Annotated in this window: 55 protein-coding genes and 2 pseudogenes (2 of these 57 running past the window's edge); 18 read left to right on the top strand and 39 right to left on the bottom strand. The window is 41.2% G+C overall.

Annotated features, from left to right (window positions below; all coding sequences use genetic code 11):
• The 14 genes from mtaB to EEL30_13665 form a co-directional block, all read right to left on the bottom strand.
• Positions 1-1,213 carry the 5' portion of a tRNA (N(6)-L-threonylcarbamoyladenosine(37)-C(2))-methylthiotransferase MtaB gene (gene mtaB, locus EEL30_13730; GenBank protein ID QDX93270.1) on the bottom strand. Its footprint begins 149 nt before the window's first position, so only the first 1,213 of its 1,362 coding nucleotides appear in the window; it begins with the start codon at positions 1,211-1,213; the stop codon falls past the left edge of the window.
• Positions 1,214-1,244: 31 nt separating this feature from the next.
• On the bottom strand, positions 1,245-1,976 hold the full coding sequence (locus EEL30_13725) for a 16S rRNA (uracil(1498)-N(3))-methyltransferase (protein ID QDX93269.1): 732 nt from the start codon (positions 1,974-1,976) through the stop codon (positions 1,245-1,247).
• Between the two features lie 21 nt (positions 1,977-1,997).
• Positions 1,998-2,936 (bottom strand): 50S ribosomal protein L11 methyltransferase, encoded by a 939-nt coding sequence (locus EEL30_13720; protein ID QDX93268.1) that lies wholly within the window; start codon positions 2,934-2,936, stop codon positions 1,998-2,000.
• 35 nt (positions 2,937-2,971) lie between these two features.
• A complete protein-coding gene (dnaJ, locus tag EEL30_13715; protein ID QDX93267.1) occupies positions 2,972-4,093 on the bottom strand; it encodes a molecular chaperone DnaJ in 1,122 nt (373 codons plus the stop codon).
• A gap of 149 nt (positions 4,094-4,242) precedes the next feature.
• Positions 4,243-6,084 carry a molecular chaperone DnaK gene (gene dnaK / locus EEL30_13710; GenBank protein ID QDX93266.1) on the bottom strand — a complete coding sequence of 614 codons (1,842 nt, stop codon included), beginning with the start codon at positions 6,082-6,084 and terminating at the stop codon, positions 4,243-4,245.
• 66 nt (positions 6,085-6,150) lie between these two features.
• Positions 6,151-6,726, bottom strand: a complete 576-nt coding sequence (grpE, locus tag EEL30_13705) for a nucleotide exchange factor GrpE (protein ID QDX93265.1) — start codon at positions 6,724-6,726, stop codon at positions 6,151-6,153.
• A 69-nt stretch (positions 6,727-6,795) separates the two neighbouring features.
• Complete coding sequence (hrcA, locus tag EEL30_13700) at positions 6,796-7,851, bottom strand: heat-inducible transcriptional repressor HrcA (GenBank protein ID QDX93264.1); 1,056 nt, start codon at positions 7,849-7,851, stop codon at positions 6,796-6,798.
• Positions 7,852-8,123: 272 nt separating this feature from the next.
• A complete protein-coding gene (locus tag EEL30_13695; GenBank protein QDX93263.1) occupies positions 8,124-9,269 on the bottom strand; it encodes an oxygen-independent coproporphyrinogen III oxidase in 1,146 nt (381 codons plus the stop codon).
• Positions 9,270-9,951: 682 nt separating this feature from the next.
• Positions 9,952-10,896, bottom strand: coding sequence for an NAD-dependent epimerase/dehydratase family protein (locus EEL30_13690; protein QDX93262.1), 945 nt, complete (start codon positions 10,894-10,896; stop codon positions 9,952-9,954).
• A gap of 26 nt (positions 10,897-10,922) precedes the next feature.
• The gene (locus EEL30_13685) at positions 10,923-12,065 is read right to left on the bottom strand and encodes a glycosyltransferase family 1 protein (GenBank protein QDX93261.1); all 1,143 of its coding nucleotides are present in this window, start codon (positions 12,063-12,065) and stop codon (positions 10,923-10,925) included.
• Positions 12,062-13,171, bottom strand: coding sequence for a CotS family spore coat protein (locus EEL30_13680; GenBank protein ID QDX93260.1), 1,110 nt, complete (start codon positions 13,169-13,171; stop codon positions 12,062-12,064). Before EEL30_13680 ends, EEL30_13685 begins: the two co-directional genes overlap by 4 nt.
• 252 nt (positions 13,172-13,423) lie before the next feature.
• A complete protein-coding gene (locus EEL30_13675; protein ID QDX93259.1) occupies positions 13,424-13,945 on the bottom strand; it encodes a hypothetical protein in 522 nt (173 codons plus the stop codon).
• Positions 13,946-14,707: 762 nt separating this feature from the next.
• Positions 14,708-14,881 carry a hypothetical protein gene (locus EEL30_13670; GenBank protein QDX93258.1) on the bottom strand — a complete coding sequence of 58 codons (174 nt, stop codon included), beginning with the start codon at positions 14,879-14,881 and terminating at the stop codon, positions 14,708-14,710.
• 11 nt (positions 14,882-14,892) lie between these two features.
• Positions 14,893-15,477 (bottom strand): IS3 family transposase, encoded by a 585-nt coding sequence (locus EEL30_13665; protein QDX93257.1) that lies wholly within the window; start codon positions 15,475-15,477, stop codon positions 14,893-14,895.
• Positions 15,478-15,716: 239 nt separating this feature from the next.
• Between EEL30_13665 and EEL30_13660 the strand changes: the two are divergent.
• Positions 15,717-16,729 (top strand): annotated as a pseudogene (locus EEL30_13660) (XRE family transcriptional regulator).
• 660 nt (positions 16,730-17,389) lie between these two features.
• Here the strand turns inward: EEL30_13660 and EEL30_13655 are convergent.
• From EEL30_13655 to EEL30_13615, 9 genes and pseudogenes are all read right to left on the bottom strand, one after another.
• Positions 17,390-17,599, bottom strand: a complete 210-nt coding sequence (locus EEL30_13655) for an XRE family transcriptional regulator (GenBank protein ID QDX93256.1) — start codon at positions 17,597-17,599, stop codon at positions 17,390-17,392.
• Positions 17,600-17,997: 398 nt separating this feature from the next.
• A complete protein-coding gene (locus tag EEL30_13650) occupies positions 17,998-19,230 on the bottom strand; it encodes a glycosyl transferase (GenBank protein ID QDX93255.1) in 1,233 nt (410 codons plus the stop codon).
• Positions 19,185-19,481: an XRE family transcriptional regulator gene (locus EEL30_13645; protein ID QDX93254.1), complete on the bottom strand. Its 297-nt coding sequence runs from the start codon at positions 19,479-19,481 to the stop codon at positions 19,185-19,187. Before EEL30_13645 ends, EEL30_13650 begins: the two co-directional genes overlap by 46 nt.
• A 135-nt stretch (positions 19,482-19,616) precedes the next feature.
• A complete protein-coding gene (locus tag EEL30_13640) occupies positions 19,617-20,306 on the bottom strand; it encodes an IS3 family transposase (GenBank protein ID QDX93253.1) in 690 nt (229 codons plus the stop codon).
• Positions 20,307-20,478: 172 nt separating this feature from the next.
• Positions 20,479-20,776 (bottom strand): annotated as a pseudogene (locus tag EEL30_13635) (transposase).
• A 219-nt stretch (positions 20,777-20,995) separates the two neighbouring features.
• The gene (locus tag EEL30_13630; protein ID QDX93252.1) at positions 20,996-21,949 is read right to left on the bottom strand and encodes a toxin ETX; all 954 of its coding nucleotides are present in this window, start codon (positions 21,947-21,949) and stop codon (positions 20,996-20,998) included.
• A gap of 84 nt (positions 21,950-22,033) precedes the next feature.
• Entirely contained in the window at positions 22,034-22,306 is a 273-nt protein-coding gene (locus EEL30_13625; protein ID QDX93251.1) for an IS4/IS5 family transposase, read from the bottom strand.
• Between the two features lie 465 nt (positions 22,307-22,771).
• Entirely contained in the window at positions 22,772-23,089 is a 318-nt protein-coding gene (locus EEL30_13620) for a YxeA family protein (protein ID QDX93250.1), read from the bottom strand.
• Between the two features lie 325 nt (positions 23,090-23,414).
• The gene (locus tag EEL30_13615; protein QDX93249.1) at positions 23,415-23,669 is read right to left on the bottom strand and encodes a hypothetical protein; all 255 of its coding nucleotides are present in this window, start codon (positions 23,667-23,669) and stop codon (positions 23,415-23,417) included.
• 177 nt (positions 23,670-23,846) lie between these two features.
• Between EEL30_13615 and EEL30_13610 the strand changes: the two genes are divergently transcribed.
• Genes EEL30_13610 through EEL30_13600 form a run of 3 tightly spaced genes read left to right on the top strand, consistent with a single transcriptional unit; the run spans position 23,847 to position 24,738 of the window.
• A complete protein-coding gene (locus tag EEL30_13610; protein ID QDX93248.1) occupies positions 23,847-24,059 on the top strand; it encodes an XRE family transcriptional regulator in 213 nt (70 codons plus the stop codon).
• 59 nt (positions 24,060-24,118) lie between these two features.
• Positions 24,119-24,568 (top strand): hypothetical protein, encoded by a 450-nt coding sequence (locus tag EEL30_13605; GenBank protein ID QDX93247.1) that lies wholly within the window; start codon positions 24,119-24,121, stop codon positions 24,566-24,568.
• A complete protein-coding gene (locus tag EEL30_13600; GenBank protein ID QDX93246.1) occupies positions 24,538-24,738 on the top strand; it encodes a hypothetical protein in 201 nt (66 codons plus the stop codon). Before EEL30_13605 ends, EEL30_13600 begins: the two co-directional genes overlap by 31 nt.
• Before the next feature lie 106 nt (positions 24,739-24,844).
• On the opposite strand, the gene EEL30_13595 is transcribed toward EEL30_13600, so the two are convergent.
• Positions 24,845-26,659 (bottom strand): elongation factor 4, encoded by a 1,815-nt coding sequence (locus tag EEL30_13595; protein QDX93245.1) that lies wholly within the window; start codon positions 26,657-26,659, stop codon positions 24,845-24,847.
• A 244-nt stretch (positions 26,660-26,903) separates the two neighbouring features.
• Here EEL30_13595 and EEL30_13590 point away from each other — a divergent pair, with 244 nt between their 5' ends.
• From EEL30_13590 to EEL30_13565, 6 genes are all read left to right on the top strand, one after another.
• Complete coding sequence (locus EEL30_13590) at positions 26,904-27,572, top strand: hypothetical protein (GenBank protein ID QDX93244.1); 669 nt, start codon at positions 26,904-26,906, stop codon at positions 27,570-27,572.
• A gap of 378 nt (positions 27,573-27,950) precedes the next feature.
• Entirely contained in the window at positions 27,951-28,913 is a 963-nt protein-coding gene (locus EEL30_13585; protein ID QDX93243.1) for a manganese transporter, read from the top strand.
• 17 nt (positions 28,914-28,930) lie between these two features.
• A complete protein-coding gene (locus tag EEL30_13580; protein QDX93242.1) occupies positions 28,931-29,719 on the top strand; it encodes a metal ABC transporter ATP-binding protein in 789 nt (262 codons plus the stop codon).
• A complete protein-coding gene (locus tag EEL30_13575) occupies positions 29,716-31,062 on the top strand; it encodes a metal ABC transporter permease (GenBank protein QDX93241.1) in 1,347 nt (448 codons plus the stop codon). Before EEL30_13580 ends, EEL30_13575 begins: the two co-directional genes overlap by 4 nt.
• Positions 31,059-31,943 carry a metal ABC transporter permease gene (locus EEL30_13570; GenBank protein QDX93240.1) on the top strand — a complete coding sequence of 295 codons (885 nt, stop codon included), beginning with the start codon at positions 31,059-31,061 and terminating at the stop codon, positions 31,941-31,943. The genes EEL30_13575 and EEL30_13570 overlap by 4 nt, the downstream gene beginning before the upstream one ends.
• A gap of 64 nt (positions 31,944-32,007) precedes the next feature.
• Positions 32,008-32,061, top strand: coding sequence for a hypothetical protein (locus tag EEL30_13565; protein QDX95767.1), 54 nt, complete (start codon positions 32,008-32,010; stop codon positions 32,059-32,061).
• Here EEL30_13565 and EEL30_13560 read toward each other — a convergent pair.
• The gene (locus EEL30_13560) at positions 32,027-32,785 is read right to left on the bottom strand and encodes a TrmB family transcriptional regulator (GenBank protein ID QDX93239.1); all 759 of its coding nucleotides are present in this window, start codon (positions 32,783-32,785) and stop codon (positions 32,027-32,029) included. The genes EEL30_13565 and EEL30_13560 overlap by 35 nt on opposite strands.
• A 154-nt stretch (positions 32,786-32,939) precedes the next feature.
• Here EEL30_13560 and EEL30_13555 point away from each other — a divergent pair, with 154 nt between their 5' ends.
• Positions 32,940-34,106 carry an MFS transporter gene (locus EEL30_13555; protein QDX93238.1) on the top strand — a complete coding sequence of 389 codons (1,167 nt, stop codon included), beginning with the start codon at positions 32,940-32,942 and terminating at the stop codon, positions 34,104-34,106.
• A gap of 18 nt (positions 34,107-34,124) precedes the next feature.
• Complete coding sequence (locus tag EEL30_13550) at positions 34,125-34,748, top strand: NUDIX hydrolase (GenBank protein QDX93237.1); 624 nt, start codon at positions 34,125-34,127, stop codon at positions 34,746-34,748.
• 137 nt (positions 34,749-34,885) lie between these two features.
• Here EEL30_13550 and EEL30_13545 read toward each other — a convergent pair whose 3' ends face one another.
• From EEL30_13545 to EEL30_13505, 9 genes are all read right to left on the bottom strand, one after another.
• Positions 34,886-35,980 carry an aminopeptidase P family protein gene (locus EEL30_13545; protein QDX93236.1) on the bottom strand — a complete coding sequence of 365 codons (1,095 nt, stop codon included), beginning with the start codon at positions 35,978-35,980 and terminating at the stop codon, positions 34,886-34,888.
• 218 nt (positions 35,981-36,198) lie between these two features.
• Positions 36,199-37,098 (bottom strand): ABC transporter permease, encoded by a 900-nt coding sequence (locus tag EEL30_13540; protein QDX93235.1) that lies wholly within the window; start codon positions 37,096-37,098, stop codon positions 36,199-36,201.
• Positions 37,099-37,113: 15 nt separating this feature from the next.
• Positions 37,114-38,118, bottom strand: coding sequence for an ABC transporter permease (locus EEL30_13535; protein ID QDX93234.1), 1,005 nt, complete (start codon positions 38,116-38,118; stop codon positions 37,114-37,116).
• Between the two features lie 116 nt (positions 38,119-38,234).
• Positions 38,235-39,875: an ABC transporter substrate-binding protein gene (locus EEL30_13530; GenBank protein QDX93233.1), complete on the bottom strand. Its 1,641-nt coding sequence runs from the start codon at positions 39,873-39,875 to the stop codon at positions 38,235-38,237.
• Between the two features lie 189 nt (positions 39,876-40,064).
• Positions 40,065-41,030: a dipeptide ABC transporter ATP-binding protein gene (locus EEL30_13525; GenBank protein QDX93232.1), complete on the bottom strand. Its 966-nt coding sequence runs from the start codon at positions 41,028-41,030 to the stop codon at positions 40,065-40,067.
• A 21-nt stretch (positions 41,031-41,051) separates the two neighbouring features.
• Positions 41,052-42,023 carry an ABC transporter ATP-binding protein gene (locus tag EEL30_13520; protein ID QDX93231.1) on the bottom strand — a complete coding sequence of 324 codons (972 nt, stop codon included), beginning with the start codon at positions 42,021-42,023 and terminating at the stop codon, positions 41,052-41,054.
• Positions 42,024-42,280: 257 nt separating this feature from the next.
• A complete protein-coding gene (locus tag EEL30_13515) occupies positions 42,281-42,586 on the bottom strand; it encodes a DUF3679 domain-containing protein (GenBank protein ID QDX93230.1) in 306 nt (101 codons plus the stop codon).
• Positions 42,587-42,594: 8 nt separating this feature from the next.
• Positions 42,595-43,785 carry a stage II sporulation protein P gene (locus EEL30_13510; GenBank protein ID QDX93229.1) on the bottom strand — a complete coding sequence of 397 codons (1,191 nt, stop codon included), beginning with the start codon at positions 43,783-43,785 and terminating at the stop codon, positions 42,595-42,597.
• A gap of 139 nt (positions 43,786-43,924) precedes the next feature.
• Entirely contained in the window at positions 43,925-45,028 is a 1,104-nt protein-coding gene (locus tag EEL30_13505; GenBank protein QDX93228.1) for a GPR endopeptidase, read from the bottom strand.
• Between the two features lie 244 nt (positions 45,029-45,272).
• Here EEL30_13505 and rpsT point away from each other — a divergent pair, with 244 nt between their 5' ends.
• Complete coding sequence (gene rpsT / locus EEL30_13500; protein QDX93227.1) at positions 45,273-45,548, top strand: 30S ribosomal protein S20; 276 nt, start codon at positions 45,273-45,275, stop codon at positions 45,546-45,548.
• Positions 45,549-45,608: 60 nt separating this feature from the next.
• Here the strand turns inward: rpsT and EEL30_13495 are convergent, their stop codons facing one another.
• From EEL30_13495 to EEL30_13475, 5 genes are all read right to left on the bottom strand, one after another.
• Complete coding sequence (locus EEL30_13495) at positions 45,609-45,704, bottom strand: hypothetical protein (GenBank protein QDX93226.1); 96 nt, start codon at positions 45,702-45,704, stop codon at positions 45,609-45,611.
• A 191-nt stretch (positions 45,705-45,895) separates the two neighbouring features.
• The gene (gene holA / locus EEL30_13490; GenBank protein ID QDX93225.1) at positions 45,896-46,939 is read right to left on the bottom strand and encodes a DNA polymerase III subunit delta; all 1,044 of its coding nucleotides are present in this window, start codon (positions 46,937-46,939) and stop codon (positions 45,896-45,898) included.
• A 423-nt stretch (positions 46,940-47,362) separates the two neighbouring features.
• Positions 47,363-48,628, bottom strand: coding sequence for a hypothetical protein (locus EEL30_13485; GenBank protein ID QDX93224.1), 1,266 nt, complete (start codon positions 48,626-48,628; stop codon positions 47,363-47,365).
• Positions 48,625-49,173, bottom strand: coding sequence for a sigma-70 family RNA polymerase sigma factor (locus tag EEL30_13480; protein QDX93223.1), 549 nt, complete (start codon positions 49,171-49,173; stop codon positions 48,625-48,627). The genes EEL30_13485 and EEL30_13480 overlap by 4 nt, the downstream gene beginning before the upstream one ends.
• 72 nt (positions 49,174-49,245) lie before the next feature.
• Entirely contained in the window at positions 49,246-51,663 is a 2,418-nt protein-coding gene (locus tag EEL30_13475; GenBank protein QDX93222.1) for a DNA internalization-related competence protein ComEC/Rec2, read from the bottom strand.
• Between the two features lie 157 nt (positions 51,664-51,820).
• Between EEL30_13475 and EEL30_13470 the strand changes: the two genes are divergently transcribed.
• From EEL30_13470 to EEL30_13450, 5 genes are all read left to right on the top strand, one after another.
• The gene (locus EEL30_13470; protein ID QDX93221.1) at positions 51,821-52,234 is read left to right on the top strand and encodes a cell division protein DedD; all 414 of its coding nucleotides are present in this window, start codon (positions 51,821-51,823) and stop codon (positions 52,232-52,234) included.
• A 280-nt stretch (positions 52,235-52,514) separates the two neighbouring features.
• A complete protein-coding gene (asnB, locus tag EEL30_13465; GenBank protein QDX93220.1) occupies positions 52,515-54,440 on the top strand; it encodes an asparagine synthase (glutamine-hydrolyzing) in 1,926 nt (641 codons plus the stop codon).
• Positions 54,441-54,549: 109 nt separating this feature from the next.
• Positions 54,550-55,365 carry a competence protein ComEA gene (locus EEL30_13460; GenBank protein QDX93219.1) on the top strand — a complete coding sequence of 272 codons (816 nt, stop codon included), beginning with the start codon at positions 54,550-54,552 and terminating at the stop codon, positions 55,363-55,365.
• 66 nt (positions 55,366-55,431) lie between these two features.
• Entirely contained in the window at positions 55,432-57,189 is a 1,758-nt protein-coding gene (locus EEL30_13455) for a sensor histidine kinase (protein ID QDX93218.1), read from the top strand.
• Positions 57,190-57,671, top strand: the 5' portion of a protein-coding gene (locus EEL30_13450; protein QDX93217.1) for a DNA-binding response regulator. 307 nt of this gene lie beyond the right edge of the window; 482 of the gene's 789 nt are visible here — the first part of the coding sequence; its start codon is at positions 57,190-57,192; its stop codon lies off the right edge, out of view.

Here is a 57,671-nt window from a genome sequence, read left to right as displayed (position 1 = left end):
TCAGATAGTTATCGGAGTAGCCCATTAGCTTACCGCTAGTTGGGTCTTCTTTATAAGGACGCTCTGGAATAATTTCCAATACATCACCGATAAATGGTTGCGCATATTTCACAGATAACTGTTGATTTAATTCAATAAGTTTTGCTACTCGATACTTCTTCACTTCTTCATCCACTTGATCTTCCATGCGTGCAGCAGGCGTACCTGTGCGCATAGAATACGGGAAGACGTGCAACTCAGCAAAGCCTAATTCTTTAATAAAGTTGTAGCCAGTTACGAACTGTTCCTCAGTCTCACCCGGGAATCCAACAATAACGTCTGTCGTGATGGCAACCCCAGGTAATGCTTTACGCACTTTACGGATACGATCCATAAACTCTGCGGTCGTATATTTACGGCGCATGCGTTTTAACACATCATCATCGCCAGCTTGTAGAGGTACATGCAGATGACGACAAATCTTCTCGGAACGATCAATTACTGCAACGACTTCATCAGTAATTTGGCTTGCTTCAATAGAGCTGATACGAATGCGTTGTAGCCCTTCTACTTGTTCCAGTTCAACTAGCAATTTAGCTAGATTGTAATCCTCTAGATCCTCACCATATCCACCTGTGTGAATGCCAGTCAGAACGATCTCTAGATATCCTTCTGCTACTAGTTTTTCGGCTTGTTCTATCACACTCTCAGGTTTGCGGGAACGCATTAAGCCACGCGCCCACGGGATAATACAGAAGGTACAGAAGTTGTTACAGCCTTCTTGAATTTTAAGAGAAGCACGAGTACGATCTGTAAAATTAGGTACATCCAATTCTTCAAATTCGCGTGTTTTCATGATATTACCTACAGCGTTGATCGGTGTGCGTTCTCCACGGATCTGTGCCACATACTCCAATAAACGATCGCGTCCTTGCGTACCTACCACAATGTCTACACCTGGAATTTCGGCAATCTCTTTTGGTGAGGTCTGCGCATAGCAACCCGTAACAGCAACGATCGCCTCGGGGTTACGACGGATAGCGCGACGAATAACCTGACGACTTTTCTTGTCACCAGTATTGGTAACCGTGCAGGTATTAATAACGTATACATCAGCTACATCATGCTCAAAGTCTACCCGTTCATAGCCATTCTGCTTGAACAGGTTCCAAATCGCTTCTGTTTCATAACTATTTACTTTGCAGCCCAATGTATGGAAAGCAACCTTATTCATTGCTCTCCTCCTTTCAACTGTTACGTATGACTTATTCAAACTGATAGGAAACGGCAGCTAGCAAATACTGGCTGGCTGTTTCCGTGCGTAAAATACGTGGACCAAGCGAAACGGAATGGATACCGTTCTCTTCTGCATAGCGAATTTCACTTTCAGAAAATCCACCTTCTGGTCCAATCATGACGAAAAGCGAGTCGCCAACAGACAAGTTTGACAGCACCTCGCCTAATCTTTTGGTATCTTCTTTTTCGTAAGCAATGACAGCAGTCGTATAGTCTTTGGCATGTTCAACCACCTGCTTAAAGGAAAGCGGGGGTAGCACCTCAGGTAAATAGGCCCGATGTGATTGCTCGGCCGCTTCTTTTACAATTTTGGACCAACGCTCTAGCTTTTTAGCTTCTTTCTTAGCATCCAGCTTGACGATGGTACGCTCTGATTGAAACGGTACAAAGGAAGTAGCTCCAAGCTCCGTTCCTTTTTGCAAAATCCACTCTACCTTGTCGCCTTTTGGCAAACCCTGTCCAATCGTTACCGATACAGGTAACTCCGTTTGTTTAGTGATTGTCTCCACGATATCGGCGTACACTTCTTTGGAATCCAAGGCAGAAAGACGGGCTTTAACCACCCGTCCTCTCCCATCGCTAACCAAAATATGATCGCCAATCTCTGTACGCATCACCTTCACAATGTGGTGAACATCATCCCCGGTAATAACCACATGATTGTCAAAAAATTGTTGGCTATCTATAAAATAACGTTGCATCTGATTATTAACCCCATTATTCTAACGTTTTTTCGCGACAATTGCTACCCAGTCTTCCATGTAAACTGTTTCTATAACTTCCAAATTCGAGGCAGCTAACGCCTGTTTTACATCGTCTTCACGCGCCCCAATAATACCAGAAGCAATAAATGTACCATCTGGTAATAATACACGATGAACATCATCAGTGAAACGAATAATCACTTCTGCTAAGATATTGGCAACTACTACTTCCACTTTTTCAGTGATACCATCGAGCAGATTGTTCTGTCTCACCAAGACCTTATCATCCACCTTATTGATGCTACAGTTCTCTTGAGCAGAACGAACTGCAATCTCATCTAAGTCCATGGCAGTCAAGGAAGCTGCACCTAGTTTAGCGGCAGCAATACTTAAAATACCTGTTCCGGTTCCCACGTCATAGACACGGTCCCCTTCTTTAAGGTAACGCTCAATCGCACGAATACACAGTACGGTCGTAGGATGCGTACCTGTACCAAATGCCATACCAGGGTCCATTTCGATAATGAGCTCCCCTTCTCGCTTCGGTTGATAGTTCTCCCAGATCGGGGTGATCGTAATATGATCTGAAATTGCAACTGGTTTATAATATTTTTTCCATGCAGTTGCCCAATCATCTTCATGAACCTCAGTCATGGTGACGGTACCTTTACCGACATCCAATCCGAAGGTCAAAAGCTCGTTTACTTGCGTTTTAATCTCTTCTACCGTTTCACCCAAGTAGCTGTTCACAGGGAAATAAGCTTTTACAATGACACCATCAGTAGGAAAGTCATCTGGCGAGAGGTGGTAGATTTCACCAAAGGGCGTGCTCCACTCACGGGATAAAATTTCGGGATCTTCAATGACAACGCCACCTGCTCCCGCTTCATACAAAATACTAGAGACCGCCTCAACTGCCTCTGCCGTGGTGTGAATACTAACTTCCGACCAATTCATGCTCTACCATCCCCCATCTAGCTTTCCACAACATATTATTCACCGCGTAATCTACGCTTGATTTTATCAAAGAAATTCTCTTCCGGCTGTTCATGTAGGGGAGCACCATCCTCTAATCCCCCTAATTCACGTAACAAGTCTTTTTGACGATCTGTTAGTTTTGTAGGTGTTACTACTTTAATCTTCACGTGCTGATCGCCTCGGGCATTCCCACGCAAGTGTGGCACACCTTTACCGCGCAAACGGAAGAATGTGTTAGTTTGCGTTCCGGCTGGGATTTTCAGCTTCACTCGGCCATCCACCGTAGGCACTTCAATTTCATCACCCAAAGCTGCCTGAGCAAAATTGATTGGCATCTCACAATAAATGTCATTTCCATCGCGTTCAAAGAAATCGTGTTTACGCACGCGGAACATAACATAAACGTCACCCGCTGGACCACCATTCACACCAGCTTCGCCTTCGCCAGTGATACGCATTTGCTGACCATCATCTACGCCAGCAGGGATGGTAATGTGAATTGTGCGCTTGACCTTGTTGCGGCCAATGCCTCTGCAAGTCGTACATTTTTCCTTGATCTGTTTTCCTTTACCGCTACAAACAGAACAAACCCGACGATTAACAACGCGGCCAAATGGCGTATTTGCCTGTACTTCTTCCTGTCCAGATCCATTACATCTAGAGCAAGTTTCTACCTTCGTACCAGGCTTAGCGCCACTACCGTTACACGTATCGCATTCCACTTCACGTTGAATCTCGATATCCCTATCTTTGCCAAACACAGCATCCAAGAAGTCAATATTGATTGCATACTCCAAATCAGCACCACGGCGTGGCGCATTCGGATTAGCACGGCGTCCACCGCCACCAAAGAACATATCAAAAATATCACCAAAACCGCCCATTCCAGAACCATCAAAGCCACCACCAAAGCCTTGGTTCGGATCTTGATGTCCAAAACGGTCATATTGTCCACGTTTTTGGTCATCTGAGAGTACATCATATGCATCTTTTACTTCTTTAAATTTAGTTTCAGCATCCGCTTCTTTATTAACGTCAGGATGATACTGTCTCGCTAACTTGCGGTATGCCTTCTTTATGTCATCTGCACTGGCATCTTTTCCAAGACCCAGTACCTCATAATAATCTCTTTTCATACCTGTCTATCACTCCCGTATCCAAGACAATCAAAGATAATCTTAGCATGTATACTTGCAAGCTTCAATAGAATCCCCATTCCATAAAGGAAAAGAGTCAAAGTCAACATTGTGTGACTTTGACTCTTCTAAAATCCCTGTATCTATTCTTATTGTTTCTTCTCTTCGTCAACTACTTCATAGTCAGCATCTACTACATTATCTTTTCCTGTTTGAGCCGCACCTTCTCCGTCAGCATTTTGAGCCGCTTGTTGTGCTTGTGCTGCTTGCTCATACAATTTGATAGATAATTGCTGAACGATTTCAGAAAGCTCTTCTTTCGCCGCTTTAATCTCGTCGAAGTTGCCGCCTTCCAATGCTTTTTGTGTTTTTTCTTTCGCTTCGTTTGCTTTGTCGATCTCAGCTTGTTCTACTTTTCCTTCTAAATCTTTCAACGTTTTCTCAGTTGTAAATACTAACTGATCTGCTTCGTTGCGAACTTCTACTTCTTCTTTGCGCTTCTTATCTGCTTCAGAATTTAGTTCCGCTTCTTTTACCATGCGGTCGATCTCTTCGTCAGAAAGACCAGAGTTAGAAGTGATCGTGATCGTTTGCTCTTTACCTGTTCCCAAGTCTTTTGCTCGTACGTTTACGATACCGTTAGCATCAATATCAAAGCTAACTTCTACTTGTGGAACACCACGAGGAGCTGGTGGGATATCGTTCAATTGGAAACGACCCAAGGTTTTGTTGTCTGTTGCCATTTGGCGCTCCCCTTGCAACACGTGGATATCAACCGCTGTTTGGTTGTCCGCTGCTGTAGAGAACACTTGAGATTTACTTGTTGGGATGGTTGTATTGCGGTCGATCAATTTTGTGAACACGCCACCCAATGTTTCAATACCTAGAGAAAGTGGTGTTACGTCAAGTAGTACCACGTCTTTTACATCACCAGTTAATACACCCGCTTGAACTGCAGCACCAAGAGCTACTACTTCGTCTGGATTTACACCTTTATGTGGATCTTGACCAATAAACTTCTTGATTGCTTCTTGTACCGCTGGGATACGAGTAGAACCACCAACTAGAAGAACGCGATCGATTTGATTTGGAGAAAGACCAGCATCGGATAGAGCTTGACGAGTAGGACCCATTGTACGCTCTACCAAACCAGCAGAAATCTCTTCAAATTTCGCACGGGACAAATTGATTTCCATATGTTTCGGACCAGATGCATCCGCTGTGATAAATGGCAGAGAGATCGTCGTCGTTACTACACCGGACAAATCTTTTTTCGCTTTTTCAGCTGCATCTTTCAAACGTTGCATTGCCATACGATCTTGAGCTAGGTCAATGCCGTTTTCTTTTTTAAATTCCGCCACCAAATAGTCCATAACCACTTGGTCAAAATCGTCTCCGCCTAGTTTGTTATCTCCAGAAGTTGCTTTTACTTCAAAGAATCCTTCAGATAATTCAAGGATAGATACGTCGAATGTACCACCGCCCAAGTCATAAACAAGGATCGTTTGGTCATCGTTTTTCTCTAAACCATAAGCAAGTGCTGCCGCTGTAGGCTCATTGACGATACGCAAAACTTCCAAGCCAGCAATACGTCCAGCATCTTTAGTAGCTTGGCGTTGGCTATCATTGAAATAAGCAGGGACTGTGATAACCGCTTGAGTTACCGGTTGTCCTAGGTATGCTTCTGCATCAGCTTTTAGCTTTTGCAAGATCATTGCAGAAACCTCTTGCGGTGTATAATCTTTGCCTTCCAATGTTTCTTTATGATTTGTACCCATCCAACGTTTGACGGAACTAACCGTATTATCAGCGTTTGTAATCGCTTGGCGTTTTGCTGTCTCCCCAACAATGCGCTCTCCGTTTTTAAAAGCTACTACAGAAGGAGTTGTACGGTTTCCTTCGGCGTTGGCAATAACGATAGGCTCGCTACCTTCCATAACTGCTACACAAGAGTTAGTTGTACCAAGGTCAATACCAATTACACGACTCATAAATCTTTTCCTCCTCAATTATCTACAAAATATGGATGATTTACTTGCTGAAAAAAGCTCTTTTACTTACGAGTTTACTTTAACCATAGCAGGACGAATGACACGGTCCTTAAATTGATAACCTTTTTGTAATTCTTCTACAACAGTATTTGCTTCGTAGTTAGAATCTTCCACTTGCATCACAGCTTGATGCACATGTGGGTCAAACGCTTTTCCTACTGATTCAACCGCTTGTAGGCCTTCTTGCTCAAATACTTGCACCACTTGACGGTATACCATTTGTACTCCTTGCAAAATGCTTTCAGCCGTAGCGGTGCTAGGATCAACAGCAAGAGCGCGTTCAAAGTTATCAAGCGCTGGCAACAAGGATTCTACTACCTTTTGAGAGGCGTATTTTTGCAAATCCTCTTGCTCTTTACGTGAGCGACGACGCATATTGTCCATATCTGCTAGGTTGCGTAGCAAGCGGTTTTCTTGCTCTTGCAATTGAGCTTGTAGGCGCTCCACTTCCATAGCTAGGTCAATCGTTTCCCCTGTTTCTGTTGCCTCTGATTCGGTTTGTTCAACCGGTTCATTTTGCTCTACGTGGTCTTGAACCATGTCTTCTTGCTCTAGTTCAACCTTTGCTTTCTCTTCGCTCAATCTGACTACCTCCTACTGTGACTAATAATCTATGTAAGCGAGCAATTGTAACCCGCCCGCCCGTGTTCGTCATGAATCCTCTTGCCCTTCTGTAGATCGTCCTTCTATCTGTGCATTTAACATCTGTGACAATCCCAAAGCAATGAAATCCAGGACAGCAATCACTTTGCCATACTCCATGCGCGTAGGTCCGAGTATACCAATTGTACCTACGGGTTTACCTTTAAAGGAATAACTGGTGGTTACAATGCTACAATTCTTCATAGCGTCGAGATGGTTTTCGTGGCCGATGCGTATCTGTAATCCCTTATCATTGGTTTCAAACAGATGCGTCATTTGATCACTGCGTTCAAATAACTCCAAAATCTCTTTGACTTTTTCCACATCCTGAAACTCGGGCTGCTCCATGAACTTAGTAGTTCCCCGTAACAGTAAGCGCTCAGATGAATCACCCTCAATAGCAGTACTAATCATTTTCAACATCTCTTCATAATGATCAACATGGCGTTTCAATTCATCGGATACTTCCTGATACAAGCGTTGGCGCAGTTGCCATAGTGGTGTATCTTGCAGTTTTGTGTTTAAAACATTGACCAATTTCTCCATATCGCTCGGTGATAAACCCGCTGGCAAATCAATACGCTTATTTTCAACACGCCCTGTTTGAGTCACAATAATCGCCACAGCTTGTGTGTCACTCAATGGAATAATTTGCAGATGTTTCAAGCGATGTTCAAAGATTTCTGGTCCAAGTACCACTGCCGTGTAATTCGTCAATTGGGAAAGAACCGAAGCTGTCTGTTCCACGGCATTTTCAAAATGCAAAATCCGATCGGCAAACATTTGCTTCCAAATGCTCGCGTCTACATTATTCAGCAAATTGGGTTCCACCATGTGATCCACGTAAAAGCGGTAGCCTTTTGTGGAAGGAACACGTCCCGCAGAAGTATGCGGCTGTTCCAGATAACCCAACTCCTCCAAATCAGACATTTCGTTACGAATTGTAGCCGAACTGAAGGTAACTTCCGGTCGTTTGGAAATGGTTCTGGAGCCAACAGGTTCTGCCGAATGAATATAATTTTCAATAATCGCTTGCAAGATCAGCTTTTGTCGCTCCGATAACATAGCTAAACGCCCTCCTTCTAGTAGTGTTGACTCATTCGCTTGGAAACTTCTGGTTTGGTTTTGTTAGCACTCAGATCAAGCGAGTGCTAAAGGATACTAATAACTTATCAAGTGATAGAACATTTGTCAACTTCTCTCCTGTGAAAAAAGCAAAAAACTAGGAGAGAAAAAGCACTTTTTTCGGGTTTTCTCCGCATAAAAAGTGCTTCCTGTTGTAATCTTGTTTTTTCCGATACCATTTCTCTAGTACCTAGTTTCATCTCATGCTGTATCTACACTCGCAAAAAAGCAGCAAATACTTCATTGCCAAGCGGTAGTCCTTTTGACGTAAGTCGTACATGCTGATCCACGATCTCTACCATACCTTTTTGCAATTCCCGTTCTAATGGCTCCCCGAACTCATCTTGCACAGTTTGACCAAAGCGATTCGCAAAAGTCTCTAAGTCTACTCCTTCACGCAAACGTAACCCCAGAATCATCTGTTCTTCCATCGCTTCTTTTTGTGTTACCTCAAACTCCTCTACACGCGGAGAACCTTCCATCGCCATGCGTGTGTAGACAGCAAGTGGACCTGCATTGACATGTCGTCTACCGTTCATATATCCATGCGCTCCAGCTCCAATGCCATAATAATCTTGATTCAACCAGTAGGTTTTATTATGTCGGCTTTGTTTACCTGGTTTGGCAAAATTACTAATCTCATACATGGACATCCCATGCTTCTCCAGTGTTTCTATTAAAAGAAGATACATCTCAAGCTCTGTGTCCTCTGTAGGCAATGGTAGTTGATCTTTTTGATACAAGGTATGAAAAAGCGTATTCTCCTCTACTTTTAAACCATAGGAGGACAGATGTGTAATCGGTAGCTCCATCGCTTTTTGCAAGCTTTGAGCAAACATCTCCATCGTCTGATCTGGTAAACCAAACATTAAATCAATAGAGATATTGTCAAATCCGGCTTGAACCGCGTTATTCACACTTTGATAAACCTCATCCACATCATGAATCCGACCAATACGTTTTAACAAATCACTTTGGAAAGATTGCACACCAAAACTAATTCGATTTACTCCAGATGATCTCATCAGCGTTAATTTTTCAAGATCAGTGGTACCAGGATTTGCTTCCATGGTCCACTCTAGGTCATCGCTAAAATAGGGAGCAAGGTGCTCATTAACCATCTGCAAAAATAGCGCCATCTGCTCCTGATCTAAATATGTTGGAGTACCTCCTCCAACAAAAATCGTTTTGATCTTCTCAGGGGGATTTTGCTGGAAAGTAAGCGTCATTTCCCGGCGTAAAGCTTCTAAGTAATCCCAAACCAGCTGGGGATTATTGGTTACAAAAGAATTGAAATCACAGTAATAGCATTTATTTGTACAAAAGGGGATATGGATATATACAGTATTCGGGGCCATGTCTACCCCTCCTTGTTTTCAAAGTTGTACCTAATAAAGAGAAGACCTGACAGCCAGAACGGTGTCAGGTCACGACTCTTACTTATCATCCATGCGTAAAACAGCCATGAATGCTTCTTGCGGACAAAGAGTATTTACCTGCATCTAACTGTATTCTGTTTTATTCTACAAACATTGATAGAGCAATGTTTTATGGGTGCTAGAACATCATAATGTATTCTTATATATCACGTCAACTCGCCGTTTATCCACCAAGTATGGTGGCTCCACGGTGCGAGATTTAAGAAATTAATCGAACAAAGGAGCCTATTATAATAGAAACAGTAAAAATTAATAGAAGTCTACGACAGTAAAACTCGTTTGATATTTGGATACTTCTCTACGCTGGAGCAAGCCAAAAAAACTATTGAAGAATCAAACCCATTTTAGTGGGAAGGCGAACCTGCTTTCAAGGAGCTTACAGGAATAGATTGCTCTATATAGTACGCAAAAGACCGCTCAGATAATTTGGACGATCTTCTTTCTTCTAGCTCTTTTCAATTTTCACCACATCTTGAACCGGTATGCTTGATGGTGATGGGGGTAAAGTCGTCCTTTTATGGCTAAAAGAGCCTTGCGGCTCTAAGGGCGAAAATTATGCAAAACGCTTACACTAGTAAATGAGAATCGGTACGGTTATGAATCAAAGATTGTACAGCGTTTTGATATCTTGAATTTGTAAATAGATTCCCTTCTCCAAGTCAAATTGCGGATTGTAATGTAACATATTCTTTGCTTTTGTAATATCCGCCCACGTATGTTTCGGATCTCCTGATTGTTCCGGAAAGTGCTGAAATTTCGCTTTTTTTCCTGTGTATTTTTCTGCGATGCGAATCACTTTATTAATGCTTAATCGCGAAACTCCCCCTATATTGAATACTTCTCCCACATATTCGGATTGCATAGCGAGAAAATTAGCGACAACAACGTCGTCAATAAACGTAAAGTCTCGAGACTGCTCACCATCGCCAAAAATTACAATGGGACGTTCTTGCAGAATGCAATAAATAAATTGATGAAAAGCCATATCCGGACGTTGACGCGGTCCGAATACAGTAAAATAGCGAAGTGAAATAACAGGAACTTGAAAATTTTGTGCGTATAATTGACATAAGTGTTCGGCTGATAATTTAGTTACTCCATAAGGAGAGATCGGATGCGGGGTTTGCCTCTCATCTGCTGGCCCTGTCATCCCTCCATACACGGAGGAGGAAGACGCATACACTATTTTTTTTATCGCAGAATTCTGAGCTGCTTCTAACAATAGCTGTGTCACTAGAATGTTATTGTCCGTATACTCTTTAAAGCTTTTTCCCCAGCTTGTTCGTACGCCTGGAATAGCCGCCAAGTGAAAAATATAGTCGAAGCTGTGAAGAAACGGCTTAAGCGGGTACGTAGCCAAATCAACTTCCAAAAACCGAAATCGGCTATACTGTTTAAGCGTTTCTAAATTACGCTCTTTTATCCAACGTTCGTAGTTAGCTTTGTATGCATCAATTCCTGTTACATCATACCCTTCACGCAAAAGAAAGTGACAGAGGCTTGAACCAATGAACCCACTGCAGCCGGTTACCAGTACTTTTGCCATTCATTGTTCCCTCTTTCTGCCAAGCATTAGTGTTCCCCATTCCAGACTTCCAGTATTTCACTCGATACGCGTCCCCAATCGTAATGCTGAATGGCTAATTTCCTTCCCTTACTTCCCATCTTTTTCATCGCATTCTGATTGGAGAGCAGAGTGGAAAGCGCTCTCGTAAACGCGTCCGGATTTTCGGGTTGATCGATAATCAATCCATTTTGCTGATTAATCATTACTTCCGGATTGCCGCCGCGCGCAGTAGTTATAATCGGCAATCCTGCTGCCATCGCTTCATAATGAACACGGGCCAAAGGTTCTTCCCACTGAGAAGGACAGACAAATACATCTCCAGTCCAGAACCACTTATGAACTTGATCAGCATGAACAAATCCAGTGTTGATTACCGGAATAGGCGAATGGGCAGCAAGTGCACGGACATATGCTACATAGTCACTAATCTCATCATCGCTGTACCATTTACTACCGACTAAAACCAAAGCACAGTTTTTATGTTTGGCAGCAAGGCCATTCATAGAGCGTACAAGAATATCCACGCCCTTCTTCGGTGAAAGACGACCTACAAAAAGAATGACTTTCTTGGACTGAAGCTGGAATTGACGTCTCAGTTCCTCTCGCTCTTTTATAACTGTATCAGATGCATCCGGAATATAGCGCTTTATATCTACTCCAGAGTATATCGTTTTTACCTTATCGGACGCTTGTGGATAAAGATCGACGATCGTCCTTCCCACATAATTGCTTACCGTAACGATACGCTCCACCTGTTCGATAGCGGTTGAAGCTTCAACTGGATCAATCTTCTCCGGTAAAAACATATCATTATGCATGCTGAGTATAATGCGTGCGTTTGGGGCTACTTGACGTATTGGGGCGATAAGACGTGGTCGATTAAAGACATGAATTAGATCGAAGGAGTTTTCGCTAAGATAAGAAACAACCCCTTTAAGATAAATATCAAGCAATTGGCCTGGTACCCTTACATAAGTGATGTTGTCTACTTTTTGTTTCGATGGAAGCTCGGGATCTGTAATCCCGAGGATTGTTACATCATGATGCTTGCCAAGTAGCGGGGACACCCCGGCAATATAGCTTTGAATGGCTCCCCCTCGTATGGGCGGAACAGGAAGTTTTTCTGTACAAATCATTAATACTTTCATTTGTTCCCACCGTCTTTCCCATCAAAGTTCCAGTTATTACTTAACTCCGTCAGTGCAGGCCACTTCGTAGCATCTGATTTCTCTAATCGAAGCAGCAAATCAACTAATTCATCATTAAGAAAGGTAGTTGGGCTGTAGACCATTTCTTTTACATGTTTATAGAACTCATTCGGTAATGACATATCGATAAGAAGTATCTCGTATAGGGCGGGGTCAATCGGGTTCGCTTGCTCGTAAGCTTCAATCATTCCTCGCATCCACTTCACATCCCAGACGCCCATATCGTCCATTGTGCTTGTAATCAACTTGCGCAAGTCACGGATCGGAAAATCGTACGCAACCCCGTCCAAATCAATAATCCAAATTCCTCCGGGACCTTGCTGTCCGTTTGACCATCCGTAATCCTGGTGAACAATTCCCCAATAAGGTCCACCTTTAGCCACTAGGCTCGCATAAGGAGAACTCTCCAATTTTGCTAATGCTTCACGTGCCTGCTGTTCGTATACATCAACCATAGAGAGAATTGTCTTACTGGCAGGCATATCGGAGTACGCATGAGCTAATATGCGAAACCAATCTATTTTGGTTATGATTTTCTTATACACCTGGGGGTAACGGTGCAAACGGGAAGCATTTGCAGCACCAGTAGGTGGCACGTATCCCTGTGAATGCCGATGAAATTCGCCGAGCCCATAACAAAGCGCCTGTGCTCCTTCCAAGTCGATTTTACTTTCTTGAATCAATGATTCAATCCACTCTGCCACAATCCAAAGTTTCCCACCGGCGTTTACATAGTTTTCTCCACTCTTAGCATGTATCAATTTCGGAACGCGTGCACCCTGTTCAACGAGATATTCTTGTGCACCAATACTAAAAAGACTTCGTTCTGGGGAGCGATGCAAGATTTTCAAGCTACGCGGCCCTCTGTCCGTTTCAATCTTCCAAATCGCACCTCCTTTGTCTGGCTTAGAGGTAATCATCGTCATGCTTTTTACTATCATGTCATAATGAGTCATGACCTGTTTCGCTAGATCTTCAACTTCCAGCGGTACATTATCTAGATCTTGTTCAGTCGTTTCCCATGGTTTAATGATGTAATCTACCATTGCGTTGCCCCCTTTTCCATATATCGTAGAATACGTTTACAGGTAAGTTATGGAACTAGATTTATGCCTTTAAATAAAAATTGGTCTAATGTAACGTTTATTATCAATGATAAATAACTATATTTTTGTATAGAAATTTTACCGTTTCACCAAAAGCTATATAAACCACTGTGGTATCTTCTACAAACATGAGGAACGTAGGTCCACATGAGAACGAGTGGCTCATGAAATCTGCTCGATTTAGGAACAAGATCAATAATAAGAAGAGGGCGTTCTAATAATAGGAAGCATCCCTCTTCTTTTAAACATGGATGAATAAAATAGGCCACCGTTATTTCGCAGAACTGTCCTCATCTTCTTCAGATTCGTCTTCTTCAGATTCGTCTTCTTCAGATTCGTCTTCTTCAGATTCGTCTTCTTCAGATTCGTCTTCTTCAGATTCGTCTTCTTCAGATTCGTCTTCTTCGGATACGTCTTCTTCGGATACGTCTTCTTCGGATACGTCTTCTGCGGATACGTCTTCTTCGGATACGTCTTCTGCGGATACGTCTTCTTCGGATACGTCTTCTTCGGATACGTCTTCTTCGGATTCTTCAGATTCTTCCAACTCCAACTCCACTTTTTCTCCATCTGCGAATTCGTCGTCTTCGGATTCTTCGGATTCTTCGGATTCTTCCAACTCCAACTCCACTTTTTCTCCATCTGCGAATTCGTCGTCTTCGGATTCTTCGGATTCTTCGGATTCTTCCAACTCCAACTCCACTTTTTCTCCATCTGCGAATTCGACGTCTACTTCTACTACTTCATCCCAATCAACTTTAGCAAACATACTTTTAACCGTATCTTCTGACGATTCCTTTAGTTCGTATTTTTTTTCTTCACCGCTTTTGAATTTCACTTGAATTTCTTCAACTTCCTTTTCTCCGTTTAATAATTTTTTAATGATTTCGTTAAATATCATGGATATTCAACCCCTTCTTTTGATAGAAATGTTTTCCTTATATCGTAGAATATGTTTACAGGTAAGTTATGGAACTAGACTTGTATCTTTTTTTAAAAAAATGGTTTGCTATGCCGCCCCTGCAAATTGGAATAAAATATGTTTCCCTTGAGGGAACATAATAGATGTATTTGGTTTATGATACATTATGATAATTCCTTATAAACCAACAATTTTACCCACTTGCATAATATGATTTAGGATAGTTTTTTTATAGTTTAGGATTGTTTTCGTCCCCACCGTCCCCTTAAACCATTATTTTCCTCCTCAAATGAAGAAATTCGACAAACTTTCGTATTTTTTACGTTCTAAAAAGTACCGTTAAGGATAAGTAAGAATAACGGCACTATAATAGGAAAGTATAAATTTCATGTAAGATATTTTCGGTTAGCCTTTGATACAAATATGGTCAAAATATGGTCACGGAATCGGTCTAACCATTAACGGGAAAAAATAGAAAAGCAGTTGACGAATCAGATGCAAATAGACCACTTGTAATTGATATTATCCCTGTCAAGTAGACAACTTTAAACAAGCTAGGCTGCCTGAGTTCGGTATTCTACCGGACTCAGGTTTTTTAATCGAGATTGAAACCGTTGCTGATTATAGAAATTAATGTAGCCGTGAAGAGCTTCTTCCACTTCTTCATCCGTTTGAAACGAATGAAGGTACAAACACTCTGCTTTTAAATGCCTAAAGAACACCTCAATACAGGCGTTATCTAAACAGTTACCTTTCTAGACATGCTTGCTACGATTTTATATTGCTGAAGGAACTGGTTGTACTGCTTTGAGGTGTACTGGTATCCTTGATCACTGTATAGGAGGACTCCGTTTACATCCCGTTTTTTAATCGCCAATTTTACGGTATCCATTACGAGCCGTAAATCATTACGTTTGCTTGTTTTGTAGGCAACAACTTCGTTGTTATACATGTCGTATATGACAGACAGATACAGACGGCGACCATTAAACAGTATGTAGGTAATATCTGTAGCCCATTTCTCATTTGGCCGTGAGGCGCAAAAATTTCGATTCAGCTTGTTTTCGGAGATGACAACCTTCTCTTTGCCTCCAAAGAATTTTCGTTTTTTACGGATGCACGCTTGTATCCCAAGTTCCCTCATGATGCGATACACACGTTTATGATTGACTTTTAGCCCGTACCTTCTAAATAGCCACACTTTTATTCGGGGATACCCGTAAATACCTTTGACCTCTTGATGACACTCCATGATCATTTCTCTTAACTTTTTAGACAATTCTTTAATAAGCTCGAAAAAACAGCGTTTATCTTTCTGTTTCACCTCTTTTCTAGACCTAGCCACTTTTTTAAGAATTCGTTCTCTGCGCGTAATCGAACTATCTCTTCCTCAGTGCTCTCTGGCCTTGTTCGCGGTCTTCCTCTAAGAGGATTTGGTGTTCTCCACGGCTTTTAACTTAAAATCCTTTGAATTACAAAATTTTATTCATATTTATATAATTATACATTCGAGGTAGAATGTTAAGAAATATCATGTTTTATTAATTTAGGAAGGGGATTAACATGGCGGAAAGTTTAACTTTCACAACATTGGGGGGAACTGATAAAAGAAAAAAGGGCGGAATTAGGCATAAGCTTGTCTGAATTAGCAAGACTGAGCGGAGTAAGCAAGGGCGTCCTTTCTAAAATTGAAACAGGTGAAACAAAACGACCAGAACTAAGTACACTAAAGTCATTAATGGAGGTTCTAAGGTTTCCTTATGATGAAGTAATAGAATACTATGTAGAGTCAGAAGATCGTATCAATGTTTTAAATGCCTTTTTGTCAGAAGCAATTGAGATTTCTCACCTCTCTTTGATATCGAAAGTTGCTATAAAATTTTTAGCATCTCCCCGCGAAGACACATATAATCTACTAGAACGTCTGTACGAACTTGCTGATACTTGTACTTGCAATGAAGTGAAACTCTCACTCTATGATGCAATAGTCCAGTATGCCCGACAACATGGGGTACCAAAGTATGTAGCAAAAGGGTTGTTCCAGACATACTTTATTACTGTTAAGGGATTTAGATCATTTAGAAGAAGTATTCAAATTAGGAGAAGAGGTTTTATATTATAAGGAGTTTTTGAACCAAGAAGAAAGAATAAAATTCCTGTATAGAATGGCACTTCTTGCACATGATCTTAAAAAGTATGAGAAGTGTATTCAACTTGGAAGGATGGGACATGCCGAAGATACAACAGAAAATGAGAATATGGAAAGGGTTGCTTTAGCGATTTGTAACTCTTACATGTTTGAAGAAAACTACGATGAATTGGAGAAACATCTCCAGTTGTATAAAAAATTAGGTTATAAATTTATACTTGATCGTATTAAGTTTTTTCGAGCTATCATTCTTGCTAGAACAGGGAATGAGAAAGAGGCAATTCCTCTATTGAAAGAATGTGTGGCAGAATCGACTGAAAATAATCGATTACATAGAGTAAACGAGTTAGTCGAAGCGTTACTTAGAATTAATGATACAGATTCACTCCAACATATCTTAGAGCAAGAGGAGAAAAATACCACAGTTAAAATAAAATCTAGCTATTATGTGAGCAACCGTCCGAATCCCCATATTCGGACTTTTTCGTCTTGTTTGAGTTGAGTTACACTCCTTTTTTCTTCAAGAGCTAACTATACGTTTTGCCGCTCCTGCCCACTAGCAATCCTTACTCTATCAGCAAGTTCACCAATGTATTTCGCTTGCTCCTTCATCCCATTGCATCACTAACTTTCCATTGCGTTTTCAAAACCAAAATAAGTTCATCTGCTAACATTTTATCCACCGTTGTTTTCTCCTTCATGTGTGTATCCCAAAAAGCTATTTCCATCCAGTTCATGTCTACGTTGCCCTTACATGGGATTGTATTGATCTTTATGAAGGTGCTATTACAGTTGATAAGATCATGGTCAATAAAGAAAAAGAATGGGCTTAAATACGGAGAGTTTACTCACATTTGACCGATAAAATGAAAAATCAAACTGTGGACATATTCGAACGACTCATGAATGAAGGTAAATAATCCCCCACCATTTTACCAATCCGGTGGCTATAGGGTGGCTGTGTTTTTAATGAACTAAAAAGCTCTGCCATACGTTGGTGAATAATCCACATCTGCACCATCTCCTTAACTTTGATGGTGAATTGTATGTAGTTGATGGCTACAAATTGCATGTCCATTTTAAAAAATTAGTCCAGAGCTTCTAACCAGATTTCTTCTATTGGCATGTTCAAAGCCTTTGCTATTTGAAAAGCGGTTATTAGAGTAGGAAGATTCTTTCCTTGAACTATCTGACTCAATGAAGCATGAGAGATAGGCTCGTCCATCTGTTTTAATAAATCAAGTTGTTTCATATTACGTTCAGCTAAAATAATGCGCAGACGACACTGTAGCTTCAAGAACTATCACCTCACAAAGTAATTCGTCATTTGTCTTTGTCGAATCCTTTGACGAGTAAATGGAGGTTTTGACGAAAAAAAGACCCCGCCACCATCTTACTGGCAAGGTCGTCTGTATCCATGTTCCCACAGGCCATATATTTTATGCCTCTTTAAGAAGAAATGATTAGACTACTTGCCTGACTTCTACATTTATTCACCCTTAACCACTTCTGTCGCTTCCAATGCTCGCATGTCATATTGCAGCCAAATTAACTGGCTAGATCGAAGCGATTTAATCAGCAGTCTGATCAGTACGTCTTATTCGAGATGGGACTAAAAGACTTATTTATCAGACTTATATGGACCATTTTAAATTCATCCTGCCAAAACTTTATTCCACATCGGTTACAAATAAATTACCTTTTTGTTATGGTACGAGTAAATTTGAACACTTCGTCCGCTGCCCTTTGACGCCCTCCAGACTTATGAAATGACTGACTGATTTTTTTTGCCTTTTCCTGATAAATCGGATTTTCTAAAACCTCGTGAACAGCTTGTTTAATATCCTCTGATGATAGATTTTCAAAATCTAACAAAACCCCTGCTCCAAGCTCCTTCACCCGTTGTGCTATCATAGGTTGATCATTAACAATGGGCAGCATAACTAACGGTACTTCAAAATAAAGTGATTCACTTATGCTATTCATACCACAATGGCTAATAAACACATTTGTGTGACGTAATACATCTATTTGAGGAACATAATGACGCACAATAAAGTTATCTGGTATATCCCCTAATTCTTTCATTGTTGTATTCTTTCCAATGCTAAGTACTACCTTACCATCTACGTCTTTTAAAGCCGTAAAGCATTTTTGATAAAGCTCTAGCTGTTGGTTTACGATCGTTCCCATAGAGATGAAGATGACTTGTTTTCCTTTTAACTCATCAATGGGAAAATCACCAAGGTGACTGCTATCTGGTATTGAAGGACCTACAAAAATATAGTTGTCATTAAACTGCTCACTATTTCTCTGGAAATAAGAAGAAGTGAACACAATATTTAAATCAACTGGTCCAGGATTCGATAAAAAAAATCCCGGAAATGGAACTTTATATTTGCTTTCTAATTGCTTTTTACGTTCTTGTATTTTTTCCAATTGTAAAAAATTTTGAAGCGTAGCCAGCCTCTCTAGCTTCCCTTTTTCATCATCTGAGTCTGTTAGTGTCATATTTTCATGAGGATCATTTGAAAATGCAAATGTAGTCCAAGTAGCAATGGATAATAACTTACATTGGTGAGCAATCCAGGTACCTACCATCGTTTGTGCATCGTATAAGAGATAGTCATATGTCTCATTCGTAATTTCGTTTTGTATGGTATCCGTTATCATTTCCATGGCATGTAGAAATTGCAGGAAAAACTCCACCGGCTGTGAATTAATCAGATTACTAATTTCTTGAAGTATTTCTTGCGCCCTTTGATCCACAGGCCGAAATATAGCTCCTGTTTGTTCAATTTTCTCTTGAAAATGATTGGACGAATAATAGACGATCTGCTCCCCGCGCTTTACTAAATCTGTTACTAGCCCTAACGTTGGATTTACATGACCTTCTCCCAACATACTGATGTATAGTGCCTTTGCCATTTGCTTCCCTCCCATAATAAAGGTTGTTCTACTCCCCATTCAGTTTTTTTACAGGATGCCCACGGAAATCCGTTAGAACTGCTGCTTGTGAATAAAGCACCCTTTGCAATACGAAATGCAACTGGCAGAGTAGGTAAACTTTCCCCACGTACGATTTGGCTCATTGCAGAAGTAGATAATCCTACACGTTCACACAGCCATCTCTGCTTAACCCCTCGCTCCCCCAATATCTCTTTCAACTTACTTCGCATAAAATCACCCCATGGCTCACTTCACTATAGGGCTTGTCGAATCCTTTGACGAGGAAATGGAGGTTTTGACGAAAAAAGCCCCCATACAGGGTGGTCAAGACCCCGTTTTGTAGACAGTAAGAAAAACCCCGGCCGTTAGGCCGCTAACTGACGCCTAAATTCACTAGGCGTCAGTTTATTTAGCTTCAGTTGAAGACGTTCTTCGTTGTAAAAATAAATGTAATTTTCAATTCTCCTTTGAGCATCTTGAAGATCTCGTATATCATAAGGATATAGGGCTTCGGTTTTCAAATGAGAAAAGAAGCTTTCAATCGAGGCATTGTCTAGGCAATTGCCCCGTCGGGACATGCTAATTTGGGCGCCAACCATAGGTAGCATGTCGTGGTATGCGTGGGACGTGTACTGGGAACCTTGATCGCTGTGAACGATCAAACCAGTCACGTCTTTTTGCATTTCAAATGCTTTCCTAAAAGTCTCTAGAACAAGCGCATTGTCATTTCGAGTACTGATGTGATAAGCGATAATCTCATGCGTGCATAAATCTTTGATTGCGGAAAGGTAGATACGTTCCTCACCGATTCGATATTGAGTAACGTCAGTTACCCATTTTTGATTAGGCTCTTGAGCGGTAAAATCACGTTTGAGTAAATGATCTGCAACACGCCCATCCGATACCTTTGCTTGATAGGTAGTCATATAGGCACGTTTACGGCGAATGATGGCTTTGAGTCCCAAATTCTGCATGATGCGTAATACTTTCTTATGAGTAACCCTACAACCAAATTGACGTAACAGTTCAGCTTGAATTCTACGATATCCGTATATCCCTTTCCTTTGTTCTAGATCGTTCTGATCCGTTTTTTCATCGACTTATCCCTATGCAAGTTTCTAGTGGAGAGGTACTTGTAATAGCCACTTCTCGAAACCCCTAACACCATACAAACCTCAGTAATTGGATACATTGTAGACAAGCTCTCCACCATCCGATATTTCTTTCTTATCCCTCCCGCATCCAAATTTCCAAACACTTTTTTAGGATTTCATTCTCCCGCTCTATTTTATGGACGTATCGATCCTGGTCAAGATACACCTCACGTCGTCCACGTTGATCAAGCAAGCCGAATTCCCCCTGCTTTCTATATTTTCTCATCCAAACTTTAACACGATCTTTATCGTTAATTCCCAAGTGTTCAGCTATCTGTTTGTGAGTCCACTTTTCATTTAGATGCAATCGTACTGCTTCCAAATTTAAGTGATTCTGGATAACTTCTAAACTTCTGTCCTTTGATTGCCATAAAAATACACCCCCTAAAGTTCATCGGATAACCTCGAGGGTTTTTCCAATGTCTACTTTAAGGGGTGCACTTCGTTCCGTCAGAGGGCTTTCCCGTAATCTTTCCATAGTTGTTTATAATAATTCAGCTCATTTTTTTCGTTTTGGGGAACAACCAATTTCTTAACTTGATAGCGATGTGGTGCTACCCCTAGTAGACGGATAATCAAAAAGTGACTTACTATATTTCAGTTCTAATTAGTGGAACTTTAATCTCTTGAACGACAGTTCCACTCCCGTTATTGTTTCGTAACTTTGAATCTGTGATGTCTTCAATTTTTAAAATGAAGTCCGTTCCATAATTAGATTTGAAAGTACCTTGGCCTTTAACGATTACATCTCTTCCACTAGGTTGAAAGTTTCTGAAATCTCCCCATCCTTTTTGTTGGCATTTGCTAAGTACAGCACCTATATTTACTCCTCCGCCATTGGGATAACCTGGTAAAACCCCCCAAGCTATACCCCCAACATTTGCGTAAAGGTTAGCTTCACCTGAAATAGATCCAGTATTTAGGTATGCTAAAACTCTAAAGGTTTTACCTGCTGGTACTTTAATCTTTTGTGATGGGCTTTTATATGATACTGTTTTAGTTGTAGTATCAGTGGAAGAATCTTGAAAGTTATATTCAGTAGAAGCTTCCATGCTACCCTGAGCAATCGGGAATTTCATGGTAGCAGTGGTTTTGACTCCTACTTTTAATCCATGAGTTGTTGTATTTGAAGTGCTTTCCGTATAGGTATAGTTAAACTCGGGTGTTAACAGCTCTTGATCCATTGTTCCTTTTGAGTTATCTAATACGTTTTTTCCCACATATAAAGGTGTCCCCGATACTTCGGTTGGACTTCCTTCTAATGTAGCCCATGCATTATTTACTTTATACTGTGAAATTCTTCTTTCGCCAATAACATTTTTAGGTGGTGTTAAGAAAACAATACCTTCAGTTGGACTATAAGAGAATTGTTGTTCATCACTGGGTTTGAAGTTAGTATTCCATGCTTCATTAAGGGTTCCAGCTTCATTTTCTCTTGCCAAGTCCCGTAATCTTTCTTGAACATCTGTGGATGACGCATGAACAAATGGCGTACTCGAAAAAAGGAACACACTTATAAGAATTAAACTTGCAAATTTTTTCATAAAAACCCTCCCGTTAATATTTTATTTGTGAATATATTCACATATAAAATCATACAATTAAATTCCACTATTTTCATTATGTAATCAGATATGTTCATAAATTCTCCATTTTCCTGGTCCTGCTTCAACGTGTAGGAACTGTCCACTAAGAAGGTCATATTCTAACTGAATTTTAACACCGGCTGTATGGCTACTTCCCCCAGATCCTTTATAAGCAGAAGCAAAGATATCCGGAAGCTGAAAAGTAGTGGAGTCTAGTATGCGGATTCTATGAAACAAAGTCGCGTAACCATGAGGTAATGTATCGGCAGCGTATAGCTTTTGAATAGAAGGTGTGAAAAAATTCGTTGAAGAAATTGTACGGCTTCTCTATTAAATCGCTTATTTAGCCCTTCCGGACTCATTAATATCCCAGTGTATGCCTCTAAACGACTACATAATTTCATTAAAGATGTGCTTGCAACCTTTTGACTTAACCATACACAAAGTGCAACTAACTCCTGAGACTGATTACTTACTTTTCCGTTTGGTAAAACCAGCTTCTCTGGCAAGCTCTTCAAGAGCTTCAGGCACTAAGAAACGCTGGAGCTCTTGAGAAAAAAGCTGCAGCTCGTCTAAGATTTCCATAAAAACCGCCATCCTCTCCTATAAATCTACGGAAAGAATAGCGTATTTTTCGTTTTGGGGGTACTAAATTATTTTAAGTTGATGGGCATGTGGTGCTACCCCTCAAAGAAAAAAACGCTATCCATTCGTTTTAAATTCATCACGAGAGGACAGCGTTTATATAGAGCCTGTAAACTTAGGGGATATATTTTCTTGTTATTTTTTTAGTATTTCTTTAGCTTTTTTAGGAACTTCTTTTTCTTGCACTTCCTCAAATCCGTAAACATACTTTCCTTTTACATGAACTTTTAAATAACAATCTTGATACCCATCTTTACCAGAAAGCCCTACTTTAATGGTATTTTCATTACCCGATTTATCAACTCCGTTTAACATGTAAAAATATCTCTTTCCCTTGTGTTCAGTATCTGGTTCTGCTTCGTATATTCCCAAGCATCTAAAGCTACGGGAATAACGTTCTCGTTTCTCTCCCACCCAGTTATTCTTTTGAACATCACAACCCTTGTCCAGAATTGCTTAATAACTGTCCCACAAGAGAACGCTGGCTGGATTGCCTTAACAAATTCCTTCGGGATGTAGCTCGGAATAACTGTGGAATCCTTTTCTAGCCGTGTTACTTTAACGTTATTCTTATTATTTTCTTTTTGGTTTTTTGGAGTATTAAAAACACTTGTATTGGACTTGCTTTTGTTAGCCTCAGAGCTTGGTATTGTTGGGTTTTCTCCACCACCCAACCCCTTCCACCTTAACCCCGTCATTTGAGGGTAAAAAAGCGAACATGTTAGCCCCCTGCAATCCCGTTTTTCTCGCTGTCGTAACTTTGTTTGATAATCCCCAGCTACTCCAGCTTTCTTATCCCTCTTTCGACGCTCGCCCTGCTAACCTTTGTCATCTTCATTATGGTTTCAATCTTTAAGTAGGCCACCCCGATCACTTTCATAAAACGCAATCTCAATACGTCTAATACTTTTAAAGTTGATGGAGTCAACCTCTCACTGGTTTGCTTCAGATGGGCCTCTATTGCATGCCTAAGATGCTCTTTCTTTGCAAAGTTACTGAATCTCTCCATACTTTTCATAGTTAATGCATCCACACAAATCACCTCAAGAAATACACACTTATATATACTAAAGATCATGTTTATGTATTTATAATACACATTTGAAGTAATACGGTCAACATAAAAAATCACTTTTGTGTATTTTATATTTGTTTTTGTGAGTTTTGGCAGATATAATTACATATAAAAATCAGGGAGGTGATGTAAGCAATGGGTTTTACCTACAAGCCACTATGGAAAATGATGATTGACAAAGATATGAAGAAAAAAGACCTAAGAGAGATCCTTGGCTTCCACTCAATAACTGTTGCTAAAATGGGCAGAGATGAATACGTATCAATGGAGGTGTTGGACAAACTTTGTAATTATTTTGGGGTTAGCATTGAGGAAATTATTGAGCATATACCCGACAAAGAGGAGTAAATGCATAATTTTTTGCGTTTTCCAGCCGAAAGGCAGTTTATTATACACGAAAACAGAACATATATTCTTATTATGAGTCTGCAATAAGGATTCATATTCTACCTCATTTAGGTAAATATAAATTGCGTTCATTAACGCCACACGTTTTACAACAGTTCATGAATTTAAAAGTCCGCGAGGGTTTTGCTCGTCCAACCTTAAATATTTTAGCTGGAATATTAAATAAATCTTTAAAACAAGCTGTGTACCCATACAAATACATTAGCGAGAACCCAATACAATATGTCGAGTTGATGATTGAAACTTCTAGAAGGCCTACTAGGGAAGATTTAAAGATTCAAAGTAAAGAGAATCTACAAAAGTTAAGCCGTTACTTTTGTGAAGGACATCCGTTTCATGTTGCTTTCCAAATTGGGCTACATACAGGTGTGAAGGTAGGAGAAGTTCAAAATACCACACTAGAAAAGCTTGTGAGGCTTTGGATATCAAATTTAATTATCACTCATTAAGACATACTCATGCAACAATGCTAATAGAAAGAGGAATGCCTATTAAGACAGTCCAAAAAAGATTAGGGCATAGCCGATCAGCTATTACTGAAGACCGTTATGTTCATCTTACACAAAAAATGGCACGTGATGCTACTGACATATTTGATTCTATTGCGCACGAATTATAATTGTCGGCATTTTTTCGAAGCGGTGGCAAATGGGTGGCAACTTCCACCTAAAAGGTATACGCGCGCCACCCTTAACACCACTCAAACCGTTGGTATAACTTACTTCTTACTTATCATCCATACGTAAAACAGCCATAAATGCTTCTTGTGGCACTTCTACGGAACCTACCGCTTTCATGCGCTTTTTACCTTCTTTTTGCTTCTCTAACAGCTTCCGTTTCCGGGAAATATCCCCACCGTAACATTTCGCTAATACGTTTTTACGCATAGCACTAATGCTTTCACGAGCTACGATCTTTTGACCGATAGCTGCTTGAATTGGTACCTCAAACTGCTGACGTGGAATCAACTTTTTAAGCTTCTCGCAAATGACCTTACCACGGGCATAAGCCGTATCCTTGTGAACGATAAAGGAAAGAGCATCTACAATCTCAGAATTTAAAAGAATGTCCATTCGAACAAGCTTAGATGCTTTGTATCCAGCCATTTCATAATCAAAGGAAGCATAGCCTTTAGTACCGGATTTCAATAGATCAAAGAAATCATATACGATCTCAGACAATGGCATATCGTATTTTAGTTGAACACGATTTTCACCAAGATACTGCATGTCAAGGAAGTCACCGCGTTTACCTTGGCAAAGCTGCATAACATCACCTACAAAATCTTTAGGTACCATAACCGTAGATGTTACATATGGTTCCTCAATCTTCTCGATCTTTTGCACTTCAGGCATCTTGGATGGGTTATCGATCTCGATGATCTCACCATCCGTTTGCGTGATGCGGTAAATTACACTCGGAGCTGTCGTGATTAAATCAATGTCAAATTCACGCTCGATGCGCTCCTGAATGATCTCCATGTGCAAAAGTCCTAAAAATCCACAGCGGAAACCAAAACCGAGTGCTTGAGATGTCTCGGGTTCAAACTGCAAAGAGGCATCATTAAGCTGTAATTTCTCCAAAGCATCACGAAGATCGTTGTAATCACTGGTATCAATTGGATACAAACCGCAGAATACCATAGAGTTGATTTTACGATAACCAGGTAGAGCTTCCGTTGCTGGGCGATTCGCGTCTGTTATGGTATCACCGACTGTTGTATCTCCTACCGTTTTAATCGAAGCAGCCACGTACCCTACATCCCCAACTGTCAGTTCATCCACTTGGGTTTGACGCGGAGTAGAAGTACCTACCTCCGTAACTTCAAATGTCTTGTTGGTTGCCATCATTTTGATTTTCATACCTTTTTTCAAGGTACCATTCACGATACGCACAGAGGCAATAACCCCTCGATATGCATCGAAATAAGAATCAAAAATCAGTGCTTGCAATGGTGCTTCAGGGTCCCCTGTCGGAGCTGGCACTTTTTGTACAACAGCTTCCAGCACTTCTTTAATGCCTATGCCTGATTTAGCTGAAGTAAGAACCGCATCGCTCGTATCGAGACCGATGACGTCTTCTACTTCTTGTTTAACACGCTCTGGTTCTGCACTTGGCAAATCAATCTTATTAATGATTGGAATGATCTCCAGATTGTTATCAAGCGCCAAATATACGTTTGCTAGGGTTTGCGCTTCAATCCCTTGCGCTGCATCCACGACTAGCAGCGCTCCTTCACAAGCCGCCAAGCTACGTGATACTTCATAGGTGAAGTCGACGTGTCCTGGTGTGTCGATCAAGTGAAGAATATACTCCTCGCCATCGTCTGCTTTGTAGTTCAGGCGAACAGCGTTTAATTTAATCGTAATGCCGCGTTCTCTTTCCAAATCCATCGTATCAAGAAACTGTGCTTCCATCTCACGAGCAGTCAAAGCTCCAGTCAGTTCAAGAATACGGTCTGCCAGGGTAGATTTCCCATGGTCGATATGCGCGATGATAGAGAAATTGCGAATTTTTTTCTGCCTTTCCAGACGATCCATTTCTTCGTTCCCTCCCACGGATAAAATGATCTGCTCATTCGTATCCGCTAAAAAATGCACTAAGATTAATAATAGCAAAAAGGTAGTATTTGAGCAAGAAATGGCTCTTGATAAGCTCGCCTATTTCTTTTTCGACCTCGCCCTACCTATAAACTTGTGGTAAATTGAAAGCAAAGTTGTCCTATCTTTAATAAATAAGCAAGTTTTTAGGCAGGCAGTGAATCGTGCACAAAGGAGAGATATTATGTTTTTGTTAGACCGCTTGATTTATGCAACAAATCGACCTGATGAAATTGACCGAATAGTAACACAAGAACGAGGCTATACCTGCGTTGCTACAGGACAATCCTTTCCTGGGATTGCAACTCGCCTCTATCCGTTAGCTGGCGGTGGTTTTCTGGAGGTTGCTTATATAGAAGATGAATCTCGTGTTCCTGAGTCAGAATCCGGTCTTGCTCTACAAGCTTTCATCCAAAAGCATCAAGAAGGCTATTATACCTTAGTATTGGAAACCGATGATATCAATCACGTAGAAAAAGTCTTACAGCAAGAAGATTACCCGATCCATTTTACCGGCACAACTCAAGTTGCCCTTCCTTCAGGAGAACAGATGATGATGCGCATGATTGGTACATACGATCATTTGCCTTGGTTTATTCAATATGAAAAATCAACAACACCACGTCCTGGCTATCCTCAAGCAGCTATCATCCGCACGACATCCTTAGTAGCAGACGTACATTTGTTGGAAAAATTAATCGGATTTAGTGCAACTATGGGTCAATATCTGGATATGAAAACAGGTTTCCTCCCACTTGCAAATGCATCCTTGCGTTTCGAATCAGCGGATTCTTATGGCTTTAGCTATTTTGAACCTAAAGGATTGCTGTTGGATGACACCAAGTATGTGTAAGACTCCTGCTTATGATTACGTAAGTTCTAGTTTGGTGAGCATGCTTTATACGCTAATGTAGATCATAAACTCTGATTTCTATCTAATTTACTTCTATACAGACTCGGTGCCAGCCGAGTCTTTTTGTATTTATTTTTTTAAAGCAACTTCCTTCCGTATCCTCATTTTCTTCTGCTATTATACTGCTACTCACATTTGTGATCAGCACTTATTCTATAAGGATTTAGACTGCATCCTTCACATCTTACATTATCGTCAAGCACCAAATCAAACCAGGCAGCATATGGTAAAATTGTTGCGCATGGGCAAATGTTTGTGATAAAGTTGACCTCAGGAAACTTTTTAGCACTAATATAAAAAACTTGTAGGAGGACAACTATGCAACTATTGAAAAAAACTCGTTTGTTTTCGTTCCTTAGCACTTCAGTCTTAGCCGTGTCGATCATGCTGGCAGGTTGCGGACAACAAGTGACTGACGATACTAAACAACAAACCCAACACGAAGGAAAATTGAAAATCACCACCACAACTGGCATGGTCGCAGATATCGTAGCAAAAGTCGGTGGAGATCAAGTAGAGGTTACTCAACTAATGGGTGCTGGTGTAGACCCACATTTATACAAAGCATCTCAAGGTGATATCAAACGAATTGAAAATGCTGACATCGTTTTTTATTCCGGTCTTCATCTCGAAGGCAAAATGGTCGATATATTCGAACAAATGAGCAAAAAGAAATCAGTAATTGCAGTCACTAAACAAATACCTAAAGAATTATTGCACGGAGATCCTGCATCTCCAGATCAACCAGATCCACATGTGTGGTTTGATGTGTCCCTTTGGATGAAAGCTGTAGAACAGGTTCGTGATTCGCTTTCAGAAATCGATTCCCCACATAAAGATATGTATCAGACTAATGCCACAAACTATTTAAAACAATTGCAAGAATTACACGAGTATGCCAAAGAACAGGTTGCTACTGTTCCTAAAGAGCAACGTGTTCTGGTTACCGCTCATGATGCCTTTGCTTATTTTGGCAATGCATATGATATTGAAGTCGTTGGCTTACAAGGGATAAGTACTGCTTCTGAATATGGATTAAAAGACGTACAGAACTTGGTAACTACACTCGTTGATCGAAAAATAAAAGCTGTATTTGTAGAATCCTCGGTGCCAAAACGCTCGATTGAGGCTGTAGTCGAAGGTGCCTCTGCCAAAAAACACAATGTCGTCATTGGTGGCGAATTATTCTCTGATGCAATGGGCACACCAGGCACACCTGAGGGGAACTACATCGGTATGGTAAAACATAATGTAGATACAATTGTCTCTGCTCTCAAATAAAAAAAGGAGGGTCCTATATGAATCCCGTTACATCATACGAACCACTCTCCGTCAGTGACTTGACGGTTGCCTATCAGAAAAAGCCCGTCCTCCGCAATGTGACACTTGCCATCCCAGAAGGCAAATTAATCGGAATTATTGGACCCAATGGTGCAGGGAAATCAACATTTATCAAAGCCATTCAAGGGCTCATCCCTGCCGCCTCTGGCGAAGTCCACATTTATGGAAAACCCTATCGCGAGCAACGCAAGCTAGTCGGCTATGTCCCTCAACGTGAAACCGTAGACTGGGACTTCCCTACAGATGCTCTAGACGTCGTCTTAATGGGTCGTTACGGACGTCTTGGCTGGTTCCGTAGACCTGGTAAAGCGGATAAGGAATGGGCGATGGAATGCTTGCGTAAAGTGGGGATGGCTGATTTTGCTGATCGTCAAATTAGTCAGCTTTCGGGTGGACAACAACAACGTGTCTTCCTAGCACGTGCTTTAGCACAGGAAGCGCAAATCTATTTCATGGATGAACCCTTCGCAGGGGTTGATGCTGCTACGGAGAAAGCAATTATTCTACTTTTAAATGAGTTGAAAGAACAGCGTAAAACAGTTTTAGTCGTCCACCACGATCTTCAAACTGTTACCGAGTATTTTGATTGGGTTGTAATGATTAACAAACGAATGATTGTAAATGGCCCAACAGCAGATGTTTTCACCACAGAAAATTTACAAAAAACGTATGGGGGACGATTACAAATCTTAGGAGATCGGCTCGCCCTATCAACAGACAGATCCATGCAGGAGGGGTCAAAATGAGTTGGTGGCAAGCTTTGCAAGATCCCAACACGCAATGGGTGCTAGCGGGCTGCATTCTGCTGGGAATCAGCAGTGGGGTACTCGGTTGCTTTGCCTTTCTCCGCGGTCGTTCATTGATGGGTGATGCGTTAGCTCATGCGGCATTGCCCGGCGTTTGCTTAGTCTTTTTATTGACTGGCTCAAAATCGGTTGGCTTGTTTTTACTTGGTGCAGGCTTATCCGGACTGGTTGCTACGTACTTTATCAGCATGATTTCTCGTCATTCACGGATTAAAGAAGATACTGCCCTAGCACTTATTTTGTCCGTATTCTTCGGAATCGGAATCGTTTTACTTACTTACATCCAGCATAGCGCCAGTGGCAATCAAAGTGGTCTGGATAAATTCTTGTTTGGTCAAGCTGCATCTCTAGTCGGTAACGATGTAAACACAATGGTTATCGTTGGTGCTATTTTAATCTTGTTAACCAGCCTATTATTTAAAGAATTTAAATTACTCTCCTTTGACGCAGGATTTGGACGTGGTTTAGGATTACCAATGGGGATGTTAGATGGATTACTAATGGTTATGTTGCTAATGTCTGTGGTAATTGGTCTGCAAGCGGTAGGAGTAGTATTAATGGCAGCCATGCTGATTACCCCAGCAGTTACAGCCCGTTATTGGACTAACAAACTAGGATCAATGGTTATACTATCCGGTGTGTTCGGGGCATTGAGCGGTGCTTTTGGAACCTTACTCAGCACACAGGTTCAAAATTTACCAACTGGTCCAATTATCGTACTCGGTGCCACCACTTTGTTCTTGTTTTCACTCATCTTTTCTCCGAGTCGTGGTGTATTGTTTAAACTGATTCGTTTTTTACGGTTGCGCAACCAAGTTTTGCAACAAGATGTTATGCGCTCCCTATATGATTGTATGGAACAAGAGATTAAACAACAGCGTATATCCCATAGTGTGTATATACCCGTGGAGCGACTTAGACAAAAAAGTGGAAAAGCACATGCTACTGTACTCAAATCTCTAACTAGCTTACAGAAAAAGGGCTGGGTTGCTTTTGACGAAAGTCGCCGACAACACTGGACGTTTACCGAAACAGGTGTGGAAAAAGCACACGATCTCATTTTGAATCAGCGCCTGTGGGATTTATTCTTGATGCATGAACAAAAGTACCAGGGTTATGGTATTGACCAAAATGAAGAGCTGATCGTAACTCAATTAACCCAACCACAATTGCATCAAATGTTAACAGAGTTGGAGCAATACGACATGACACCTTTGCTTCTCGGGCATATGTCCCCCTCTACCTCCAGACAAAAATCGGAGCAGGGAGGCGTTCCAATATGAACAGTTTCTGGATTATTTTAACCGGATCATTGGTAGCCGCAACATGCGGTTTTCTCGGTTGTTTTCTAATTTTAAGACGCATGGCTATGCTAGGTGATGCGATTAGTCATGCCATCCTGCCTGGTATCGCCTTAGCCTTTCTAATTACCAATAGTCGCGACACGCTACCTATGCTTATCGGTGCAGGAGCGTTTGGCCTCCTGACTGTCTTTTTGATTCAACTATTTCGTAATAGTGGTGTTAAATCAGATGCCGCTATCGGAGTAACGTTCACGGCCCTATTCTCCATTGGGGTTGTTATTATCTCCATGTTTAGTTCACAAGTTGATCTAGATTTGGATTGTGTCTTATATGGAGAAATCGCATATGTTCCATGGGATATTCTAACGATTGGTGACATGGAGCTTGGACCTAGGGCTATCTGGGGAATTGGGAGCGTCTTTTTGATCAGTCTGTTGGTCATATCACTCTTTTACAAACAATTCAAGCTTTGCACGTTCGATCCCGCGATGGCAGCCGCTATCGGTATTCCAGTCGCGTTGTTCCACTATCTGTTAATGGGACTTGTCTCGATGGCCACTGTCGCCTCTTTTGAAAGCGTAGGGGCTATCTTGGTTGTAGCCATGCTGGTTGTTCCTGGAGCGACTGCCTACCTGTTGACGGACCGCCTACCTGTCATGCTGGGTTTAAGCATGTTGATCGGAGTCCTATGCTCTGTTTTCGGTTATGTATTGGCAACGTGGCTGGATAGTTCTATCGCTGGCGCTATGACTGTGATCGCGGGGCTTCTATTCGCCTTAGCTTTCGTATTCTCGCCACGGTATGGTCTTATTTCTAAACTTCTTGCCCGCCGTAGTCTACTCGTATCAGAGCAAGAATAGTTCCTTTCAGCTTTCATTAGAAAAGCCTCTCTCTTACAGATCATAAGAGAGAGGCTTTTCATTTATAAACAAACCTATTAAAACTAATACCTTAAATTTAACAACACATCTCGAATAGCCTGATCTTTCATAACGGTGTCTCTATATTTCTGTGTAATTTCAGTTAAAGCAACATCATGATAGAAAAACTCGGTAAAAAACTTCACTAAGGGACGAGACCCTGTGCGAATAGCCTGCCATTTCCTCTCTTCTATTCCCGCAAAAAGTAATTCCTGTTCATCCACGATAAGGATACGGCTTCTCTCTAAACTTGCGTGCTGTACATCTGGAATTAAGGTCGATACAGTAGGAATTGTAGTCGTGAACTCACCGATTACATGAATGCTAATGGTGATACCCTCAGCGTATTTTTCCTCTAATATCGGGAGAAATGAAGTTAAATCATCAGCCCATCCCGAAATAAAAATCGAATGATTGGCTTGTTGCAGCAAATCCTTTAACAAGGATTGAATCGAATGGTTATCTTTTAACGTCCATACACGGTCATCTTTAGGAGCTTCTTTTTTCTGCGTGGTTCGTAATTGCTGAACATTCGTTTCAAAATCAGCTTTTAGTTTTTCAATTGTAGATTCAATGGGGAGGGCGGTATACAGCCGCTTTTTTTCTATGGTAGATTCGAGGATCATTCCTTTTTCCGCCAAACGATGAAGGACCTCATATACTTTTGAACGCGGAACGCCGGACCCCTTGACGATACCTGTTGCATCTAATGGTTGATCCACTGTTATAAGTGCTTGGTATACTTGGCTTTCATATTGTGTGAAACCGAATTGTTGAAGCATTGTCTTTGACCCCTTGCTTAACCATTTAGTGGGTAGTACTACCATCATAGCATATTCTCTGTTTTATTTTGTATGATGAAAATTACTCTTGTTTTCTTCCTTATAAAAAGTTACTATTTCAGTGGTAACTTTTTATAAGGAAGGTTGTTAGAATATGAATAGACGTGTTTACTTGTTAACAATTGTCTCTTTTGTTGTAGGGATGGTTGAATTGATTATAGGTGGTATATTAGACTTAGTAGCCACTGATTTAGGAGTAAGTCTTGGGAAGGCAGGCTTTCTAATTACAATGTTTTCTCTTGTGTTTGCGATTTCAGCTCCTATTTTATTATCATTAACCTCAGGAGTAGAACGGAAACGTTTAACACTGCTTGCTTTATTGGTATTCCTTATTGGGAACGTAATAGCTGTTATCAGTCCGTCCTATAGTATGTTATTACTTGCACGTATCATTTCAGCTGCAAGTGGTTCTTTGCTCGTCGTTTTATGTGTAACAATCGCATCAAACATTGTGACGGAAAATTACCGTGCTCGGGCAATAGGGGTCGTATTTATGGGAATCAGTGCCTCGCTTGTGCTTGGAGTGCCCATTGGATTAATGGTAGGAAATTCTTTTGGTTGGCGAGCTCCTTTTATTCTGATCTCTATATTGACCATGCTGTCTATGACCGGTGTGCATTTTTTTATGGATCGAATTGATCCGAAGCCTTCCATTCCAATCTGGAAACAGTTGGGTACGTTGAAAAATCGTAAAGTATTATTCACGCAATTGACTTCGTTTCTGTTTTTAGCTGGTCATTTGACGTTATATGCATACTTAACTCCATTTTTAAAGATGAAGCTGGGGCTAGATGGAACCTGGGTAAGTATTGTATACGTCATTTTTGGTATTGCTGCCGTATTAGGTGGGGGCGTTGGAGGCATTCTTGCTGATCGAGTTGGCACAAAACCTACGATTCTATCTGTCATCGTTATCTTTGCATTAACCATCTTTACCATTCCCTACACTACTTTCGCTTTCCCTCTTTTTTTAGCGGTAATGGTCATCTGGAGTATGCTAAGTTGGGCAATTACACCAGCACTGCAAAGCTATCTTATTGAATCTTCTCCTGAATCTTCTGATATACAGCAAAGCTTAAACAATTCTGCCCTTCACTTTGGTATTGCTTTTGGCTCTTTAATCGGTGGCATTGTGATTGAGAGATCATCCATTGATTTGAATGCTACTGTAGGTGGTCTTATTATTTTGTTAGCTTTAGGAACTGCTGTCTTTTCAATGGCTGAAGTAGATCGTAACACCTTGTCGTTTTCTAGAAAATAAGAAGAAGAGGTACAAACGATGGAAACAGAAATGCTTGCCATTTTTGATGTGTCTCACAATCAAGTAGGTTCAGCTTCACGTGCAGAAGTTCATAGTCAAGGGCTTTGGCATGAAACGTTTCATTGTTGGTTTATTAGCAGAGAAAATGGAATTGATTATATTCATTTTCAAATCCGTAGTGAAATGAAAAAGGACTTTCCCTCTCTATTGGATATTACAGCTGCTGGTCATTTGCTAGCCCATGAAACGATTCACGATGGAATAAGAGAAGTAGAGGAAGAACTAGGCATCCATGTTTCTTTTAATGAACTAGTGCCCCTAGGTGTAATCAAAAATTGCATCATACAAGAAGGATTTATTGATAGAGAATTAAGTCACGTTTTCCTTTATCAAAGTAAGCAGGCTATGAGTGACTACACTCTTCAGCAAGAAGAAGTATCTGGTATGGTAAAAGCCGAATTTGCTGGATTTTGTGAACTTTGGTTAGGTGACAAACAGGAATTAGTGGTTGAGGGGTTTGAAAGGAATATAGAAAGTGAGTGCATCCCTGTACAAAAGTTAGTGGGCAAACATAATTTTGTCCCTCATGAAAGGGCGTATTTTGAGGGTGTAATCCAGTCAATAATATATCATCTCTCTTAAACAAATGCGGTGTAAGATGTAAGAAGTAACTTAGAAAATACAATGTGTATAAAACAAAGACGAGCAATCCGCTCGTCTTTGTAACCTGAAATGAAGCTTTTATCGCTCCACCACTATGTTACTACTATTTCTTAGACCTACACTCCAATGATTTGAAGCTCTTTTGGATAGCTTGTCAAAATCTCCACTCCCGTATCTGTTACGAGGACGTCATCTTCAATACGCACGCCGCCAACCTCTGGTAAGTAGATCCCTGGTTCGATAGTAAATACCATACCACTAACCAATTTATCCTGATTAGCCCCATGTACGGAAGGATATTCGTGTACATCCATACCCATACCATGGCCCAAACGATGGCTAAAATACTCACCGTATCCTTTATTTGCAATAACTTGACGGGCTACCTGGTCCAAATCAGCTAGTACAACACCAGGACGTGTAGCCTCAATTGCAGCTAGATTTGCAGCTAATACAGTTTCATACACATCTTTTTGCTTGTCGTTGATCTCACCTATAGCAAACGTCCGTGTAATATCAGAGATATAGCCATCCTGAAGCACACCCATATCAAACAACAAAAACTCTCCGCCAGCGATCTTACGGCTACCTGGTTTTCCATGTGGCAAAGCTGAATTAGGACCGCTTAGCACCATGGTAGAGAACGATGGGCCTTGGGAGCCTAATTTTTTCATAAGGAATTCTAACTCTGCTACAATCTCCGCTTCCGTTACTCCTACTTTCACTTTCGGTAGGCATTGCCTTAGAACTTCCTCAATCGTTTCGCAAGCCCGCTTAATACGAGCCACCTCGTCAACAGACTTTACCAAGCGCATTTGACGCAACGGCTCTTCCACATCTACATATGTAGGAACATCTAATTCTTTGACCATCGCTTCATAGGTAGAGACAGTCAAGTGGCTCTTCTCCACAGCCAAGCTCTTCATATTCTGTGGTAAGGCCTGCTTTAATATCAGATACGGATTATCCGTATCTGTATGTGTCATAATTTTTTGTACACTGGAGGCCGCTTCCGCTGCATTGCGATCTAACGCAGGTACGATCAATACTGGTTCTCCTTCAGCCGGGATTACGAGACCCATAAACCGCTCATGCGGATCAGTATAAAACCCTGTCAAATAATATACATGCATAGGGAGAGTCACAAGAATAGCTTCCACTTGCTGTTCTTCCATGAAAGAACGAAGTTTAGTAAGACGACTTTGATCCACTTTCCTCCACCATACCTTTCTTTTGCTATCTTTACTACCTTGAGAATACCATAGGAGTGGTTTTGTTACATCCTCTTGTACAAATAAAATCTTCTTGTTACATCGTTATAACGTGGACATAACCATATGAAATTCCACCAGATGTAACGTATATAAAGAAGCCCCTGCTCTAGATGATAATTCAGTTCATCTAAAGACAGGAGCTTGTTTATTTATCCCTAATTCTTCATCCGAGGATCTAGTGCATCTCGTAATCCATCGCCTATCAAGTTAAATCCAAGAACTGTCAGCATGATGGATAGACCGGGAAAGATAACCGTCCAGGGCGCTTGCTGGATGTATTCACGAGAGTCAGCCAGCATTTTCCCCCATTCTGGTTGTGGTGGTTGTGCACCTAGTCCAAGGAATCCAAGGGCCGCGGCTTCCAAAATAGCAGTTGCGATTCCCAAGGTACCCGTCACAATAATAGGAGCTAAGCTATTCGGTAAAATGTGTTGCGCGATGATCCGAGCATCCTTCATCCCAATGGCTTTAGCGGCCATAATAAATTCCTCTTCTTTCAAGCTAAGCACCTTCGAACGTACCAATCGGCCATAAGTAGGAACGTTGATGATCGCAATCGCCATGAGCGCATTCTGTAGAGAAGGCCCCAGAATTGCGACAATCGCAATGGCTAGCAAAATGCTAGGGAACGCCAAAATGATATCAAATGTACGGGAAATAATCATATCAATCCATTTTCCGTAGTAGCCAGCAATCAGTCCGAGAAACGTACCCACGATAACAGAACCTACTACCGAGAATGTCCCCACCCATAGGGAGATTTGCGCTCCATACACTACACGAGTATATACATCCCTACCGTTATAATCCGTCCCAAACCAATGCTCGGCAGAAGGTGGCATATTTCTCTCTTTTAAAGCACCCTCATCAAAAGGAAACGTGGTAATGAGAGGAGCCAGAATCGCAACCAGAACAAAGAAGATGATGATCCCAAAACCTAACAAAGCCATTTTATTTTTACGTAACGTTCGCCAGGCATCTCGCCAAGGAGACGTTGCTTTTTCAACTTGTTCTTTAGAAGGAACAACTTGGATCTCTGGAGTTACTTGTGCCACTGTTGAAAAACCTCCTTAGCGGTATTTAATTCTTGGATCAACATAGGCATAGAGTAAATCTACAATCAAGTTGATCAAAACGAAAATGAAGGCGACCACAAGAATGCCTGATTGGATAACCGGATAATCACGGTTACCGATCGCTGTATAAATGTAACGCCCGATCCCCGGCCAGCCAAAGATGGTCTCCGTAAGAATCGCACCGCCCAAAAGCATTCCCAGTTGTAAGCCAACGACTGTCAAAATAGGAATCAGGGCGTTTTTTAAAGCATGCTTGTACACCACGAAAAACTGAGCTAATCCTTTAGCACGAGCTGTACGAATGTAATCAGATCGCATTACTTCCAGCATGCTTGAGCGCGTAATCCGGGCGAAGATAGCCATTGGAATAGTACCCAGCGCGATACCAGGTAAGATGAGATGTAAAATCACATCTTTAAATTGGTCCCATCTCCCAGCCAATATCGTATCGAGCATATAGAAATGAGTAATTGCTTCTACAGCATCACGTGGGTTGTCTCGCCCTACAGAAGGCAACCATTTTAATTCTTGTGCAAAATACCACTGTTCCATTAAACCTAGCCAAAACACAGGCATAGAAACACCAATTAAGGCAATTAACATGCACACATAGTCAAACCAAGAGTTTTGTTTCCAGGCAGAAATGATTCCAGCATTAATTCCTACAACAAGTGCGAACAGCAAGCTAATAATGGCTAACTCTGTCGTAGCAGATAGATACGGAACGATCTCTTTGGCAATAGCTGCTTTGGTATGAAGTGATACGCCTAAATTACCTGTAACCACATCTTTCAGATAGGCAAAGTATTGAATGTACCATGGAAGGTTTAATCCCAATTGTTCGCGCAATTCTTCAACAGCACTCGGACTAGCCTTCTCTCCCAAAATCGTTAAGGCTGGGTCACCGGGGATGGCGTGAATAATGGAGAACACGATAATGGACATGCCCAAAAACACAGGAATCAGCATGAGCAATCGTCGTAGAGTATAAGCTAGCAAATGCCATCTCCTCGCTTTCCTTGCTTGTTTATAAACAGGTTGTAATGGGTAAATGAATGATAAAAAGAAAAGGGTAAGAGGAAAGCCCAGCCTCCTACCCTTGTGGTTATTTATCCCTATTCAATTTCTACATCTTCTAAGCTTTCATTCCCTTTTGGATGTGGGACATAGCCTTTTACCGTTGCTTTCGCTGCGATTGGAGGCGTAGAGTGCACTAACGGGATGACGACGGCTTGATCAAAGATGATTTGTTGAACCTCTTTGTAAATTTCAGTACGTTTTGCCACATCAACTTCGGATTGAGCTTTCACGAGCATGTCAGTAACTTTGTCATCTTTGTAGAAGGAACGGTTACTTCCACCTATGTTATTCTTATTAAAATGGTTGTTTAAGAAGTTATCAGGGTCACCATTATCGCCAGTCCAACCAAGTAGATACAGCTCCTGCTCCCCTTTTTTGGTTTTGTCTAGATAGGTAGCCCAGTCCATGGAAACGATCTCGGCATCAATACCAATTTTCTTGAAGTCCTGTTGCATGGCTTCTGCCATTTTTTGACCATTAATAATGTATGGACGTGGTACTGGCATAGCCCAAAATTTTACTTTGAAACCATCTGGATAACCTGCTTCTGCCAATAATTGTTTCGCTTTTTCTAAATTATATTCACGATCTTTAATTTGATCGTTATGGCTCCAAATGGACGGTGGCATAGGATTCACAGCAGGCTGAGCATAACCGCTGTAGAACGCATCAATCATTCCTTGTTTATCCACGGCATGGCCCATCGCTTGGCGCACTTTCACGTTGTCCAATGGTTTTTTCTCCATGTTAAACCCTAACCAACCAGCATTCATAGAAGGACGAACGAACAATTGCAGGTCTTTATTTTCTTTCACGGATTTCACATCATCAGGATTTAGACCGTCCATAATATCGATCTCACCAGATGTAAGCGCCGTTAAACGAGCCGAGTTATCTGGAATCACTTTAAAAATAACTTTGTCTAGCTTAGGAAGTCCTTTTTGCCAATAATCCGCATTTTTTGAAAGGGTAATGCTGTCATTGCGGTTCCATTTGTCGAATTTGAATGGTCCAGTTCCAACAGGATTCTCATTAAATTCCTTTGTCCCTTTCTTCACAGCATCAGGTGAAGCGATAGCAAATGGGAACATGCCCAGATTCTGCATAAGAGGTGCTAGAGGGCGATTTAATTTAAGGACCACAGTAAACTCATCTTTAACGTCTACAGAATCGATAACATGATCCTTGTCACCTTTATAGCCGCCAAACATGTCGTTGTAATATTCATACCCTTCTTTGTCGTGGTATGGATTGCTTTTATCCATCCAACGCTCGAAGTTAAATTTAACGGCCTCTGCATTAAACGGTGTACCATCGTGGAATGTAACGCCTTGTCGCAGATGGAAGGTGTATTCTTTACCATCTGCGGTAATGTCCCACTTTTCAGCTAGTCCTGGTACTACCTCTGTATTTTCTTTTTTGTATTTTACTAACGTTTCCAGAATATTCTCTGTTACACGGGATGACTCTCCATCAGTGATCGTGATTGGATCAAGCCCTACCGAATCCCCACCGCGACCGACGATTAAGGTTTGCCCGTCTTTTTTATCTTCTTTCTTTGTTTCTGCTTGCTTTGTTTCACCTGGTTTACTAGCATCATTACTGCTGCAACCGGTCAGCGCTACAGAAAATGCCATCATCCCGGAAAGAGCTGCTACGAACTTCCTTTTCTTCATATTTTAATCCCCCTTGTTTTCTATATTCATGAAGGGAAAGTAGCATGTATAGCTTACTTCCTTCATCCATGACGTTTTTAGCTTTAGATCAATATCTTGTAACGAATCATTTTGAAAATAGTGGTTTTGTCAAAACAGTACGCTCGTTTTATAAAAATATGCTCCGAAATTTTTCCAACATTTAGAATATTAACTATATAGATGACAGGCGACCTGATGATTTTCCCCGAATTTGAGCATTTCAGGACGTTTTTCTTTACATACATCCATCACATGAGGACATCGTGTATGAAAGGTACAACCAGACGGTGGATTAGCTGGGCTTGGCAAATCACCTTGCAATATGATTCTTTCCTGTTTTTTATCAGGATCTGCTACAGGAACAGCTGATAGCAATGCCTTCGTATACGGGTGAAGCGGATTCACATATAGTTCATCCTTGTCCGCAAGCTCAGCAATTCGGCCCAAATACATCACACCTACGCGATCACTAATATGACGAACAACACTCAGATCATGAGCGATGAACAGGTACGTAAGGTTAAATTCTTTCTGTAAATCCTGCATGAGATTAAGCACTTGTGATTGAACAGATACATCCAACGCAGATACAGGTTCGTCAGCCACAATTAATTTAGGGTTTAAAATCAATGCACGGGCAATGCCAATTCTTTGTCGCTGTCCTCCACTAAATTGATGAGGATAACGTCCAGCATGATAACTGGATAAACCAACTACTTCTAACAATTCATGAACACGCTTACTCCGTTCTTTCGATGAACTGACACCATGTACAATCAAAGGTTCTTCTAGAATTTTCCCAACATGATGGCGCGGATTTAGAGACGCAAACGGATCCTGAAAGATAATCTGCATATCTTTACGGATTTGCCGCATTTCCTCCATTTTCATTTTGGCAACATCTTTGCCTTCAAACAAGACTTCACCACTTGTTGGTTCTATTAATCGGAGAATGGATCTACCCGTTGTAGACTTGCCACAACCACTCTCTCCTACCAATCCTAGGGTTTCGCCCTTCTTTACAACAAACGAAACATCATCAACTGCTTTTACAGCACCGATTTCCTTGCCAAAAACACCACCAGTGATGGGATAATATTTTTTCAGACGATTAACTACTAATAAATCCTCCACAAATCTGCACCCCTCCAGATGTTATTGTTCATGTCGAAAGCAACGCGCTCGATGTTCCGTGCCCACTTCCAACAGCTCTGGCATCGCTATCCGGCATTTGTCCATCACATATTCACAACGCGGTGCAAACCGGCAACCTTCCTTAATAGAACCTGGTAGTGGAACATTACCTGGAATGGAGTAAAGACGATCCTTCTTTTCTTCCAATTGCGGAATGGATTGAAGTAAGCCTTGTGTATACGGGTGTTTCGGATTTTTCAGAATACTTCTGACATCTCCTTCTTCCACCACATTTCCGCTATACATGACAACGACTCTGTGACACATTTCTGCCACTACGCCCAAGTCATGCGTGATCAACATGATAGACGTACCCATATCCTCATTCAGACTACGCATCAAGTCAAGTATCTGAGCTTGAATGGTAACATCAAGAGCGGTGGTCGGTTCGTCTGCGATCAATAACTGCGGACTACAGGCCATCGCCATCGCAATCATGACCCGCTGACGCATGCCGCCGGATAATTGATGCGGATACTCATGAATTATTTCCTCGGCACGGGGAATGCCAACACAATTTAGCATTTCGATTGCACGCTTTGTTGCTTCTTTTTTAGAAACTTTTTTGTGTAGGATGACTGCTTCCCTGATCTGATTCCCAATCTTGTAGACAGGGTTCAGAGAAGTCATTGGCTCCTGAAAAATCATTGCGATTTCATTTCCACGAATCTCTCGCATTCGCTTTTCACTAGCAGTTACGAGATTTTCACCTTTAAACAAAATCTTACCGCTCACAATCTTCCCTGGAGGATTTGGTACTAATCGCATGACGGAAAGTGACGTAACACTCTTGCCACAGCCCGACTCGCCCACAATTCCTAACACTTCACCTTTGTTGATAGATAAATTAATTCGATCAACGGCAGGAACTTGTCCACGATCTGTAAAAAAATGGGTCTCTAGATTCTCAATGTGTAAAATCTTTTGCGTCAAAGGGACCGCACCTCTCTATACCATCGTTGTTATGGGTTATTTTTTGATAGCTTAGATAATTATTGCATGTATTTATAAAACTATCAACACCAAAATAATATAGTATGAATAAAAATTAATTTTGTATAATTAAACCAGGTATTTTTTTCCTTATATATACTTTTTTCTACCTAAAAAAGGCAACTTGCGAACATTTCTTCACAAATTGCCTTTCAATTCATACGTACCCGTTCCCGATTATTTTATTTTTCTCTAGATTATGGTTCAAAAAAACCAGCAATCCAATTTACAGTTGCTTCTGTTCCTTTTTTAATCCATTTTCCTACCGATTCTCCTGTTTCACTCACATAATTAACGACACGTTTAGGTTCTGTACGTACTTGTTTGCCCATAACCGCAATCTCTACTTGATTGTTATCCACCTTGGTAATGGCAAACGTCTGAGATTGTTCTCGCAAGCTCCCGTCAACTTTATTAATGCCCCGCTCAGCTGTTTGCATACCTAGTACAATGCCAATTAACAGGAGAATAACCATACCGATAAATCGTATCGTATATGCCATCCAAACTATCACTCCTTACTCTTACTACTCTTTGGCGTTTGCTCTTTGCTCACCTTTTCTGCTTGTGTGTAATACTCGGCAAATACATCAGCAAATGCTTCTGCTGTGTTATAAGATTCCGCAAGAGTGTTGTTGATTCCGCCAATCTCTAGTAATAGACTGCCCGGAGAGATAGACTGGTTATACTCGGCATTTCCCTCGTGTGCACCTTTTGCGATTACACCACGTGATAATCCGGGATATTTTTTCTCTACTAAGGCGTTTAGTTCTTTAGCCATTCGCTCATTCTGCATGAAATTGCGATTGCGTGTTCCGATGACAAATAGGATACGGGCATACGATTTTCCGTTTATACTAATTGCTGTTTTGCTACGTGGCACATCACCATCCCTATGGATATCAAAATAATACTCTAAGGCAGGATTTTGTTTAGTAGCTGCTTTAACAGCTTTATATGACTCAGCATACGCCATCGGATATGTCTTTTTCTGATCGATCAGCTGCTGAATAAAATCATTTTGACTAACTGTGTTATTTATCCCTTTCTCTTGCAGTACCTTTCCAAATCGTTTGCCAACCAACTGGATGTTTTTGGTTGGATGATCGACAGATGTCCCGATGGTAGGTGCCACATGCGTCCAAGATTCACGGTTATGCGTGTTGTAAATAAACACACGTTTTTCTCCCAATACGTTAGGTAGACTTGGTGTCTTCGTTTCATCTTTTTCGGTTGTCCCCGGTTGTACTGCTTCATTTGGTTTCGTATCTTCTTTTCTATTCATATCTTGAACCACTGCATTCGGAGCCGCAGATTCTACGTATAGATCCACTAGCTCTAGTCCTTGGCCTGGCACAATTATTCGAGCATCATCATAAGTAAGCAATCCTGGCAACTCTCTGCCTAACAGACTGCGCAAATCTCCTGGGTAAATACCGGTAATAAGCTGGAAGAAAAAGCTCTGCATTGTGGAATTCTCAGGTTCTCCCTGTGCCTGAACGGTGCGATGTAGGCTAGGAATCTCCATACCCATCGCATCCAGAAACGTAATGCTCGACACGTTGGAAGCGGCTCGTTGAATACTACTAGAGTACAGAATATCCTGATGATTGGAGTTAACAAGTAAAAGACTCACAAGCACAAATAACAGAGCTGTACCGGCAGAGAGCGCAAAAAAATAGCGTTGTAAAAGGGTGACCATTCCATTTCTCCTCCTCTGACGTTTCTCTGCATATGCTTTATAGTATGCGTGTCATAGAGTAGATAGAACGGTCACCCTAGTAAAGTAACGATCTGATTTTTGAAGCTTTATTTATCAGTAGCGTATACCTTTTTACTTTTCAATGTGTATAGGCGCCCGCATTACCATCTGATACTGCTCTATGCAACGCTTGGTTAAGCCCTGTGGCTACTATATTAGAGATCCCTTCCATAAAATCATCAATCTCCTTAGGTGTCACAACTAACTCTTGCCCTAGTGGACGCAGTACCTCATGAATCAATTGTCGCTTTTCGTCTTCAGATAGCTGTCCAACTAGCCCCATAAAAGTTCCTCTTTTTTCCATATCAGGCAAGTCTTCCTCCGTATAAGGTTCCTTACGCTCTGGCATTTCCGAAGCAGTAAGTCGGTTAAATGCCCGATTTTGCTCTTGAATAGATTGATTAAAGTGACCTAATAAATAGGTAATAGCATCATTTACGATGGTCGAAGCAAATACCACGGTTGGAACACCTATGGAGATGACGGGAACACCTAATGTGTCTTTGTCTATAGATTTACGCTTATTTCCAACCCCCGAACCCGGATGGATACCCGTATCCGCAATCTGAATGGTTGTATTGACACGATGTAGGGCACGTGAAGCAAGGGCATCAATCGCAATCACAAAATCGGGCTTGCTCTTCTCTACCACGCCAAAAACAATCTCACTGGTCTCAATACCGGTAATACCTAATACACCTGGAGACAGTGCACTAACTTCGCGATATCCTTCTTGAACGGACTCTGGTGCAAGTTCAAACAAATGACGGGTCACCAATAAATTTTCAACAACTTGGGGGCCTAGTGCATCAGGCGTCACATTCCAGTTTCCAAGTCCAATAACTAACGCCTTCTTTTCCTCTGTTAAACCGAGCTCATGTAGAAATCTAGCAAACTCGGTGGCAAATCGCTTGGTCACCACACTCTCCAGCTCTGTATCGTTATCTCGCAGTTTTGGAACCTCAATCGTTACATACTTTCCAGGGAGCTTCCCTATTTGTCTACCAGCCTCTTCGTTTTCAACCTGTACTCTGGTCACAGTAATACCAGGGTCAGAACCATCTGTTGATAAAAAAATACCTGGTATATCACTTTGATTCTGTTCTCGGGCTAATTCATGCGCTTCTACTGCCAAATCAGTGCGGATTGTATACTTTGATAAATCAATGTTATGTACATCCATTCTATTCGCCTCCAAGTAGGGAAAAGTAACCGTAGAACAAGCTAATTTGACTCATCCACCTATTCTTCTTGTCAAGAACCAGATTATCGTCAGTTCTCTTTTTATTTCTTAGTACTAGGTTGCTTGCTTCTGTCATTTTTATTCGCAAAATCATTCCTTGCAAATGCGCTAAACGCATGCTAGAATACTATTTGTTGCATTTCTTTTGCTATGGTCTTTTCTATTGTTTTAAGGAGGTGAAAGTATGCCAAACATTAAATCCGCTATCAAACGTACAAAGCAGATCGAAAAACGTCGTGCTCAACGCGCTTCTCAAAAATCTGATCTTCGTACAACAATCAAGAACTTTGAAAAAGCAGTTCTTGCTACTGACGTGGAATTAGCTAAAACAACCCTTCTTGTAGCTGTTAAGAAAATTGACAAGGCTGCTACGAAAGGTCTTATTCATAAAAACGCAGCTAATCGTCAAAAATCTCGCCTGATGAAAAAACTTAACGTTCTTACTGCTCCTGTAGCATAATTTCGTTTTGGCAGGCCCAAAAAACCCCGCAACCTTTGGTTTGCAGGGTTTTTTTATGAATTAGGATATATAGTTGTTATAAAAGCTAATCTTACAAATATCATGAATTTCGCTCTCTAATGTGATATACCCACAGCATGGACATGTTTTTCTCACTTTTTCTTCCTTCCCTTCTCATCACTTGTAGACTCCAACTCCTATATTCTCCTCTAAGCAAAAAAAGGTCCCTACAAGGTGTGTACGCACTCTGTAGAGCCCTATTAATTTAATCTTATTAACATGATTCCTGTCATTACCAATTTGTATTTGTCTAGCATTCCGTGCTATCAAAAAACTCCACGCATTCATTATCGTTGCAACTCTTGCCCTACCTTCGTAATGAATACCTCTAGAGCCAATCTCTTGTCAGTCTGACCTGATTTCATCCGGTAATCTTCTTCTGCAAGTATCCCTAGCAGTCGCCGTAAGCTAGCTTCAGAAAAGTGCTTGGATTGCTCCATTGCCTTTTTAACCGCATAAGGATGCATCTTGAGCATACCAGCTAGTTTTTGTTGGGTATACCCAAGTGGAGCACGCGTCTTGACATGATATATCAATCTGAACTGTCTTGCTAATAACGCCATTAGCTTAATCGGCTCTTCTCCCATTTTCAAACAGTCATATAAGGTACGAAACGCTTCTGTCATTCTACCTGTCACAACCGCTTCTACTAGAAAAAAGACATCCTGCTCTAAAGTGCGTGAAGCTAACAGTTCAATTGCTCCACGAGTGATTTCTCCAGTCTGAGCGTCAGTCGTCTTCACATAAAGCGCTATTTTTTCGATCTCTTTCACTAATAGCCGTAATTCTGAACCAACTCGCTCTGCCAGCAACATTGCATTTTCTCGTTCGATCTGCGCACCAAATCGCTGTGTGGTCCGTTCAATCCATCCATATAAGTCGGCATCTTGCAACGTTTGAAATCCTAGAACAACAGCACGTTGTTGCAATTGTTTCGTTAATTTTTTTCGTTCATCCAGCTTGTCTGCCTGTACGTCTAATACCAGCGAACTACTTGATGTCGGGTCCTTTAAGTAATCTAGAAGACCATCCGTGTTATGTTCTACTTTACTTGGTGGTTTTGCTCCGGTTAAAAAGTAGGCATTGCTGGCAATAACCAGACGGTAGTCAGACAAAAAAGGCAATGTATTTGCTTCCATTAACATATCTTCAAAAGGCGTTTGAGCACAATCATACGTTCCTATATTTAAATCAGCGTACGTCGGGTCAATCATCTCTTTACGAAGCAAGGCCATAAATTCCTCTTTTAGATAAGTCTCCGGCCCATATAGTACATACACCGGAGCAAATCGCTTCTGTTTAATCTCCCGCATCGCCGTTCGTAACGGCATTCCGATCTCTCCTTTATTACCCGCAAGTCCTTTTATTTTTCCAGTTTCCCTATTATAACACGCTTAGGCTTGCACGCAAAAAAACCATGACCGGATCAGCCATGGCTTTAACCAAGCAACATTCGCTTTTATGTAAACGTTAGAGAGAAAACCCCGGACGTTTTTCTCTCTATACGGGAAGCAGGGGGTGCTTGATACTTTATCTTACGCAATAAGCATCTTTTGGTGTCAGTCTTATGCAAAATTTGGCATTTACCCTATCCTACAAGATATCCTACTTTGTACTTACAACTGGGTGTTCTTCTTTCTTAGCCCGTTATCTATCACCCAATGGCCTCGAATGCCTGTGTATACTTTGATCTTCTTTGCAAGCATGCTTGAATCAGCGCCTCCTGTTTGCCGGAGCTATAAGTTGCCCATTCATTATTTATACCAATTCCAGCCATTATTTTGATTGGTCCACTCTTCTAGATGTTTTTCTGTTTCCTTGGGTTGCTTTTCCTGTTGCTTTTCCCATTCTTTCATTTGTTTTTCCCATTCTTTTTGAAGCTCTTTTTGCCTCTTCTCTAACTCTTTTTGCTGTTTTTCCCATTCTTTTTGATTATCTTTAGTCTGCTGCTCTGCTTTTTGATTTTTTTCTTCTTCGCGTTTTTTCTGTTCCTTCAACGCCCGCTCAACGATATTTTGAACAACCTTTTCTAATTCTTTCTGATTTTTAGCATTTTGTAGATCAGGATGCTCCTGCAAAAATTTTTGCACCTCTTGGGCTGCTTCTTCCCAAGCTTGTAGCCTACCTTCTGAATCAAGCTTATTGTAATTATTTACCTGATCAGGTATCAAGGAGAATAGGGCCCCTTCTAACATAGACTGCTCTTGGGCAGCTGCTTGTTTACCAGTAGACGAAGCGTGCTTATCATTTATTTTGGGAGTTGTAGCAATGCCTTGCTTTGTTGTGTTGCCATCCGTTTGGTTTCCATCTATCTGAGCCATTGCAAAACTATTGTCTGTATCAGGCTTTTTATCTATAGCCCCTTCCTGTTTATTCTCCTCTTGCTCTTGCTTGCCTTTAGATTCTTTAGAGGCATCACCAGGCGTAGTATTGGCTGGCATCTCTTCCGAAGCATTCTGTGATTTTTTTCCATCCTCGTTTACGGTTGCTTTTTTATCTGGGGAATTTGGCTTCTCTGTTTTTGACACTTCCTTAGTGATCAAGCCATCTGATGATTTTTTTTGTGCTCCCTCTTGTACGATACCAGAAGCCCCATTTGTAAGAACAATCGGTTCATTTTTGTCCTTATTTGTCATAACAAAAAGTCCAAACAGCAAACAAGCAGCCGCCACCCCACTTCCTACTTTAGCCATCCACAATGGAAAACGGCGGTGTTTAGCTTCAGGTTTGTCCTGTTTCTGTTTTAACTCTAGACGAGGTGGTGTTGTCCGTGTAACAGCCGCTGGTTCAGGGGTTACTCGGGACTGCTCCAGTTGAGGTAAGAGCGCATCAACAATACTAAACGGTGGTGTTACTCTCGGCAGGTTCGCCAATCCATCAGAAATTTTTTGTAAACGTTCGTACTGGAGCATATACTCTGGGTTCTCAGCTAACTTAGTTTGTAAAATTCGTTTTTCTTCCACAGACAACTCGTTGTCCAAATCTCTTTGCATCCAATCATGGATGTCGTCTTGCGTCATCCTCTTATCCCCCCCTTCTCGTATTCCTGCAGCAGTTCCTGCAATTGATGTCTAGCCCGAAACAGATAAGATTTCACCGTATTGAGCGGTACGTCCAAAGTATCAGCGATCTCTTGATAGGAAAAGTCTTGCAAATAGCGAAGTACAACAACAACTCGATAATGCTCCGGTAATTTGGCAATCGCGCGATGAACATCCTCTGACATGCTATGTAACAAAATCGTGTCTTCAACGTTTTGTTTGTCTTGCAAGGTCAATTCATATTCATCGATGGATAATGTTTCCTTTTTTGCGCGAAAGCGATCCATGCAAATGTTACTGACAATACGTTGAACCCATGTTGTAAATTTGGCTTTTTCCTGAAAGGTGCCAATTTTTCTAAAGACGCGTAATAAAGCTTCCTGGGCTACATCCATCGCATCATGTTCATTGCCCGTAATATAGAAAGCGCTCCGATACACAGTGTTCTCAATGGAGCGAAGCAGTTCCACCAATGCTTCTTGATCTCCTGCCTGCGCCTTTTTGATCAGGTTAGCTTCATTCATTAGCGCTCTCTCCTTCCCTTCAGACGTAGGCAACTTCGTGAAAGTTGCAAACATAATCCATTGTCATTTTTATTATTCTGGTTGTAATGTAGGAGTGATTTTGTATCCATTTTCATTAATTGTAACAGTAATCGCCCCATGCTGATCAGTACGATAAATCTTTGTCTTTCGTTGTTCAAAACGCTCTATTACTTGTTCTGACGGATGATGGTATCGATTGTTAGTACCTACTGAAATCAACGAAACACTGGGATTAATGGCATTAAGGAACACTTCACTACTTGAAGTCTTGCTCCCGTGATGCCCTACCTTTAAAAGATCAATTGGAGGAAAGGTATAACGTTCCAACAATTCTTGTTCTCCCGATTCTTCCAAATCGCCCGTTAACAATACGTTTACACCATATGCAGATAAGAGCAGAACAACAGATGCATTATTTTCTGTACTCCCTTCCGTCTGCCTAGGATCAGGCGATAACCAAGTCCACGTAACATTCGGATTATCCTGCCAGGTATAGCCTGGATATCCTGTATACACACTGATTTGTTGTCTTTGTATAGCCCGAAACCATTCTGCCTCAGCCTTGGGTTGTCTACCATTGGTAAGTACACGATCTACTTTTATAGAAGGTAGCAGTGCTTTCATCCCACCTACATGATCATGATCACCATGTGTCAGCACAAGACGATCGATGCTTTCCACTCCTTTAGAGCGCAGATAAGGCAATACAACATCTTTTCCAACTTCAAATGGATTTCTTCGTTTTTGCCAAGGCTCTTTTCCAAAGGAGACGGTTCCTCCTGCATCAATCACGTATAATAAAGAATTATCTATCTCAACTATTATAGAGTCTCCTTGCCCCACGTCAATAATGGTAATTTCTACCTTGCCTTTATTTCCCCATGGTTCACGAGCAACAACAAGCAACAAAACGAATGCAAAAGCTGTCACAAGAAGATCTTTTTTACGGTGGTAACCCAAATGCCACATCAGCCAAAACCCTGCACAAAAGCCCGCATATAACACATGCCACCACCAAACAGGATGGGGCCAATGCCGCAACGGAAACTTCATTTGATGAAGAAACGCAAGCATCTGATGAATAGGAGTTAAAAGATAATCAGCTAAAACGGCAGGTATGTAAGTTAAAGCAATATGTACATGCGAAAAAAGAAGCAGAATATAACCAAGTGGCAAAATGACATATGAATACACAGGTACCAATAATACATTAACCAACCACGAAATCGGTGAAAACAAATGAAAATAATAAATTAGGAAAGGAAAAGAAATCAGTTGGGAAACAAGTGTGACTGCTAGTGTGGAGACCAGCCAATCTGGCATGGACCATTTTAGTTGAACAATTAGAGGTACAAAGAGCAATAATCCCATCGTAATAAAGAAAGATAATTGAAATCCTAGATGAAACAATTGATAGGGGTCATAGATTAGCATAATGAGCCCTGTTACACCCAATATTTCTAAACCGTGTGCAGATTTTTCCCGGGACTTTGCAAATAAACCTAGAATGCCCATAAAACCCGCTCGTACAGCTGAAACCCCCATACCTACCAGACCCACATACATCAAAATAAATAGTATTCCTATCACATAAGAGACTTTTTTAGGAACGCCAATCTTTTGTAATATCCACAGGAAACCACTAGACACAATAGTGATATGTAGTCCAGAAATAGCAAGCACATGAATAAATCCTAAATCTGCATAAATCGTTTGAAGATCAGCTTCTACCTCCGATTGCTGTCCCAATAGAAGTGATCTAAAAAAACCTATGATTTCTGGTTCAACTTTTAGTTTTTCTAGTTGACTTGCCTCCGCTCTTTGCCACCTAGTAAGAAAGGCACGCCAATCACCTCCGCTATCGTCCACATTCATATCCATAAAATCTAATTCAGCTACTACCGCTACTTTTTGATAGCGGAGATAGGCCCTGTAGTCGAAAGCATGAGGATTACGAACTGTACTTGGGAGCTTTAGTGTAGCTTGAGCCTGAAATGTATCACCTGATTGCCAACGTTCTATCGTATCGATTTGCTCTTCGTGCTGTAGTTTTAGACGAACGAGAACTCGCTCGTCTATGCGATGAATCTGGGGTACATCCTTTACTCCCCCTGCACTCTTCACTTCACTAACCAGTACATAGAATCTTACCAAATCCCCGTCTCGCTCTACGGGAGAATCAATTTTTCCTTGCAGAAAAACCATCTCTTCTTGTGCATGGTGTACCAACTCAGAAGCATATCGACCATCATACCAGCTAAAATAGCAAGCACCCGCGAGTAGAGAACCTAGTAATAACAAACTCCAATTTCTCCTCTTACCTCGTGACAAAATGCACACAAGAATCAATATAGCAAATCCTATCCACAAAAAAAGAGAGGATGAAAAGAGATTGAGCCTTCCCAAATTGCTAAGCCCAATACCTACAATCCAACATAATGATGCCAGAAAAAAACGATAGGTTGCCACCCATTTTCCGCCTTTCTATCCATTCGTCAATTTATTATAGAAGTAGGAAAAAGGACAAAAATAATAGAGAAAGCGGCCAAGGATATAGTATAATAGAGCAAAATTCTTGTATACATAGCAGTACGAACAGTGTTTGGACTCAAAGGAGAGAAATAACATGGCGAGAAAAAGTTGGGATGAATACTTCCTAGATATTGCCGATCAGGTATCGAGCCGTTCCACCTGCCCCCGCCTACATGTGGGTAGCGTAATTGTAAAAGATAAACATATTATTGCAACGGGCTACAATGGCTCTATTCATGGACATGATCATTGTGATGATGGCGGATGTTTAATTAATGAAGCAGGGCGTTGTGTACGAACAGTTCACGCGGAAGTAAACAGTGTATTACATGCAGATCGTGATAGTCTGAAGGGAGCCACCGCCTACGTGACACATGAACCTTGTGAAAACTGTGCCAAGACACTCGCTCAGTCAGGTATTGCTCGAATTGTGTACCGACATGCATATGCAAATAAATGGAATGAACATTTCCTAAAAGATATAGAGGTCGTTCACTTGCCGTTATAGGACGTCATGAACACCTAGACAGCATTGTCGACAGAGGTTCTCTTTCTTACAAGAGAACCTCTTATTTGTTTATAAGAGACATAGAAGCCCCCTCCTCAGAGCATGAGAGCCTGTTTTTTAGGCGAAACTGATAAATATTCCCAGTGAGCCGTTTACATTTTTCCCCTCTTTTACCCGCTTTAATCGAGTCAACTGTCGCATTGCGCTTGCTTGGAATCCATGTTAGATTAAGATAGTGTATTTTCAGGGGACCACCCTGTGAGAGGAAGAGTCTAAGAGAATGTGTGGAATTGTTTCGTTCTTCAATAAGCATCAAGCACCTGCACAACTAGAAACGATAAAAGCAATGACCGACGTGATTTTGCACCGCGGTCCTGACGACGATGGTTTCCATGTAGAAGATAATATTGCATTAGGCTTTCGCCGTCTTAGCATCATTGATGTTGCTGGCGGTCATCAGCCTTTGTTTAATGAGACAAAAGATATCTGGATTATCGGTAACGGGGAAGTTTATAACTACAAAGAACTACAGACATGGTTAAAGGAACTGGGTCACGTGTTCCAAACCGATTCAGATATTGAAACCATTCTTCACTTGTATGAAGAGGTTGGCTTTGATGCACCGAAAAAGCTTCGTGGTATGTTCGGTTTCACTATTTACGATAGCCGCAAACGCCTAATATTCGGAGCACGAGATCATTTTGGGATTAAACCGCTCTACTATACAGAAACAGCCAATTCAATTGCTGTAGCGAGCGAGATCAAGAGCTTGCTTGAACTTCCTGGTGTACCTCGTGCTGTCAATCAACAAGGTTTCTATCATTATTTAACCTTTCAATATGTTCCTGATCCTGAGACGATGTATGAAGGAATATATCGCATTCCACCAGGCCATTTCTTTATCATTCAGGATGATAAGATGACGCTTGAACAATACTGGGACGTTCACTTTGAACCGGATGAAAGCAAGCCTTTCTCCTATTTTGTAGAAGGAACCCGTTCCATTTTGCTAGATTCAGTAGATAAACATCGAATCAGTGAAGTATCCCGTGGAGCATTTTTGTCTAGCGGTGTTGATTCCAGTAGCATTGTAGGCATGTTACGTAAGTTTGAACCAGTCAAAACCTTCTCGATTGGCTCTGATATCCCTGGTTACAGTGAGCTAGATTACGCGCGTCGTACGGCAGAATATCTTGGTACAGAGCATCACGAAGTCACCATGAATGCAGAGCGCTATTTGCAGGAATTACCTCGTCTCATCTGGCATCAGGATGAACCAGTAGCAGATCCATCAGCCATTCTCTTGTATTTCGTAGCAGAGATGGCTAGCGAGCACGTTACTGTCGTGCTATCTGGAGAAGGGGCAGACGAATTCTTCGGTGGTTATAACATCTACCGCGAGCCTCATTCCCTACGCATGTTTAAGCATATGCCAGACTGGATGAAATCCTCCATGAGGGGTGTTGCTGAACATTTGCCAGATAGCATGAAAGGGAAAAACTTCTTGATTCGTGGCTCTAAAACCGTTGAAGAGCGTTTCTTTGGGAATGCTATGATCTTTAGTGAAGAAATTAAGGAAAAAGTAGTGATGGAGAATATCAAACATGCTGCACACTACGAATCTCCTCTAGCTATCACACAAAAGATCTATCAACAAGTCCAAGACTATGACGATGTAACCAAAATGCAATATTTGGACATTCATACCTGGCTTCGCGGTAACATTTTAATGAAAGCCGACAAAATGACGATGGCAAACTCTCTAGAGCTGCGTGTACCGTTCATCGATCCAAAAGTATTTGAATTCGCAGCTACTATTCCAACCAAATACAAGATTGCAGAAGGTACAACCAAGCATGTGCTAAGAGAAGCAATGAAAGACTTTTTACCACCAGAAATCAAGTCTCGTCCGAAGCTTGGCTTCCCAGTTCCTACCCGTCATTGGTTAAAGAATGAATTCTACAAATGGGCGAAAGAACTGATTTTTGAAGCAAAAGTAGATCATTTAATTAATAAAGCTTACGTATTGTACATGCTAGATGAACATAAGGAAGGACACGGTGATTATAGCCGTAAAATCTGGACCATTCTGATCTTCATGCTGTGGCATCAAATCTTTATGGAACAAAAGTACTCCTTCCAACCTTATGTTAGCCCTGCTGTTCAAATTCGCAAGCAAAATAGTGCTTCAAGCATAGCAAAATAATGTTTTCTTGCCTCGAAACCTTTCAATCGTCTCAGATTGAAAGGTTTTTTTGCACCTACCTCTATCTTTTTGTACGATGACCTTAAAGAATGAGAAGGAGCGATTAACAATGATAATGGAATTATGGGACCGCTATCGAAAATGGATATTTATGAGTGGTGCACTACTATTTGTAGGTCTTAGCTTCTGGCTATATCCTTCCGACGATTCTAGTAATACGCCTGGATTTACCCCTGTTGCCCTTGCCGAAAAGGAAACCGTTGCAAAGACAGAACTACAGGAAAATAAACAAGCAAAACACCAACAAAAGACCTCTGATGTTGAACATAAGACAAACTCAGGAAAAAGAATGGTTCCTGAAGAAAAGACATTCTCTAATACAAGGGACCCTATAGATATAAATTCCCCTCCTGCCGCAGATGAGCGGATAGGTGAATCTAAAAATTCTTTTTATCTTGATGTAAAAGGGGCTGTCACACATCCTGGGTTATATGCTTTTGAGTCAAATGAACGCGTAATGCATGCCATAAAAAAAGCTGGGGGGTTCTTAGCACAAGCTGATCAGAAACGAGTTAATCTGGCGCAGAAGCTAACAGATGGAATGGTTTTATATGTTCCCACTTTACAAGAGTCAGCTACCGTTCATCCTACCAGCACCCCTAGTTCATTCCTTCAAGCCAGCTCGCCTCTTCAACCAAATATGTCAGTTACTTCTCCTGCTTCGTCTTCATCGACCCAAATCAATATCAAAACAGCTACGTTGGAGCAACTCATGAATTTACCAGGCATTGGGAAGACCCGAGCAGAAGATATTATTGCCTACCGAGAAAAAAAAGGCTTCTCCAAGCTAGAAGACTTGACGAAGATTTCGGGCATCGGGAAGAAGACCTTTGAAAAAATAAAAAAGGTTGCAATCTGCGAATAAATATTTTCCTAATATTCGGTCATATGTATAATAGAAGGAATAGGGCTTTTGAAGGGACGGTCACTGGTGGAGCAATTAACACTTGTTTTGATAGAACGGATGGGACTTCTTTTGTTGTTGACCTTTATTTTGACGCGTATCCCTCTATTTCGCCAATTATTGGATCGGGAAATCCGCTTTCATATAGCCCTTATTTTTTCAGTATTGTTCGGTTTGTTTGGTATTGCTGGAACTTATGCAGGCGTCGTTCTGGAAAATGGTATTCCCCTAACAGCTTTTTGGGTCTTATCCTTAGAACATACTCAAACCCTTGCAAACTCCACTTGTGTTGGCGTCGTTATTGGAGGATTATTAGGAGGTCCCCTTGTTGGTGTTGGAGCCGGATTGTTATCTGGCATACATTACTATCAGCTAGGTGGGGTTGTTGCTGGTCCTGTTGCTCTCTCTCTGCCTCTCATCGGTCTGTTGGCAGGGTACGTTGCTCGATTCTTTTCTCAAGAACGTGTCATTTCCCCATCCAAATCTCTGTTTATCGGCATGTTTGCGCCGATCTTACAAATGTCCTTTATTCTGATTGGAGGAGTACCCAAACAAGAAGCAATCTTACTCGTTGATCAAATTGGTATTCCCATGGTGCTGACCAATAGTGTTTCGATTGCAATCTTTACAGCTATGATTCATTTGGCTTTACGGGAAGAAGAACGCTTTGCCGCCCTGGCTACTGCCAGATCCTTTACGATTGCTGAATATATTTTGCCTCATCTCAAACAAGGGGTTACCTCGGAAACTGCGGAGTTGACCGCACGCATCTTATTACATGAATGCAAGGTAGATGCTGTTGCTGTGACTGATACAGCCCAAGTCTTAGCCCATGTAGGACAAGGCTCCTCCTTTCATGGACCACAATCTTTACAAATGACGCCACTAGTCAAGCAAGCCATCTCTCTTCAGCACATGCAAATAGCGTATAGTCGTAAAGATATAGGCTGTCAGGATTGTAGCTGTGGACTTCAAGCAGCTATCATTGTGCCATTTTCCATCTCTGAAAATGTAGCAGGTCTCATCATCTTGTATTTCCGCCGTCCTCAACAAATTAGGAAGATAGAAGAAGAATTAGCTAAAGGTCTAGGAAATCTCATCTCTTATCAATTAAGTGCAGCTATGGCTGAACAATTGACACATCTGATGAAGGATGCTGAATTACGCTTGTTACAAGCCCAAATCAACCCTCATTTTCTGTTTAACACACTCAATTCAATAGTTACACTGATTCGGCTTCATCCTGATCAAGCACGACATGTCACGGTACAACTGGGTACTTTTATGCGCTTAAATTTAAAGATCACAGAGGCAAAACTGATTCCATTACAACAAGAGCTAGAGCATTTGCAAGCCTTTTTAGAAATCATTCAGATTCGTTTTGATGACCAGCTCACTATCACATTACACATCTCTACTGAAGTCGGTTCAGAACTGATTCCTCCATCTACCTTGCAACCTTTAATCGAAAACTGTATTCATCATGGGCTTCGCGGAAAATCAACTGGTGGAGAAATTAGCGTAACCATTCAAAAACAAAACGAAAATGTTACATTGACAGTGCGAGATAATGGAGTAGGGATTCCATCACCTTTAATAGAAATACTAGGAAACGAGCCGTTGAAACATAGTCTTGGTAATGGCATTGGTGTTTATAACGTTAATCAACGTCTTATTCACCTGCTTGGACAAGATGCCAAACTGCACATCCAAAACCTAGTAGAGGGCGGTTGCTGTATCTCATTTTCTATCCCTACTGTTATAACAAAAGGAAAGGTGTCGTAAATGAAGATACGCATCATGATAGCTGAAGATGAACGTTTAGCAAGAGAAGAATTGCATTACTTACTATCACATTCAGATGATATTGAACTTTTACCTTCCGCTTCAAATGGAGCAGAGTTACTTGAACTAGTAGAAGTACACTCTCCTGATGTGGTATTTCTTGATATCCACATGCCTGAAATGATGGGAATACAAGTAGCTCGCATGTTAAAATCTCGAAAGAACGCACCCTTGTTTGTCTTTTCTACCGCACATGAAGATTATGCTGTAGAAGCGTTTCGATTGCATGCTGTTGATTACCTATTAAAGCCTTACGATCATATTCGCTTACAAGAAACTTTGCACCGCATACGAGAACGTTTATCTGAAAAAACAGTTCCTTTACTAAATCTATCCGCTTCTTTAGAAGCTTCAGTCAGCTACCCTTCTCCAAAACAGAAAAATTCTCCGCCTACAATATCCAAATTGTTAGTAGAAGAAAA

Origin of the sequence: Brevibacillus laterosporus (assembly GCA_007833815.1) — a bacterium.
GTDB classification, from domain to species: Bacteria; Bacillota; Bacilli; order Brevibacillales; family Brevibacillaceae; genus Brevibacillus_B; species Brevibacillus_B laterosporus_D.
Note: the sequence above shows the minus strand (reverse complement) of the source record. Positions and strands in the feature narration are given on the sequence as shown.

Coding starts and splice junctions, on each gene's coding strand:
- EEL30_13485 (QDX93224.1), bottom strand. CDS start 48,628: ATGACGCAAGACGACATCCATGATTGGATGCAAAGAGATTTGGACAAC.
- EEL30_13570 (QDX93240.1), top strand. CDS start 31,059: ATGAACAGTTTCTGGATTATTTTAACCGGATCATTGGTAGCCGCAACA.
- EEL30_13690 (QDX93262.1), bottom strand. CDS start 10,896: ATGGCAAAAGTACTGGTAACCGGCTGCAGTGGGTTCATTGGTTCAAGC.
- EEL30_13650 (QDX93255.1), bottom strand. CDS start 19,230: ATGGCAAAGGCACTATACATCAGTATGTTGGGAGAAGGTCATGTAAAT.
- asnB (QDX93220.1), top strand. CDS start 52,515: ATGTGTGGAATTGTTTCGTTCTTCAATAAGCATCAAGCACCTGCACAA.
- EEL30_13470 (QDX93221.1), top strand. CDS start 51,821: ATGGCGAGAAAAAGTTGGGATGAATACTTCCTAGATATTGCCGATCAG.
- dnaJ (QDX93267.1), bottom strand. CDS start 4,093: ATGAAAAGAGATTATTATGAGGTACTGGGTCTTGGAAAAGATGCCAGT.
- EEL30_13505 (QDX93228.1), bottom strand. CDS start 45,028: ATGGATGTACATAACATTGATTTATCAAAGTATACAATCCGCACTGAT.
- EEL30_13510 (QDX93229.1), bottom strand. CDS start 43,785: ATGGTCACCCTTTTACAACGCTATTTTTTTGCGCTCTCTGCCGGTACA.
- EEL30_13580 (QDX93242.1), top strand. CDS start 28,931: ATGAATCCCGTTACATCATACGAACCACTCTCCGTCAGTGACTTGACG.
- EEL30_13575 (QDX93241.1), top strand. CDS start 29,716: ATGAGTTGGTGGCAAGCTTTGCAAGATCCCAACACGCAATGGGTGCTA.
- EEL30_13590 (QDX93244.1), top strand. CDS start 26,904: ATGTTTTTGTTAGACCGCTTGATTTATGCAACAAATCGACCTGATGAA.
- EEL30_13720 (QDX93268.1), bottom strand. CDS start 2,936: ATGAATTGGTCGGAAGTTAGTATTCACACCACGGCAGAGGCAGTTGAG.
- EEL30_13685 (QDX93261.1), bottom strand. CDS start 12,065: ATGAAAGTATTAATGATTTGTACAGAAAAACTTCCTGTTCCGCCCATA.
- EEL30_13680 (QDX93260.1), bottom strand. CDS start 13,171: ATGGTAGATTACATCATTAAACCATGGGAAACGACTGAACAAGATCTA.
- holA (QDX93225.1), bottom strand. CDS start 46,939: ATGCCGTTACGAACGGCGATGCGGGAGATTAAACAGAAGCGATTTGCT.
- EEL30_13675 (QDX93259.1), bottom strand. CDS start 13,945: ATGGAGAAAAAGTGGAGTTGGAGTTGGAAGAATCCGAAGAATCCGAAG.
- EEL30_13695 (QDX93263.1), bottom strand. CDS start 9,269: ATGGCCCCGAATACTGTATATATCCATATCCCCTTTTGTACAAATAAA.
- EEL30_13555 (QDX93238.1), top strand. CDS start 32,940: ATGAATAGACGTGTTTACTTGTTAACAATTGTCTCTTTTGTTGTAGGG.
- hrcA (QDX93264.1), bottom strand. CDS start 7,851: ATGTTATCGGAGCGACAAAAGCTGATCTTGCAAGCGATTATTGAAAAT.
- EEL30_13515 (QDX93230.1), bottom strand. CDS start 42,586: ATGGCATATACGATACGATTTATCGGTATGGTTATTCTCCTGTTAATT.
- EEL30_13480 (QDX93223.1), bottom strand. CDS start 49,173: ATGAATGAAGCTAACCTGATCAAAAAGGCGCAGGCAGGAGATCAAGAA.
- dnaK (QDX93266.1), bottom strand. CDS start 6,084: ATGAGTCGTGTAATTGGTATTGACCTTGGTACAACTAACTCTTGTGTA.
- EEL30_13645 (QDX93254.1), bottom strand. CDS start 19,481: ATGCGAAGTAAGTTGAAAGAGATATTGGGGGAGCGAGGGGTTAAGCAG.
- EEL30_13550 (QDX93237.1), top strand. CDS start 34,125: ATGGAAACAGAAATGCTTGCCATTTTTGATGTGTCTCACAATCAAGTA.
- EEL30_13460 (QDX93219.1), top strand. CDS start 54,550: ATGATAATGGAATTATGGGACCGCTATCGAAAATGGATATTTATGAGT.
- EEL30_13560 (QDX93239.1), bottom strand. CDS start 32,785: ATGCTTCAACAATTCGGTTTCACACAATATGAAAGCCAAGTATACCAA.
- EEL30_13610 (QDX93248.1), top strand. CDS start 23,847: ATGGGTTTTACCTACAAGCCACTATGGAAAATGATGATTGACAAAGAT.
- EEL30_13585 (QDX93243.1), top strand. CDS start 27,951: ATGCAACTATTGAAAAAAACTCGTTTGTTTTCGTTCCTTAGCACTTCA.
- rpsT (QDX93227.1), top strand. CDS start 45,273: ATGCCAAACATTAAATCCGCTATCAAACGTACAAAGCAGATCGAAAAA.
- EEL30_13595 (QDX93245.1), bottom strand. CDS start 26,659: ATGGATCGTCTGGAAAGGCAGAAAAAAATTCGCAATTTCTCTATCATC.
- EEL30_13630 (QDX93252.1), bottom strand. CDS start 21,949: ATGAAAAAATTTGCAAGTTTAATTCTTATAAGTGTGTTCCTTTTTTCG.
- EEL30_13530 (QDX93233.1), bottom strand. CDS start 39,875: ATGAAGAAAAGGAAGTTCGTAGCAGCTCTTTCCGGGATGATGGCATTT.
- EEL30_13725 (QDX93269.1), bottom strand. CDS start 1,976: ATGCAACGTTATTTTATAGATAGCCAACAATTTTTTGACAATCATGTG.